This window comes from Flagellimonas abyssi (assembly GCF_019457905.1).
GTDB lineage: Bacteria > Bacteroidota > Bacteroidia > Flavobacteriales > Flavobacteriaceae > Flagellimonas > Flagellimonas abyssi.
The window spans coordinates 1-57,671 of sequence record NZ_JAHZSV010000001.1; the positions used below are offsets into that span (position 1 = coordinate 1).

At 42.8% G+C, this 57,671-nt stretch carries 51 protein-coding genes, 1 tRNA gene and 1 pseudogene; 29 read left to right on the top strand and 24 right to left on the bottom strand.

Annotated elements, in window-relative coordinates:
• Positions 1-137 precede the first annotated feature (137 nt).
• From K1F36_RS00005 to K1F36_RS00015, 3 genes and pseudogenes are all read left to right on the top strand, one after another.
• Positions 138-305: pseudogene (locus K1F36_RS00005) on the top strand (Crp/Fnr family transcriptional regulator); the annotation flags it as partial.
• 82 nt (positions 306-387) lie between these two features.
• Complete coding sequence (locus K1F36_RS00010; RefSeq protein ID WP_220111962.1) at positions 388-1,356, top strand: aldo/keto reductase; 969 nt, start codon at positions 388-390, stop codon at positions 1,354-1,356.
• A gap of 167 nt (positions 1,357-1,523) precedes the next feature.
• A complete protein-coding gene (locus tag K1F36_RS00015; protein ID WP_220112361.1) occupies positions 1,524-1,790 on the top strand; it encodes a winged helix-turn-helix transcriptional regulator in 267 nt (88 codons plus the stop codon).
• 30 nt (positions 1,791-1,820) lie between these two features.
• Here the strand turns inward: K1F36_RS00015 and K1F36_RS00020 are convergent, their stop codons facing one another.
• From K1F36_RS00020 to K1F36_RS00030, 3 genes are all read right to left on the bottom strand, one after another.
• On the bottom strand, positions 1,821-2,729 hold the full coding sequence (locus tag K1F36_RS00020; RefSeq protein WP_220111963.1) for a helix-turn-helix domain-containing protein: 909 nt from the start codon (positions 2,727-2,729) through the stop codon (positions 1,821-1,823).
• A 141-nt stretch (positions 2,730-2,870) separates the two neighbouring features.
• Positions 2,871-3,812, bottom strand: coding sequence for an SDR family oxidoreductase (locus K1F36_RS00025; protein ID WP_220111964.1), 942 nt, complete (start codon positions 3,810-3,812; stop codon positions 2,871-2,873).
• Between the two features lie 119 nt (positions 3,813-3,931).
• Positions 3,932-4,138: a hypothetical protein gene (locus tag K1F36_RS00030; RefSeq protein ID WP_220111965.1), complete on the bottom strand. Its 207-nt coding sequence runs from the start codon at positions 4,136-4,138 to the stop codon at positions 3,932-3,934.
• Between the two features lie 614 nt (positions 4,139-4,752).
• Here K1F36_RS00030 and K1F36_RS00035 point away from each other — a divergent pair.
• From K1F36_RS00035 to K1F36_RS00045, 3 genes are read left to right on the top strand one after another with little or no spacing between them, the layout of a single operon-like run.
• Positions 4,753-5,796: an NAD-dependent epimerase/dehydratase family protein gene (locus K1F36_RS00035; RefSeq protein ID WP_220111966.1), complete on the top strand. Its 1,044-nt coding sequence runs from the start codon at positions 4,753-4,755 to the stop codon at positions 5,794-5,796.
• A 4-nt stretch (positions 5,797-5,800) separates the two neighbouring features.
• On the top strand, positions 5,801-6,154 hold the full coding sequence (locus K1F36_RS00040; RefSeq protein ID WP_220111967.1) for a hypothetical protein: 354 nt from the start codon (positions 5,801-5,803) through the stop codon (positions 6,152-6,154).
• Between the two features lie 51 nt (positions 6,155-6,205).
• The gene (locus tag K1F36_RS00045) at positions 6,206-6,961 is read left to right on the top strand and encodes a helix-turn-helix domain-containing protein (RefSeq protein ID WP_220111968.1); all 756 of its coding nucleotides are present in this window, start codon (positions 6,206-6,208) and stop codon (positions 6,959-6,961) included.
• A 391-nt stretch (positions 6,962-7,352) separates the two neighbouring features.
• Here K1F36_RS00045 and K1F36_RS00050 read toward each other — a convergent pair whose 3' ends face one another.
• From K1F36_RS00050 to K1F36_RS00060, 3 genes are all read right to left on the bottom strand, one after another.
• Positions 7,353-8,582, bottom strand: a complete 1,230-nt coding sequence (locus K1F36_RS00050; RefSeq protein WP_220111969.1) for a site-specific integrase — start codon at positions 8,580-8,582, stop codon at positions 7,353-7,355.
• A gap of 252 nt (positions 8,583-8,834) precedes the next feature.
• Positions 8,835-8,919, bottom strand: a tRNA-Ser gene (locus K1F36_RS00055).
• Positions 8,920-9,047: 128 nt separating this feature from the next.
• The gene (locus tag K1F36_RS00060) at positions 9,048-9,548 is read right to left on the bottom strand and encodes an outer membrane beta-barrel protein (protein ID WP_220111970.1); all 501 of its coding nucleotides are present in this window, start codon (positions 9,546-9,548) and stop codon (positions 9,048-9,050) included.
• A 183-nt stretch (positions 9,549-9,731) separates the two neighbouring features.
• Here K1F36_RS00060 and K1F36_RS00065 point away from each other — a divergent pair, with 183 nt between their 5' ends.
• Positions 9,732-10,484, top strand: a complete 753-nt coding sequence (locus K1F36_RS00065; protein ID WP_220111971.1) for a sulfite exporter TauE/SafE family protein — start codon at positions 9,732-9,734, stop codon at positions 10,482-10,484.
• Positions 10,485-10,496: 12 nt separating this feature from the next.
• Complete coding sequence (locus K1F36_RS00070) at positions 10,497-11,690, top strand: DegT/DnrJ/EryC1/StrS family aminotransferase (protein WP_220111972.1); 1,194 nt, start codon at positions 10,497-10,499, stop codon at positions 11,688-11,690.
• A 28-nt stretch (positions 11,691-11,718) separates the two neighbouring features.
• Here the strand turns inward: K1F36_RS00070 and ribB are convergent, their stop codons facing one another.
• The 11 genes from ribB to K1F36_RS00125 all read right to left on the bottom strand — a co-directional run bounded on the left by ribB (position 11,719) and on the right by K1F36_RS00125 (position 22,614).
• The gene (gene ribB, locus K1F36_RS00075; protein WP_220111973.1) at positions 11,719-12,858 is read right to left on the bottom strand and encodes a 3,4-dihydroxy-2-butanone-4-phosphate synthase; all 1,140 of its coding nucleotides are present in this window, start codon (positions 12,856-12,858) and stop codon (positions 11,719-11,721) included.
• Entirely contained in the window at positions 12,855-14,348 is a 1,494-nt protein-coding gene (locus K1F36_RS00080) for an LptF/LptG family permease (RefSeq protein WP_220111974.1), read from the bottom strand. The genes ribB and K1F36_RS00080 overlap by 4 nt, the downstream gene beginning before the upstream one ends.
• A 3-nt stretch (positions 14,349-14,351) precedes the next feature.
• Positions 14,352-14,999 (bottom strand): outer membrane lipoprotein periplasmic chaperone LolA1, encoded by a 648-nt coding sequence (lolA1, locus tag K1F36_RS00085; protein WP_166250442.1) that lies wholly within the window; start codon positions 14,997-14,999, stop codon positions 14,352-14,354.
• 4 nt (positions 15,000-15,003) lie between these two features.
• Positions 15,004-17,394 carry a DNA translocase FtsK gene (locus tag K1F36_RS00090; protein WP_220111975.1) on the bottom strand — a complete coding sequence of 797 codons (2,391 nt, stop codon included), beginning with the start codon at positions 17,392-17,394 and terminating at the stop codon, positions 15,004-15,006.
• Positions 17,395-17,456: 62 nt separating this feature from the next.
• Positions 17,457-17,822, bottom strand: a complete 366-nt coding sequence (locus K1F36_RS00095; RefSeq protein WP_220111976.1) for a diacylglycerol kinase family protein — start codon at positions 17,820-17,822, stop codon at positions 17,457-17,459.
• Positions 17,815-18,321, bottom strand: a complete 507-nt coding sequence (gene tpx / locus K1F36_RS00100) for a thiol peroxidase (RefSeq protein WP_220111977.1) — start codon at positions 18,319-18,321, stop codon at positions 17,815-17,817. The genes K1F36_RS00095 and tpx overlap by 8 nt, the downstream gene beginning before the upstream one ends.
• A 95-nt stretch (positions 18,322-18,416) precedes the next feature.
• The gene (locus K1F36_RS00105; protein WP_220111978.1) at positions 18,417-18,674 is read right to left on the bottom strand and encodes a DUF6952 family protein; all 258 of its coding nucleotides are present in this window, start codon (positions 18,672-18,674) and stop codon (positions 18,417-18,419) included.
• A complete protein-coding gene (locus K1F36_RS00110) occupies positions 18,655-18,969 on the bottom strand; it encodes a thioredoxin family protein (RefSeq protein ID WP_220111979.1) in 315 nt (104 codons plus the stop codon). Before K1F36_RS00110 ends, K1F36_RS00105 begins: the two co-directional genes overlap by 20 nt.
• A gap of 7 nt (positions 18,970-18,976) precedes the next feature.
• Positions 18,977-19,621: a peroxiredoxin gene (locus K1F36_RS00115; RefSeq protein ID WP_108247238.1), complete on the bottom strand. Its 645-nt coding sequence runs from the start codon at positions 19,619-19,621 to the stop codon at positions 18,977-18,979.
• Positions 19,622-19,830: 209 nt separating this feature from the next.
• Entirely contained in the window at positions 19,831-21,321 is a 1,491-nt protein-coding gene (nhaC, locus tag K1F36_RS00120; RefSeq protein ID WP_220111980.1) for a Na+/H+ antiporter NhaC, read from the bottom strand.
• Between the two features lie 72 nt (positions 21,322-21,393).
• Entirely contained in the window at positions 21,394-22,614 is a 1,221-nt protein-coding gene (locus tag K1F36_RS00125; protein WP_220111981.1) for an aminotransferase class I/II-fold pyridoxal phosphate-dependent enzyme, read from the bottom strand.
• A gap of 150 nt (positions 22,615-22,764) precedes the next feature.
• Here K1F36_RS00125 and K1F36_RS00130 point away from each other — a divergent pair, with 150 nt between their 5' ends.
• The 3 genes from K1F36_RS00130 to lpdA all read left to right on the top strand — a co-directional run bounded on the left by K1F36_RS00130 (position 22,765) and on the right by lpdA (position 27,062).
• Positions 22,765-23,223 (top strand): Lrp/AsnC family transcriptional regulator, encoded by a 459-nt coding sequence (locus K1F36_RS00130; RefSeq protein WP_166248207.1) that lies wholly within the window; start codon positions 22,765-22,767, stop codon positions 23,221-23,223.
• 405 nt (positions 23,224-23,628) lie between these two features.
• Complete coding sequence (locus tag K1F36_RS00135) at positions 23,629-25,326, top strand: BspA family leucine-rich repeat surface protein (protein ID WP_220111982.1); 1,698 nt, start codon at positions 23,629-23,631, stop codon at positions 25,324-25,326.
• Positions 25,327-25,658: 332 nt separating this feature from the next.
• Positions 25,659-27,062, top strand: coding sequence for a dihydrolipoyl dehydrogenase (lpdA, locus tag K1F36_RS00140; RefSeq protein WP_220111983.1), 1,404 nt, complete (start codon positions 25,659-25,661; stop codon positions 27,060-27,062).
• 58 nt (positions 27,063-27,120) lie between these two features.
• Here the strand turns inward: lpdA and K1F36_RS00145 are convergent, their stop codons facing one another.
• Entirely contained in the window at positions 27,121-28,317 is a 1,197-nt protein-coding gene (locus K1F36_RS00145) for a heparan-alpha-glucosaminide N-acetyltransferase domain-containing protein (RefSeq protein ID WP_220111984.1), read from the bottom strand.
• A gap of 130 nt (positions 28,318-28,447) precedes the next feature.
• Here K1F36_RS00145 and K1F36_RS00150 point away from each other — a divergent pair, with 130 nt between their 5' ends.
• From K1F36_RS00150 to K1F36_RS00175, 6 genes are all read left to right on the top strand, one after another.
• Positions 28,448-28,984: an NADPH-dependent FMN reductase gene (locus tag K1F36_RS00150; protein ID WP_220111985.1), complete on the top strand. Its 537-nt coding sequence runs from the start codon at positions 28,448-28,450 to the stop codon at positions 28,982-28,984.
• A 3-nt stretch (positions 28,985-28,987) separates the two neighbouring features.
• Positions 28,988-30,277, top strand: a complete 1,290-nt coding sequence (locus tag K1F36_RS00155) for an anthranilate synthase component I family protein (protein ID WP_220111986.1) — start codon at positions 28,988-28,990, stop codon at positions 30,275-30,277.
• A gap of 333 nt (positions 30,278-30,610) precedes the next feature.
• The gene (gene tilS / locus K1F36_RS00160; protein ID WP_220111987.1) at positions 30,611-31,918 is read left to right on the top strand and encodes a tRNA lysidine(34) synthetase TilS; all 1,308 of its coding nucleotides are present in this window, start codon (positions 30,611-30,613) and stop codon (positions 31,916-31,918) included.
• On the top strand, positions 31,906-33,894 hold the full coding sequence (locus K1F36_RS00165; protein WP_220111988.1) for a protein-disulfide reductase DsbD family protein: 1,989 nt from the start codon (positions 31,906-31,908) through the stop codon (positions 33,892-33,894). Before tilS ends, K1F36_RS00165 begins: the two co-directional genes overlap by 13 nt.
• Before the next feature lie 80 nt (positions 33,895-33,974).
• A complete protein-coding gene (locus tag K1F36_RS00170; protein WP_220111989.1) occupies positions 33,975-36,362 on the top strand; it encodes a penicillin acylase family protein in 2,388 nt (795 codons plus the stop codon).
• Between the two features lie 105 nt (positions 36,363-36,467).
• Positions 36,468-38,003, top strand: a complete 1,536-nt coding sequence (locus K1F36_RS00175) for a YifB family Mg chelatase-like AAA ATPase (RefSeq protein ID WP_220111990.1) — start codon at positions 36,468-36,470, stop codon at positions 38,001-38,003.
• A gap of 142 nt (positions 38,004-38,145) precedes the next feature.
• Here K1F36_RS00175 and K1F36_RS00180 read toward each other — a convergent pair whose 3' ends face one another.
• Together K1F36_RS00180 and K1F36_RS00185 are read right to left on the bottom strand one after the other, a co-directional pair.
• A complete protein-coding gene (locus K1F36_RS00180; protein WP_220111991.1) occupies positions 38,146-38,685 on the bottom strand; it encodes a hypothetical protein in 540 nt (179 codons plus the stop codon).
• A 14-nt stretch (positions 38,686-38,699) separates the two neighbouring features.
• The gene (locus K1F36_RS00185; RefSeq protein WP_220111992.1) at positions 38,700-40,127 is read right to left on the bottom strand and encodes a M20 family peptidase; all 1,428 of its coding nucleotides are present in this window, start codon (positions 40,125-40,127) and stop codon (positions 38,700-38,702) included.
• 211 nt (positions 40,128-40,338) lie between these two features.
• Here K1F36_RS00185 and K1F36_RS00190 point away from each other — a divergent pair, with 211 nt between their 5' ends.
• Positions 40,339-40,749 carry a hypothetical protein gene (locus K1F36_RS00190; RefSeq protein ID WP_220111993.1) on the top strand — a complete coding sequence of 137 codons (411 nt, stop codon included), beginning with the start codon at positions 40,339-40,341 and terminating at the stop codon, positions 40,747-40,749.
• On the opposite strand, the gene K1F36_RS00195 is transcribed toward K1F36_RS00190, so the two are convergent.
• Positions 40,746-41,189: a hypothetical protein gene (locus K1F36_RS00195; RefSeq protein ID WP_220111994.1), complete on the bottom strand. Its 444-nt coding sequence runs from the start codon at positions 41,187-41,189 to the stop codon at positions 40,746-40,748. The two genes, K1F36_RS00190 and K1F36_RS00195, sit on opposite strands and share 4 nt — an antisense overlap.
• 178 nt (positions 41,190-41,367) lie before the next feature.
• Between K1F36_RS00195 and K1F36_RS00200 the strand changes: the two genes are divergently transcribed.
• The 11 genes from K1F36_RS00200 (at position 41,368) to K1F36_RS00250 (ending at position 54,330) form a co-directional block, all read left to right on the top strand.
• Positions 41,368-42,564, top strand: coding sequence for an Nramp family divalent metal transporter (locus tag K1F36_RS00200; protein ID WP_220111995.1), 1,197 nt, complete (start codon positions 41,368-41,370; stop codon positions 42,562-42,564).
• Complete coding sequence (pxpA, locus tag K1F36_RS00205; protein ID WP_220111996.1) at positions 42,565-43,308, top strand: 5-oxoprolinase subunit PxpA; 744 nt, start codon at positions 42,565-42,567, stop codon at positions 43,306-43,308. It begins immediately after the preceding gene.
• Entirely contained in the window at positions 43,305-44,039 is a 735-nt protein-coding gene (pxpB, locus tag K1F36_RS00210) for a 5-oxoprolinase subunit PxpB (protein ID WP_220111997.1), read from the top strand. The genes pxpA and pxpB overlap by 4 nt, the downstream gene beginning before the upstream one ends.
• A complete protein-coding gene (locus tag K1F36_RS00215; RefSeq protein WP_220111998.1) occupies positions 44,032-44,871 on the top strand; it encodes a 5-oxoprolinase subunit C family protein in 840 nt (279 codons plus the stop codon). The genes pxpB and K1F36_RS00215 overlap by 8 nt, the downstream gene beginning before the upstream one ends.
• A gap of 361 nt (positions 44,872-45,232) precedes the next feature.
• Positions 45,233-46,909 (top strand): dihydroxy-acid dehydratase, encoded by a 1,677-nt coding sequence (ilvD, locus tag K1F36_RS00220; protein WP_220111999.1) that lies wholly within the window; start codon positions 45,233-45,235, stop codon positions 46,907-46,909.
• Positions 46,910-46,945: 36 nt separating this feature from the next.
• On the top strand, positions 46,946-48,679 hold the full coding sequence (gene ilvB / locus K1F36_RS00225) for a biosynthetic-type acetolactate synthase large subunit (RefSeq protein ID WP_220112000.1): 1,734 nt from the start codon (positions 46,946-46,948) through the stop codon (positions 48,677-48,679).
• Positions 48,680-49,258: an O-methyltransferase gene (locus tag K1F36_RS00230; protein WP_220112001.1), complete on the top strand. Its 579-nt coding sequence runs from the start codon at positions 48,680-48,682 to the stop codon at positions 49,256-49,258.
• 7 nt (positions 49,259-49,265) lie between these two features.
• Complete coding sequence (gene ilvN, locus K1F36_RS00235; RefSeq protein ID WP_207035898.1) at positions 49,266-49,793, top strand: acetolactate synthase small subunit; 528 nt, start codon at positions 49,266-49,268, stop codon at positions 49,791-49,793.
• 24 nt (positions 49,794-49,817) lie between these two features.
• Positions 49,818-51,293, top strand: a complete 1,476-nt coding sequence (gene ilvC, locus K1F36_RS00240; RefSeq protein WP_220112002.1) for a ketol-acid reductoisomerase — start codon at positions 49,818-49,820, stop codon at positions 51,291-51,293.
• Positions 51,294-51,311: 18 nt separating this feature from the next.
• Entirely contained in the window at positions 51,312-52,577 is a 1,266-nt protein-coding gene (gene ilvA, locus K1F36_RS00245; RefSeq protein WP_220112003.1) for a threonine ammonia-lyase IlvA, read from the top strand.
• Between the two features lie 160 nt (positions 52,578-52,737).
• Positions 52,738-54,330 carry an NADP-dependent glyceraldehyde-3-phosphate dehydrogenase gene (locus K1F36_RS00250; RefSeq protein WP_220112004.1) on the top strand — a complete coding sequence of 531 codons (1,593 nt, stop codon included), beginning with the start codon at positions 52,738-52,740 and terminating at the stop codon, positions 54,328-54,330.
• Positions 54,331-54,406: 76 nt separating this feature from the next.
• On the opposite strand, the gene leuB is transcribed toward K1F36_RS00250, so the two are convergent.
• The 3 genes from leuB to leuD are packed head-to-tail and all read right to left on the bottom strand — an operon-like array spanning position 54,407 to position 57,653.
• Complete coding sequence (gene leuB / locus K1F36_RS00255; protein ID WP_220112005.1) at positions 54,407-55,465, bottom strand: 3-isopropylmalate dehydrogenase; 1,059 nt, start codon at positions 55,463-55,465, stop codon at positions 54,407-54,409.
• 43 nt (positions 55,466-55,508) lie between these two features.
• Entirely contained in the window at positions 55,509-57,026 is a 1,518-nt protein-coding gene (locus K1F36_RS00260) for an alpha-isopropylmalate synthase regulatory domain-containing protein (RefSeq protein WP_220112006.1), read from the bottom strand.
• Between the two features lie 30 nt (positions 57,027-57,056).
• Positions 57,057-57,653, bottom strand: coding sequence for a 3-isopropylmalate dehydratase small subunit (leuD, locus tag K1F36_RS00265; RefSeq protein ID WP_220112007.1), 597 nt, complete (start codon positions 57,651-57,653; stop codon positions 57,057-57,059).
• Positions 57,654-57,671 lie beyond the last annotated feature (18 nt).

A 57,671-nucleotide genomic window follows, 5' to 3' on the forward strand; every position in this document is an offset into this window, starting at 1 on the left:
CAAATAGAATCGATCTTTTTAGTGGCTCACTTTCATCCGCCCCACTATGCTCACTTTGGTCCGCCGCGGGTGGCTCAGTTTAATCCGCCGAAGGTGGTATACTATGCCCGTTTTTTGCAGCCAAGCAACAACGGGAAAAATTGGAGCGAAGAAGTCCTTTGATCGAACAGGATGCCAAAACACGGTATCTTGAATTTATGCAGAAATTCCCGAACCTGGTCAATCGAATTCCGTTGTCCTATATCGCATCCTATCTGGGAATCACCCAATCGACCTTGAGCAGGGTCCGGAAAAGTATTGGGTAATCCTGCTTTTTGCCTTATGTCAAACGAATCCATTTTACAAAGGGCAACCTTTGTATCAATGATAATCAAAAAATCTAGAAAAATGGAATCAAGAAAATTAGGCGATTGTGGATTGGAAGTCTCCACCCTGGGATATGGATGTATGGGATTGAGTTTCCCTGGCGCCCCTTCCAAAACGGAATCTATTAAATTGATCCGATCGGCCTTTGACGAGGGAATCACTTTTTTTGACACGGCACTTCGTTATGGGGACAATGAGCTTTTGGTAGGGGAAGCACTTGCTCCCATTAGAAGTGAAGTGGTCATCGCGACCAAGTTTGGGTTCAAACCGGATGCGCAATTTGAGGTGGAAAGCCGTCCAAAAAGTATAAGGTCGGCTGTCGAAACCTCATTGGAGCGATTGGGAACCGATCATATTGATCTGCTGTACCAGCACAGACTTGATCCGAACATACCCATTGAAGAGGTGGCAGGAACCGTGAACGACCTGATCCAGGAAGGCAAGGTCAAGTACTTTGGACTGTGTGAGGTGGATTCGGCAACCATACGAAAGGCGCATGGGGAAACACCCCTTTCGGCACTGCAAAGCGAATATTCCCTATTTTATCGGGAGCCCGAGTCAGAAGTGTTGCAAACCTTGGAGGAACTGGGGATCGGATTGGTACCCTTCAGTCCTTTGGGCAAAGGATTTTTAACGGGTACGATATCTGCGGAAACCAAATTTGACGATACGGACCCACGAAATCTTTTGCCCCGTTTTTCAGAGGAAAACAGAAAGGCCAATAAGGCACTGGTGGACCTAGTGGTTTCCGTGGCCAACGACAAAGGGGCCACCCCGGCCCAAATAGCCCTCGCATGGCTCCTTGCCCAGAAACCCTTCATTGTTCCCATTCCAGGAACTTCCAAGTTACACCGTTTACAGGAAAACATTGGTGGGGTAAAGGTGGCATTGTCACAGGACGAGCTGAAGAAAATTGAAGGTGCCTTGGAGGCCATTAAAATTGTAGGGGAGCGCTATCCGTCACAAATTCAAAAGAAGATCGGCAAATAATCTTTGATTGCAATGGTAGCTTCAGTGAAGCTTTGATACCAATCATCCCATCTCTACTACAGGCCAGCTCCAATGGAGCGGCCTGTAGTGAATGGAATGTCTAAAGTTGCCATGAAATCCATAGGGATTAAAAATTTTGTAATTCCCATTGCCCTCTCACAAGGGCCATTGGGAAGGTCGGGAATAAGTGGAAGCCCATTATCTTCAATGTAATCCGTGACCGGACCATTCGTTTTGGTCAATTGGATGCAATCATTCCCGATGTTACCCGAAAGGTATTGACCGAACAGTTAAGGGAATTGGAGGAAGATGGCATTATTTTGAGAACGGCCTATAAGGAAATACCACCACGGGTGGAATATCAGCTTACAGATCAAGGAAAGGCAATGCTGCCTATCCTGGACTCCTTAAAAGATTGGGTTCTGGAATTTTAAAGTAACGAAATGGGGGCCAAGGGATTTTGTCTAATTGTATAAAATCCGAAACTCGGAAGGGCTCATACTCGTTTTCTTTTTGAACAGTTTACTGAAACTCTGTGGATGCTCAAACCCAAGGTCATAGGCAATCTCGCTGACGGACTGTTCGGTAGTCGATAATTTTTCCTTTGCCCTATCGACCAACATGTCATGGATGTGCTGCTGTGTATTTTTACCGGTATACATTTTTAACAATCCGCGAAGATAGTTCTGGGAGATATGCAGCCCTTCCGAGATATACTGTACGGTCGGCAACCCTCTTGAAACCAAGTCCCCATCATCGAAGTAGGTGGACAAAAGCATGTCCAATTTTTCCAAAATTTGATGATTGGACTTTTCCCTTGTGATATATTGTCTATTGTAAAATCGCTCTACATAGCTCAGCAAATTTTCAACATGGCTTATTATAATTTGCTTGCTGAATTTATCAATGGTGGAATGATATTCATTCTTGATGGCAGCGACGATGCCATTGACAATGGTTTCTTCCTTGTCGGATAAAAAGAGTGCTTCATGTACGGCATATCCAAAGAATTCATATGTCTTGATCTTTTTGGCCAACGTTGTATTCCATATAAAATCGGGATGGATGAGCATGATCCATCCCTTAAGGTCATCCTCAGGGGATGGTCCACCACCCGATATCAATTGGTTTGGGGCCATGAAGCCCATGAGTCCCTCATCGAAATCATAGGTCTGTTGTCCATATTGTAGTTTATTCTTGAATCCCCTTTTCAAGGTGATGTAATAAAAATCCAATATGGCCCTCATTTCAGTGAAGCCCTCGGGCATTTGTACATCCGCATAGTTCATTACACTGATTAGGGGATGCTCTGGTGGGGCCAAACCTATCATCCGGTGCAGTTCGGTTATTGATTTAATTCGTAGCGTGTTCATCCATTTGAATTTTGGGTAAAAGGATATGTCGATGGATTATTAAGGCATGATCATAAAAGGGAAACCCGGCCAGGACAAATTTGGTGCTGCCCGGCCATAGTGCCAAACCAATCGATCAGACCATATATCACGTATTTAAAATTAATACTTTTTATGGTCATAGGTAACATTGGCCAACTCAAGGGATATGTCCCATAATTTTTTGGCAACCATTTTATCCTCGGCCTGTACCGGTATTTTTGCCGGAGTGGGAAATCCTCGGGTCTCACTCAATTTATTTGGGCCATAATAGGCTCCTGGTTCCGCCTCAGGGGAGGTAGCGGCAAACAATGTCGGCAAGGCCCCCATGGCGGGTGGTTGGAACATAAAAGGAAGAAATGTCCTCATTATCCCCGAAGAACTCCATCTACCCGCACCGGTGATCAAAAGATTGGTGCGGGAAACACCGGGGTGGGCTGATAAGCTCATGATGCCCCAATCATGCTTGTAACTTTGACGTTGAAGCTCAAAGGCAAACATGAGATTGGCCAGTTTGGATTGTGCATAGGCTTCCATGGGCTTATAGGAAGATGTTGACTGGAGATCGTCGAAATTGATCCTGCCATCGCGGTTTCCGATACTCGAAACGGTGACCACGCGGGGATTGTTTCCCATGGTTAAAAGTGGCACAAGATGGGCTGTCAATGCAAAGTGCCCAATATGGTTCGTGCCAAACTGTAGTTCCAGACCATCGGCGGTTTCAAGCCGTTTGGGTGGGGTCATGATACCGGCATTGTTGATAAGAAGATCAATGGATCTGCCTTTTTCCTTCATTCTCTCCCCAAAGGCCTTGACCGAGGAAAGGTTGGCAAGATCGATTTTCTCGAAACTCACCTTGGCCTTTTGATATGATTTGTGGACCTGTACAATGGACCCCATACCTTTTTTGGGGTCACGCCCTGTCATGATGACTTCCCACCCGGCCGATGCCAGTGCAAGGACATCTTGAAAGCCGATACCCTCGGTTCCACCCGTTACCACTGCCAACCCCCCGCTACTTTTGGGAATATCGGATGCAGTCCAATTTTTGATTTTGTTTTTCATTCTTCGATGCTTTTAATTCTAAACTGTTACTGTAGTTCGTTGTAATTTCAATGAAACCCCTAGGTCGACTTGAACTGTACTTTTTATTCAGGTGTGTTTTTGAAGTACTGGCAAATACGTTATGAGGTCAAGATGTAATTATTGAAGATATATCCCATGATCATGGCGATTGGAATCCCTACGGCAGCGTTGATCAGTGCCTTTTTGGCCTTGTTGGGAAAGGCATTTCTGTACCTGAAATACAAAAAGAACCCAATGGGTGGAATTGCGTTTGATAGTAGGGTCTGAACCACAGAAAGTTTGTCAATTTTGATGTTTTTTTCCATTTTATTCTTATTTAATTGTTACCAATAACTCTTCAACAAATAGACGGATGTGATTCACCCGAATGGTTGATTGAATGCTTCTTTCTTCTTTACTGTCCACTACTTTTAGGATGTATTTCTTATCTGTCCAAGCCCACTTACACATTGTGCTTTAGTAGATACCAGAGGCATTTCCAAATGCTATCATTTTGATGAGTAATGACACCCCAAAATTCAGTTTAATTGGATGGACCGACGTATCTAGAACGCCTTTTGTTGTAGTCATAAATCACAGTATTGCAGGATTATCACATAGGGGATATCACCACTTTGCTTATGGGTGTGGATTCATTCCTTGAAAAATGATCTGTATTGTGAAAGCTTGGATCTGTCACGAACAGGTTCTAAAATATTGATTTGAGCCATCTCCTTCTGAATGTCATAGGCAACAAAAAGTTTTTCAGTATGATCACTTCTTGATAAAGACCGTCAAGAGTTCTGAAGCTTTTTTAGTCTTATCATACCCAAAGGGACTTGTGAACTTATTTTTTGGACTTTTCAATAAAGTGTGTTTGGGCTTTTCAATAAACTAAAACTGTCAAAGTATATTGAGATTTGCAGGAGATGAAAACTAAATGATGAACCGCAAAGAAACAGTGTTGGTAACAGGTGGAACCGGATTTGTAGGGATGCACATCCTGTTCCAATTGTTACAGAAAGACTATTCCGTCAGAACAACTATAAGAGATAAAGCAAGTATTGATGGGATACTACAAACCTTAAAGGACAATGACATCACGAATCTTGAAGGATTGTCCTTTTATGAGGCGGATCTAACCAATGACAAGAACTGGGAAAAAGCAATTAAAGGCTGTACGTATATCATGAGCGTGGCCGCTCCGGTATTTTTCGACAGGCCAAAAAATGAAGAAGAAGCCATGGGCCTCGCAAGGGATGGGATATTACGTATTTTGGAATTGGCCAAAAAGGAGGGGGTCAAAAGGGTTATAATGACCTCAAATTTTGGAGCGGTTGGATTTACCCAGACCGATAGGACCAGACCCACCACCGAGGAAGATTGGACAAACACGGAGCATAGGGCGATTTCCGTGTACGAAAAATCAAAGACCATGGCAGAAAAGGCAGCGTGGGCGTTTATCAAAAAAGAAGGGGGAAACCTTGAATTTGCCACCATCAACCCAGTTGCCATCTTGGGACCTAGCTTGAATTCCCATGTTTCCGGAAGTTTTCACTTGCTTGAGGCTCTATTGGACGGTTCCTTAAAGGCAATTCCAAACATTCCATTGAATATCGTTGATGTCAGGGATGTTGCCAAATTGCATATTTGTGCCATGGAGACCGTCGAGGCCAATGGTAATCGTTTTATAGCCTCTGCTGATGGACAGATCTCATTGCCCCAAATCGCCGAATTGTTGAAAAAGGAAAGACCTGAAGTGTCCCTTAATGTTTCGTCCAGAACACTTCCCAGCCTTGTTCTTACCATAGCTTCACTGTTCAATGCCAAAGCCAGGGAAAGTGCCTTGCTGGCCAAAATCAACCGGAATGTAAGCAATCAAAAGGCAAAGAGCATATTAAAATGGACCCCTATGGCCACTCAGGAAGAGACCATTTTGGCTGCAGTGGATTCAATGAAAAAATATAACTTAATAAAAGGGTGAACATATGACCACTAGGATCATTAGCGGAATCGTATTGCTTATCACTGTCTATATCGGGATAAGCCATGGTTTAAGGGTGTTTCAAAAGCCCTCTGAACAATATTTGGACATGATGAATTCTTTGGGCATCACCGACACAATGAGAATTGTGTTCGGTGTTTTGTCCTTTGGTTCGGTGCTGCTGATACTATTGCCAAGGACATTCTTCATCGGAAACACAATAAGGGCCTTACTTTTGGTATTTTTAATGGCCTTGTCCCTTAAGGCAGGGAATTATAAATTTGCGTTGGTTGAAATCCCATTTGTCCTAATGCCCTTGCTACTGATTTACCTGGGACATCCTTTGAAGTTCAATTAGTATTTAAAAAAACAACAGCTGAGAGCGATTACAGAAGATACAAGAGTCCATATGTTGAAGGAACAGTTTGTTCCGGACACTGTGCTCATGTATGTGGCCAGGGGTGCCATCCAAACGTATGATGGGAATCAAAGAACGATTTTTAGGGCCGGTGAATATGGAATAGCTCAAAAAAACAGATTGGTAAAGTATGAACTCGTGGGAAGTGAAACGTCTTTTGAGCCTGTCATATTCTGTTTTGGTGAATCATTTTTACAGGCCTTTAAAAACAAACACCAGATTGAGGCACAACAGAATGCATTCCGTGATGCATTTATAAGGATATCCAGTTCACCATTGATAAACAGTTTTATGGATTCCATTAAACCGTATTACAAAGGAGCCATGGAATTGGAAGCGGAATTTGAGGATATAAAATATGAAGAACTTTTGATCATTCTATTGAAAGAAAAGCCTGAACTGGCCGATGTCTTGTTTGATTTCCGAAAACCTGGAAAAATAGACTTGGAAAAGTTTATGGTCAAAAACTTTACGTTCAATGTGAACATAGACCAGTTTGCAACGTTGACAGGGAGGAGCCTATCAGCCTTCAAGAGGGATTTTAAGGAAATATTTGGGGAATCCCCAAGTCGATGGCTGGTGAAAAAACGTTTGGCGGAAGCCTATTTTTTGATTGATAAAAAGCGTAGAAAGCCAAACGATATTTACCTAGATCTAGGATTTGAAAGTTTATCCCATTTTTCAGTGGCATTTAAAAAACAATTTGGCCAAACCCCCACGCAACTTGCAACAGATAATAACAGCTGAACTCATTTGGATGAACCCGGATTCTAATTAAAGGTGTGTCATAACAATGATTTATTGGATTGCGAGGGTATATTGAGAAAATGGTCCCAACTCTAATTTTTTGAGTGAAAAATTGAACAATAAATTTTTCACATAACCAAAGCAAAATTTATGCTAGCCCTTGCAATGGTCATGTAGGACCATGGGTGACTAATCGGTTCTCTTACGAAACTTTCCACTACATTATCTAATTAAAGCCCGTGGACGGGACTCGAACCCGCGACCCCTTACTTGACAAACAGGTTTTTAAAGCTTTTATGAAAAAAATATATAAAATAAATATCCTGAACGCTATAATATAAAAACAGAAAACGCGTGCAAAAGTTAGGGGTAAGATTATGGGACAAAAAGCTTAGGTATTTTTGGATAAGACCTTTTGCTGAAAGTTAAGTTTCTTTTTTAATAGTTGCATGTCCTCACTCACTTTTCTGTTCAAAATCTTGGCGTAATGTTGTGTTGTTCGGAGTGATTTGTGCCCCAGCATCTTGCTTACAGACTCAATTGAGACGCCATTGGAGAGGGTTACAGTAGTCGCAAAAGTATGTCTGGCCAAATGAGTGGTCAGGTGTTTGTTGATTCCGCTAAGGTCCGCTATTTCCTTTAAATAGGCATTCATTTTTTGATTGGTCAATACGGGCAATACTTTTTTATCCACGAGTAGGGGACTGTGCTCATACTTTTCGAGGATCATCAAGGCAGTAGGTAAAACAGGAATGTTACTTTTTGTTTTAGTTTTAGTCCGTTTTGTGTTGATCCAAAGGTCTCCGTCAATCCCTACAACAAAATCGTCATGCGTCAATTTTTTTACATCCGCATAGGCCAATCCGGTAAAGCAACAGAAAACAAAACAATCCCTTACATGCTCCAAGCGCTCATTTGTAAAAGGATAATCCATCAATTGTTGTAGTTCTTCATTGGTCAGAAATTCCCGTTCAACATTTTTCAATCTTGCTTTCCAATTGGCAAAAGGGTCTTTGGTAATCCATCCATTGGCATAGGCAATCCGAATTATTTTTTTAAAGTTCACCACATATTTAATGGCCGTATTGTGACTACATTTTCTTTTAGTCTTTAAGTAATATTCAAACCCTGAAATGAAGGCATGGTCTACATGCTGTACTGGAATATCCTTTTTTCTGAGTTCCCTACGGAGATATTCGCACAGATGGCTTTTTGCGGTTTTGTACCGTTCTGCTGTACCGGCAACGAAATCTTTTCCTATTAATTCATTGACCCTGTCATTGTGTTCCTGAAATATCTCCAAAAGCATTTTGCTGGGCCTGTCCAATCCCAAATAGGACTCTTTAAGTGACACCGCGGTGAGCACTTGATCTCGACCCCTCAACTTGTCTGCATGGAGGTAAAGGTCAGTGCGTATCTTGCTCAAATAGGAATTTAACTGCCTTACTTCTTGGGAGAACCCCAATACCTTACCATATGCCGCATCCCATGCACTGGGGTGCACCTTGCGTCTTGTACTGAACTCAGCACGCTTTCCGTCGATTGTAATTCTGACATAAATGGTTGACCTGCCAATGCGGTCTTGTTTGTATTTTCTGAGATAGAAGAGAAGAGATACCATAAAAGTGACACCGATTTTAACATTATTTGCCTTGAAATTAGAAAAAAAATATTAAACAATAATCATTATAAATATCTGATATACAATATTTTAAATGTTATTAGGTGCCCCTTTTTGATGAGATTGGAGGGGGCACCGAAAGGGGTGCTTTTTAATATAGTTTCAAATGATATTATTTGATACTATAAAAAATGAAAAACCCTGTAAATTATTGATTTACAGGGTTTAATGTTTTGAGATGATATCTCTCAGCGGAGGAAGAGGGATTCGAACCCCCGGAGGTGTGACCCTCAACAGTTTTCAAGACTGCCGCATTCGACCACTCTGCCATTCCTCCTAAGCGGGTGCAAATATATAAAGCTTTTTCTTATCCCAAAAGACCTTTTTGGTTTATTGTTGTATAAAAATAAAAATCCGATGTACCTGTTGGAGCACATCGGATAGTGTTTTAAGGATAGGTGGGTTTTAATCAATGCCAAACTCCAATCCTAAGGAGATAATGTCCCAACTACCTCCATCTAGGGCTACCCCCCTGTAAGCTAGCACAATGTCCATCATTTCGGTTATGGAGTATGCGGCTCTTGGTGCATAATAAAATCCACCATCGTTGCCATCACTTATTCCTAGGGCATAGCCAAGGTCCGCGCCTAGCGAGAATTCATCGGAAACACTGAAACGACCTGCCGCGGCAATGGGTAGGAACTGCACGTCATCAACATCGATAGTTCCAAAACCAGTATCTATTTCGTCACCGAAAGAATGTGAATAGCCCAAAGTCGGGCCAGCTTGGAACTCATCGGACACATCGAACAAGTAGCCTAATTCCACGGCAATTGCAAATGTCGATAAGTCTCCAGCATCCCCGATGGGAAGACCTGCATGGATTCCTGCTTTGAAATCACCTTGTGCTTGTACACAGGTTAATCCAAAAAATGCGGCTAGTGTAAATAATGCGATTTTTTTCATGAGATTGTATTTAAGGTTAAATCAAATGTAATAATTTTTAAAAAAATGACATTTTTAACACTATTAAAATATGTTTTTGGCAAATTAGTAGTATTCTTTCTTGCTTATTTTGATGATTCTTGATTTTACTAAAGTTCATCAATTCTATATGCCGTTCAAAACAATGGTCATACCTTTGTTTTTATGCTTGAGTGGTACCATTATTTGCTATTGATTGCTGTTGGTTTTGCAGTGGGGTTTATTAACACCGTAGCAGGGGGTGGGTCGTTACTGTCATTGCCAACCTTAATCTTTTTGGGGCTACCGCCGGCCGTTGCCAACGGCACCAATCGGGTGGCCATTGTTATCCAAACGGTGATGGGTACTGCAGGGTTCAAGAGTAAAGGGATTTCTACGTATCCTTTTAATATTTATTTGGGGATATCGGCTTTTTTGGGAGCTATAATAGGTGCATACATTGCAGTGGATATTGATGGGGAAACCTTCAATAGGATTTTGGCCATAGTAATGATTGCCGTAGTACTTATCATCATTTTTAAGCCCAAAATGAGGATAGACGAGATGCAAGAACGACTCACGGGCAAATATCTTTGGATTGCTCTTGTGGTTTTCTTCTTTTTTGGTATCTATGGGGGCTTTATCAATGCGGGTCTTGGATTTTTAATGATGCTGTTTTTGCATTATTTTAATCAAATGAATCTAGTAAGGTCCAATGCGACCAAAGTGGCCGTGGTTTTTGTTTATATGTTGGCCGCATTGGCGGTTTTTGTATTGAACGATAAAGTGGATTGGAAAATGGGCCTTGTTCTTGCTATCGGAAATGGGTCGGGAGCATGGTTCGCCAGTAGGTTTTCTGTAAAAAAAGGAGACGGATTTATAAAAACGTTTTTGATCATAGCAGTGGTTTTGATGGCCATCAAACTATGGTTCTTTTAAATAATATTTACTATGCCGGGATTTGAACTCTTTGGGGATAAGGAGAGAAAAGAAGTACAAGATGTAATGGACTCCGGAGTGCTCATGCGCTACGGGTTTGATGATTTGCGAAACGGACATTGGAAAACCAAGGAGCTGGAGTCCGGACTGTCCCAACGAATGCAATCCAAATATACACATGTTGTGAGCAGTGGAACTGCTGCATTGACAGTGGCTTTGGCCAGTGCAGGAGTTGGAGCGGGGGATGAAGTGATTATACCTACTTTTACCTTTGTAGCCAGTTTTGAGTCCATTCTCGCTTTGGGAGCAGTACCTATTTTGGTCGACATTGATGATACCCTTACCTTGAAACCTGAGGCGGTCGAAAAGGCCATTACCCCACAGACCAAAGTGGTGATGCCCGTGCACATGTGTGGTTCTATGGCCAATTTATATGCTTTGAAAGCCATTTGTAACAAACATGGTCTGTTATTACTGGAAGATGCCTGTCAGGCCATAGGAGGCACCTATAATGGAAAACCACTGGGGAGTATTGGAGATTTGGGCTGTTTTTCTTTTGATTATGTAAAAACTATTACTTGTGGAGAAGGCGGTGCAATGATTACCAACAATCACGATTATTATGAAAATGCCCATAAATATTCCGATCACGGTCATGATCATATGGGAAACAACAGAGGGGCGGAAGAACACCCATTTTTAGGATATAATTTTAGAATCTCTGAAATGAATGCCGCAGTAGGTGTTGCCCAATTGGCCCGTTTGGATGAGTTTTTGGCCATTCAAAAGCGGAATTATACCATTTTGAGGGAAGCGTTGTCCAATATTCCCGAGGTTGTTTTTAGAACTGTTCCAGATGGGGGAGAGGAGAACTATTCATTTCTAAACTTTTTCATGCCTACAGAAGAATTGGCCCAAGTGGCCCATCAAGAATTGATTGAGGCAGGGGTGGATGGTTGTTTTTATTGGTACGACAATAACTGGCACTACTATAAAAAATGGGAACATCTCACTAATTTGAAATCTTTGGGTAAGCTGCCAAAAGATGTACAAGAGGCTTTGCCCGATTACAGCAAAGCTGATTTTTCCGAATCTGATAAATGGATGTCCAGAAACATATCCTGTTTGATTAAATTGGGATGGTCGGAAGAAGAAACCGTTGCCCGGGCCAACACAATGGCAGAGGCCATAAAGGCATCAATCTGATGGTGATCAGTGGAACTGGAATCGTCTGTTAGTAATTCACATACTCCACAATTTCAAGACCGTAGCCTACCATGCCCACACGTTTGGTTTGACCAGAGTTTGTCAATAATCTAATCTTGGAGATGTTGATATCATGCAGTATTTGAGCTCCAATGCCAAAATCTTTATTGTCCATTTCAACTTTAGGGGCTTTACTTATGCCTTCGTCCTGTAATTTTTTGAATTCGGACAGTCTGTTCAACAAGTTCATGGATTGGTTCCCTTGGTTAATAAAAATCATGGCACTCTTCTCCTCTTTGTTCAAGGCATCGAACATGTGCTGAAGCGCCTCATCCGGATTATTGGTCAGGGTGCCCAGAATATCGTTGTTCACCAAGGTAGAGTTGATTCGTGTCAGCACAGGCTCCCCGGTTTTCCAATTTCCTTTCAAAAGGGCGATATGGATTTGGTCGTTCGTGGTTTGCTTGTAAGCTCTCAAACGGAACTCGCCAAACCTTGTTTGTATGTTAAAAGCTTCCTTGAGCTCTATCAAGCTATCGTGTTCCATTCGATAGGCGATCAAATCCTCAATCGAAACAATTTTAAGATCAAACTTTTCGGCCACTTTCAATAGTTGTGGCAAACGGGCCATTGTTCCGTCTTCATTCAATATTTCAACCAAAATACCGGCTGGTTCCAATCCCGCCAATCGTGCAAAATCAATAGCAGCTTCTGTATGTCCGGAACGGCGTAGAACACCTCCATTTTTGGCCCTCAAAGGGAAGATATGACCAGGTTTCCCTAACTCGTGAGGTTTTATGTCTTTATTTACAAGCGCAGCTATGGTCTTGGCCCGATCATGGACCGAGATACCTGTAGTACAACCATATCCCAATAAATCCACGGATACGGTAAACTGAGTTTGATGAAGTACAGTGTTGTTCTGCACCATCATGTTCAATTCCAGTTCTTCGCATCTATCTTCCGTAAGTGGCGCGCAGATAAGCCCACGACCGTGCATGGCCATAAAATTGATCATTTCGGGGGTGACCTTCTCGGCAGCGGCAATAAAATCACCTTCGTTTTCTCGGTTTTCATCATCAACTACAATAATTACCTTACCGTCTCTAATGTCGGCAATGGCTTCTTCAATGGCGTTCAATTGTATTTTTTTATCCTTGGCGATCATTGGTCTTCAGCTTCTTTCTCTTTCTTTTTAAATAATGATTTGATACGGTCTATAAAATGACCAAACCCTACTAATCCCTTGTCAGCAGTAGCCCTTCTGGTCAGCGAAATGCCCAACGGCAGCATGATCATAGTGGGCAGCCAGGCTCCGATAGCGGGATGAATGTTTCCTTCCTTGGCATAATTACCGGCAAATACGCCGATAAAGTAATAGGTCAAAAATAGGATAATGGCCACAACCATGGGCAATCCCAACCCTCCTTTACGGATGATGGCTCCCAAAGGTGCCCCCACAAAAAATAGGATAATGCAGGAAAGTGCAAGCGCGTATTTTTGATGCAGCGACAATATATGGCTGTTGTAAAATTTATATCGGCTCTGGAGTTCGTCTTTTTTGGAATCTACCGTATTTATGATACTGGAAACCTCGTTCAGAGCTTTTTTCATGACTTGAATCTGTTCCCATTGTTCTAAACCGGACACAAATTGGTCAATACTTTTAATGGAATCCCTTTGAATGGTGTCCTTTGCCTTTAAAAGTTCTAATTTCTGTGTTGTAGTGTCTATGGGTGCCTTAACAGGAAAGGCTCCCATACGGTTCACCACGTTTTTGGAAAACGCCGTTACTTTTTCCAGATTGTTTTCCCGTAGGGAATCGATGTCCTTGATCAGGCGGCCAACATTTTTCATTTTGTTGGTGGTGATATTTTGGTCCTCTTCCAAATCTTGGTCGTTGAGTTCCGAAATGTCAATATTGATGGTGTAGGTATCAAAATTGGATTTTGCAAAGGGTTGTTTGCGTTTTTCTTGGGCGTCTTTTTTTACGATTTCTTCGTAGTAATTCCCATCTTTCAGTACCAATTGGATAATATCGGATTCCTCGCTACTGATCAATTCACCCGCTTTGGCCTTGATGACCGTATTATTGATGTTTTGGTCCGTTTTCTTGTGGATGATTACATTGTCCAAAAAACGGTCCTGTTCGCCATATTTTTTATCCACCTTGATGTTCATTCCTTGACCGGTTCCCTCAAAGTCGCTAAAAACACCTTCGGTAATTGCCGCGGCTGGTTTCACCTTGGCGATGTTCCGTCTAAGATTGAACATTTTTTGTTCGGATTTTGGGATAACATCATTGGCAAAAAAGAAGGTCACCAATCCCAAGAACAATACAAATACGATAAGGCTGCGCATCCCTCTTTGTAGGGATATCCCGGAAGCTTTCATGGCGGCGAACTCATAGTTTTCCGCAAACGTACCAAAGGTAAGGATGGAGGAGAGGAGTACTGTGAGGGGCAGTACTTTGTCCACCAATGTGGGAATAAAGTAAAAAATAAACTTGCCAATAATGACCATGCCCAGTCCCTTTCCAGCTAAATCATCGATGAAAAGCCATATTCCCTGAAAAATGAATATGACGATCAGGATGAAAAAGGAACTGAAGAAGTTGTAAAGAAATCTTCTTAGTATATACTGGTCAAGTATTTTCAATGCCTAGTTTCTTATGATGTAGTACCCTTTGTCCTCGTACTTTTTCTCGTCAAAGGTAAACAGAGTACTCGATATGGGCTGATTGGTTTTGAAAGAATTAACGGTAATAGTGGTTTTGGTACCATTGCTTCCCGTTTGGATCAGCTTGTAGATGTGTTTTGTTTGCGTATCGATTCCCAAAAGCACTGATTTGATCTCGGTATTGGAATCAATCGGAATCAATTTTACGTATTGAATTTTCCTGCCCCCCACATTTTGAAGGATGTCCCATTCGTAATTATGCCCCGTTTTGTAAAAGGTCAACATTTTGGAAGGGCTTACGTTGTCGTTGTCCTCATTAACGTCCTCAATGGTAACCTCTTCGTTTTCGGGCACTACGGTGTAGACTTTTTTGCCATCGTACATTTGCTTGGCCCCAAAATAGTTCAGTAGGTACTTTTCACCATCCAAGGTCACGTTTCCGTTGGTTTCTTGTTTTAGGTTGGCCTCTGTGTTCTCCAAAGTGGATTGGAAATCAATATAAATATTATCGTAGCTCTGTACTTTGTTGTACACCTCGTCCAACAAAGCTTTTGCTTTACCTGAGTTTTGCCCGTAAGAAAAAAGTCCAACTGCAAACAATGTTATAAAAAGAATACTTTTCTTGATCATGATTTTATTTTGCTTCATTTTCTAATAATTGATCTAAGGCATACATATCGGGGACCAAAACCTGTCGGGCCTTACTGCCTTCAAATGGCCCAACAATTCCGGCAGCTTCTAATTGATCTATGATTCTACCGGCACGATTGTATCCCAATTTTAATTTTCGTTGGATCAAAGAGGCCGAACCTTGCTGCGCTGTAACGATTACTTCGGCAGCTTCCCGGAACATGGCATCCCTGTCCTCGATATCATTATCAAGACTTGTGCCAGATTCTTCACCTACATACTCTGGCAGCAAGTGGGCTTCCGGATAGGCACGCTGTGATCCAATGTAATCGGTGATTTTGGCTACTTCGGGTGTATCAACGAAGGCACATTGCAATCGGGTAACATCGTTCCCTTGAGTGTAGAGCATATCCCCTCGACCAATGAGCTGGTCGGCCCCCTGGGCGTCCAAAATGGTTCTTGAGTCGATTTTTGAAGTTACCCTGAACGCAATCCGCGCCGGGAAGTTTGCTTTGATAATACCCGTAATCACGTTTACCGAAGGTCTTTGTGTTGCAATGATCAAGTGAATACCGATGGCACGTGCCAACTGTGCCAATCTGGCAATGGGTGTTTCCACTTCTTTGCCAGCTGTCATGATCAAATCGGCGAACTCATCTATCACCAAAACAATGTAGGGAAGAAATTTGTGCCCGTCGTTCGGGTTGAGCTTTCTCGCCTTGAACTTCACATTATACTCTTTAATATTACGTACCATTGCCGTTTTTAGCAGCTCGTAGCGGTTGTCCATTTCAATGCAGAGAGAGTTCAAAGTGTTGATTACTTTGGTATTGTCCGTTATGATGGCCTCATCGGAATCTGGTAATTTGGCCAAGAAATGACGCTCAATTTTGTTATAGAGGGTCAATTCCACTTTTTTGGGGTCAACAAATATAAATTTGACCTCCGCTGGATGCTTTTTGTAGAGGAGGGAAGTAATGACGGCATTTAGACCCACGGATTTACCTTGACCGGTGGCACCTGCCATGAGCAAGTGGGGCATTTTGGCCAAATCCACCACAAATGTTTCGTTGCTGATGGTTTTTCCGAAGGCAATCGGCAGTTCCATCTCTGCCTTTTGGAATTTATTCGATGCAATCACCGAGCGCATGGAAACGATGGTGGCGTTTTTGTTCGGTACCTCGATACCCACGGTTCCTTTTCCGGGAATAGGGGCGATGATTCGGATACCCAATGCAGCCAATGACAAAGCGATGTCGTCTTCCAAGTTTTTGATCTTGGAGATTCGGATTCCGGCCTCTGGAACAATCTCGTATAGGGTTACGGTCGGACCTATGGTCGCTTTGATCTGCGCAATCCCAATTTTATAGTTTTTGAGGGTGCTAACGATTCGGTTTTTGTTTTCCTCAAGCTCCTCTTGATTGATGGTGATTCCACCGGAAGCCCCATGTGCTTCGAGCAGGTCCATGGTAGGGAATTTGTAGTTGCCCAATTCCAATTTGGGGTCGAACTCTCCAAAATCCTCTACCAGTTTGGCTGCTTTGGCATCGGTTTCTTCTTCCTCAACCGGAGTTTCCTCGACTTTTAATGCTATGTCTGATTCTTCCTCTTCGGGAATGTTTACGTCGAGCCCAGCTTCATCCAAAGGAGGAATATCTTTTTTATGCGTGTAGGTGTCCACTTTTTCGGGAACCGTCTCTTCTGTGGTCAATATCAGACCGTCTTCGTCATCTTCTTGAACTGGGGTATCCTTGGTGTGGACAGTTGGTTCTTCCTTAAAATCTGATTTTATCTTTTGTTTTTGTCGTCTGAAGAAGTTGGCGAACCCTTCGGGGGTGAAATTGAACAATCGCACCAAGATTACCATCAAAACAAATATCAGAATCAAGAACACACCAATTTTACCAGTGTAATCTTGAAGAAAATCGTTCATCTCATAACCTATCAGTCCGCCTAAAAGAGGATAATCGGCCGCAAAAAAGCCCAAGGCAATAGACCCCCAGATAACTCCGACCAATCCCCAAATCCATTTGTATATCAGTCGCTTGCCATCTAAAGCAAGAAATAAATAGAGTCCGGTAATGGCCAATAAAAAAGGGAATACAAAGGAGGCAAGCCCAAATCCCCGGTACATAAAAAAGTGGCTTACGTTGGCACCAAATTTGTTGAGCAGATTGCTGGCTTCGACATTGCGGTCTGCAAATTGTGATAGCATACTCTGATCTTCCTGCCATGTAAAATAGAAAGACATGAAGGAGAAGAAAAGCGCTATGCTGAGAACGATCAAAAGACTACCGAAAATAATCTTGTTCTGCTTGGAAGGTTTAAAGGACAGCTTCCTTTTGGCAGTTGTGGTAGTTTTTTTTGATTTTGATTTTGTTCTTTTTTTGGCCATTAATCGTTTTTAAGCAGGGCTAAGTTACAAATTTACGTTGCTACTCGGGGTCTTGGATTTTACTAAAAAATCTTGGGGACATAGATGATCAAACCTATAATACTTGCCAAGACTGATACTATCATAACGGCCCCTGCGGAAATATCTTTTATAAAACCAATCTTAGGATCCAAATTGGGCTGGATATAGTCGCAGATTTTTTCAATGGCCGTGTTAACACCTTCTACGCCCATCACCATCCCTATCGCCAAAACCTGAACTATCCATTCGGTGGAGGAGATTTCAAAGTAAAAGCCACAAGCAGTGACAATCAATGTGATAAAGAACTGGATTTTGATGCTGGGTTCTGTCCGTAACAACAGAAACATGCCCTTAAGGGCAAAGCCAATGCTTTTGATCCTGTTCTTAAAAAAAGATTCTTTAGGCATCCATCAAAGCTTCAAGAGCGGCTTTGTAATTTGGCTCATCTACAGTTTCCGATACCTGTTCAGAGTAAACTACCTCTCCATTTTCATTGACCACTACAACGGAGCGAGATAACAATCCTTGTAACGGACCATCAGTAAACTCAACATGGTAGGATTTACCAAAGTTCCCATCCCTAAAATCGGAAAGGGTCTCTACTTTGTCAATACCTTCTGCGCCACAAAAACGTGCCTGGGCGAAAGGCAAATCTTTGGAGATGCACAATATTGCGGTATTATCCAATTCAGCAGCTTCTTGGTTGAACTGTCGCACAGATTGCGCACAAGTTCCCGTATCGATGCTGGGAAAAATATTAAGAACAACCTTTTTACCCTTGTAATCGGATAGGCTAGTGGAGGAAAGGTCGGTTTTTACTAAAGTAAAGCTTGGGGCTTGGGAACCATTTTCTGGTAGGTTGCCAAGTGTATGAATTTCATTTCCTTTAAGTGTTACAGTTGCCATAGTAGTAGTTTTGATTCGGAACCAAAAATACTAAAAAAACCTTCCCGAAGTCTGTTCCGGGAAGGTTCTTATTATAGTGTTTGTGACAATGTCCGTTACTTGTCTATAGAGCCAAGCACCCTCGACATAAAACCATTGAGTGCTTCCTTTTTGGGAGTACCGTTCTTGATTTCATGCGTCACTTCGATGGCTCCGTAAATATTGGAGATCAATTCCCCGATCATATCCAGTTCCTCATCTTTTAAACTGGAAACTTCGCAAACACTTTCGAGGGTATCCGCAGTTTCCTGCAAGTAGTCCTCATCGTGCTCCTCGGCAAAATTGACCAATTGTTTAATTATGGGCAACTTCATGGATCAAGTCTTTTAAAACATCATACTTATTGGTCTGCACCTGATTCTTCAAAGATCCTTTTGAAAAAGCGGCGAAAGTGGGTAGGTTGTCCACATTGGCCAGTTTTCTGGATTCCGGGAATTTTTCGGCATCGACCATAACAAAGGTTACGTTCTCGTTCAAAGACGCTTCCTTTTTGAACTTTGGCTTCATGATCCTACAGTTGCCGCACCAAGATGCGCTGTACTGCACCACTACGTTGTCATTGTTGGCAATGACCTCGCTTAAATTGTCTTTGTCCAATTCTACAACCATAGCGCTCTTAGTTTACGTGATTGGCCAAGTAATCGGAAACACCGGCTCTGTCCGCATTCATGGCTTGTTTTCCTTCTTCCCAGTTGGCTGGGCAAACCTCACCTTTTTCCTGCACGTGGGTGTAGGCATCTACCAAACGCAAAAATTCCTTTACGTTTCTTCCCAACGGCATGTGGTTGATACTTTCGTGGAATACGGTTCCTTCTTCATCAATCAAGTACGTAGCTCTGTATGTTACGTTGTCGCCTTCCACTACAACAGAGTTGGTCTCTTCGTTATAGTCTTCTTTCATAATGTCCAAGATGCCCAATGCGGATGCCAAGTTTCTATTGCTGTCAGAAACGATAGGGTAGGTAACTCCTTCGATGCCTCCATTGTCCTTTTCGGTGTTCAACCAAGCAAAATGTACTTCGGCAGTATCACAAGAAGCTCCGATAACAATGGTATTTCTCTTTTCAAACTCACTTAGGTTTTGTTGAAAGGCAAAAAGCTCGGTCGGACAAACAAAAGTGAAATCTTTTGGGTACCAGAACAACAAAACCTTCTTGTTTTCTGCTTTGGCTTTCTCTAAAATGTTGATTTTGAACGTGTCGCCCAATTCGTCGATGGCGTTTACTTCAATGTTTGGAAATTTTCTTCCTACTAAAGTCATTTATTGGATGTTTTTTAAATTCTCGAGTAGCAAAAATAGGGTGGTTTTACGGCTTTTACCAACTTAAAAATTAGTATTTCTTATGGTTGGATAAGCCGTGACTATGCCATAAAAAAGCACTATCAATATTGAGGTTGTGGCAAAATTGCACATCGAATTTTAACGACTTCTCAAAGATACCGGGCTATTGAAAAAGCTGAAAATAAAATTTATTCAGAGGCCGTGGTAGTAAGTTGCTTGATCTTGATTCGGAAAGCAGCGAAAAGCAACGTCATTATAGGGCTTAACCAATTAAAAATAGCATATAGGAAGTACTCACCGACACCAACGCCCAAAACGCTACTATGATAAGCACCGCAGGTGTTCCAAGGCACCAGAACGGAGGTCACCGTTCCTGAATCCTCCAATGATCGGCTCAGGTTTTCGGGGGCAAGACCACGTTCCTTATAGGCTTTCGAGAACATTTTTCCGGGCACTACAATCGCCAGATACTGGTCGGAAGCGGTTACGTTCAATGCCAAACAGCTTCCCACGGTGCTTGCAAACAGTCCAAAAGTGGTCTTGGCCAATTTTAAAAGGGATTCCGTGATACGCTCCAAAGCCCCGATACCGTCCATAATTCCGCCAAATACCATGGCGCAGACTATCAGCCAAATGGTGCCGAGCATACCCGACATTCCACCCGAAGAGAATAAATCGTTCAGGGCAGGATCATTTGTGGCAATTTCAGTATCAACTGTGATGGCATTCATAATTCCTTTGTACCCTGTTTCAAAATTCAATGCGGTGCCTCCACCGATATTGGCTACGATGTCAGGCTGAAAAATTAGCGCAAAAACACCGCCCAACAAAGTTCCTACCAAAAGAGCCATCAATGGCGGCGCCTTTTTAAGAATCAATCCAATTACGACCAAGGGTACAATAAACAGCCAACCATTAATATTGAAGGTAGACCCAATATTGGTAAGGAGCGAACTTGTGTCTGCCACTCCGGATGTATCAATTGTAAAACCAAGAATAATAAAAACAATCAAGGTCACCACAATGGTCGGAACCGTAGTGAGGGTCATATATCGAATATGGGAAAACAAATCCCCTCCCGCCATGGCGGGGGCCAAGTTGGTGGTATCGCTCAATGGTGACATTTTATCCCCGAAGTAAGCACCGGAAAGCACGGCGCCTGCCGTCATCCCCAACGAAATGCCCAAGGCCTCGCCGATACCTATCAATGCAATACCAACAGTTGCGGCAGTGGTCCAGCTACTTCCCGTAGCAATGGAAATAATGGCGCAGATTACCACACAGGCCGCCAAAAATATGGTTGGATTCAAAATTTGAAGTCCGTAATAGATCATTGCCGGAATAATTCCGCTTACCAGCCATGTTCCGGATAATGCGCCCACCATTAAAAGGATAAGCAAAGCACCTGTGGTGGATCGAACATTTTCGGCCACCTCATCGATCATTTGATCATAGGATACCTTGTTGAAAAAACCAACGATTGCCGCGACCGCTCCGCCCATTAAGAGTATAAACTGGTTGGAACCGCTTAGGGCGTCATCACCAAAAACAAAAACATTGTAGGCCAGCATGGCAACAAGGGCGAATACGGGTATCAACGCTTCCGTGATGCTCAGTTGTTTGTTCTCTACAATATGTTCGTCTTCCCTAAATTTTGGTTTTTCCTCTTTGTTCGGCATTTGGTCTGAGTTTGTTAAGAGGTAATATTACGATTTTGCACCTTGTTGTGCAAACCCCATTAGTCGACTTAACTAGGCCAAACTTGCATCTGGCGATAGAATATCCAACTTTTCCATACAGCTTCGCATGGTGGTGTATGTCTTTCGGATATCATTGTCCAGACCAATGGAAAAACGGATAAGTCCTTGGGATAGACCCAGTTCCTTTTGCTCTTCTTCTGGAATTTCTGAAGATGTGGAGGTTCCCGAAGCGCTGAACAATGTTTTGTAAAAGCCAAGACTTACTGCCAAATAGCCCAATTTTTCTTTTTGCATCAGTTCCATCAAGGTATTGGCACGTTCCACGGAACCTACATCAAGGGTAAGCATTCCGCCAAAACCGTATTCTGGGTTCATTTGGGATTTCATCAAACGATGCCCGGAATGACTTTCCAGACCGGGATACACTACTTTTAAACCATCTTTTTCAAACTGTTCGGCGAGGTAGTGGGCATTTTCACTATGTTTTTTTATTCGGATGTGCAACGTTCGCATATTCTTCAAAATGGAAGCGGCACGAAGGCTGTCCAACGTACTGCCCAAGAGCATTCCCGCTCCGTTGTTCACATCTTTCAAACTCAAACAGAAATCTGTGGATGCACAAACAGCGCCAGCAACACAATCACTGGTGCCGTTGATGAATTTGGTAAGACTGTGCACTACAATATCGGCACCCAGCTTTGCTGCGTTAATGGTCAGCGGCGAAAACGTATTGTCCACCACCAAGGGCATATCATTGTTCTTTGCGATTTTCGACAACGAAGGAATGTCCGCAATTTCCAACAATGGATTGCTTACTGCCTCGCAATAGACCATCTTGGTCTTTGGTGTGATGGAGTTCTTCACCGTTTCCAAGTCGGTAATGTCCACAAAGGAGACTGCGATATTGAACTTTTTCACAAAATTCTTCAGGAACGCATAGGTTCCTCCGTAAATGGTTCGGCTGCAAACGATATGATCGCCTGTATCACACAATTGAAGAATCATCGCAGTAATGGCGCCCATTCCGCTTGCGTACACATTGGCCGATTCCGTGCCTTCCAGTTGTGCCATGGCCTCGCCCAAATACAGGTTGGAAGGGGAGGAGTGGCGGCTGTACAGGTAGCACCCTTCGGTATTGCCCTCGAAGGTATCGAACATGGTTTTTGCCGATAGAAATGTGTAGGTCGATGAATCTGATATGGAAGGGTTTACACCTCCGAATTCACCAAAATATTGAAGGTCCTGTATGTGTTCCGATGCTTTGTATTCCATAATGTGCTGTTTTTAGTAAAATTAGGAATTGATAGACCTAAAATCAATAGATGTATTAAAATGAAGATGATTGGTCGGAATAGCTATAAAAATTAGGAAATTATTCCGTAAAATTGGAATTTAGCGGTTCACCATAGAAAAATAGTCGGTATGAAATTGGATAACGTGGACATTGAATTGATCAGGCTGCTGCAAAAGGACAGTAAAAAGACCACCAAACAATATGCGGATGCTTTGCATTTGTCCAAGACCGCCGTTTACGAGCGTATTCGCCGACTGGAACGCAACGGGGTGATCACCCAGTACACCGCCTTGGTGGACAAGGTGAAGGTGGGCCGTGATTTTATGGTACTTTGCCAAATACGGTTGGTACAGCACACCAAGGAAAATGTGATAAAGTTCGAGCGCGAGGTACTGCAGCTTAAGGAAGTATCCGAGTGCTTTCATGTGGGTGGGGACTACGACTATATCCTTAAAATCTTCGTAAAGGACATGAAGAGCTACCGCGAATTTATGCTCACCAAACTTACCGCCATTGCCAATATCGGCAACACGCAAAGCTCTTTTGTGATCAACGAGGTGAAGAACAGCCCTTCGGTTCATATTTAGTTTTTTAAGAGTCAGGAGTCAGGAGTCAGGAGTCAGGAGTCAGGAGTCAGTGGGCAGTTGGCAGTTTACAATGAACAATTACCAATAACCGAATCACCAAATAATCAAGAGCCAAGACATAAGACATAGGACGACAATTAACGATCAGAAGTCAGAAGTCAGTGGGCAGAAGTCAGTGGGCAGTTGATAATGAACAATTACCAATAACCAAATAACAGAACAGCCCTAAACCATCCAACTTCCAAAAACCAACTATCCCTTCACCTTTTACCCTTTCAACCAAACCCCATCAACCCAAACCCCTCATCCGTCAACCCAAAAGGGGCATCGGTCAATTGGTGGGCAAAAACCTCACGAGAACTCCCGAATTTATCTTGATTTTTTAATAACTAAAATTTTAAGATTATGAAAAAGATACTTTTTTCGGTGTTGTTGGCCATGGCCATCCTTTGGTCTTGTGGCAAGGACGATGGCCCAGCTACTCCGCCAGTACAGAGCAAACCTACCATAACTGATTTCGACCCCAAAACGGGCACAGTGGGCACAGTGGTTACCATTACAGGAACCAATTTCTCCACCATCGCTGCCGACAATGCAGTTAAGTTTGGTTCGGTAGCGGCCAGTGTTGTTACTGCTACGGCCACCAAGATAGTTGTGAACGTACCTACAGGAGCAACAACGGCCAAGATTTCCGTTAGTGTGAGTGGAAATACCGCGACCAGTACTGGTACGTTTATCGTTACAAAAGCTGATACGGAGAATAAATCCCCTGTAATGGAAAATCAGGAATTCAGCGTTGAACAGACCATTACGGATACGGACGAAATAGGACAGATCCAGGCCACGGATCCCGAAGGGGGCGAACTTACCTTTAACATTGTTGCCAACGACAACAACCTGTTCTATATAACAGAAAAGGGAATATTGACCCTTGCCGAGGGCAAAAGCCTTGATTTTGAATCTGCAACGGAGCACGAAATTACCATAGGGGCATCCGATGGGAGCACTATTACAGAGGCCAAGGTCCCTATAAATGTTCTGGAAGGTGACCCTGACAACCAATCCCCTTTGATGGAGGATCAGGAATTTGTGGTTTCAGAAAGTATTACGAATGCAGATGAAATAGGGCAGGTAGTGGCCACTGACCCCGATAACGACACCTTGACCTTTAGTATTGCCGACAGCGAACTGTTTGATATCTCGGATGCTGGTGTGTTGACACTTGCCGAAGGCAAAGCATTGGATTATGAAACAGAGACTTCTCACAGCCTTACGGTTAGCGCTACAGATGGTGAGGAGACCGTGGAGGCCACCATTACCATAACTGTCCAGAACGTTATTGATAGTATGGTAGAAGACCCGACCTCTTTTATCACTACTTGGCAAACAGAGGCTAATGGAGAGGAAATAGGGTTTTACATTTCTGTTGACTACGAATACAATTTTACTGTTGACTGGGGCGATGGTATCGTGGAAACTATTGATATTAATGAGGTTCCTGATAGTTTTAGTATACAGCATGAGTACGAGACGGCAGGCACCTATACCGTGGCTATTCAGGGTCAAATTCCTTATTTTAGTATAGTTAATGCAGATCAGGGTTTTGAGTCTCGTTTGTTGAGTATAGAGCAATGGGGAAAAATAGAATGGGAAAATTTTGAAGCTACTTTTGCCCAATGTAGTAATATGGTATACAATGCCATGGATCTCCCCGACCTAACTAAAGTGCAAAACGTTATTGCTATGTTTCTGGATGCTACCTCGTTTAATGGGGATATTAGTGGATGGAACACTGCCAACATAAAGAGCATGACGTTCATGTTCGATGGAGCTGTATCGTTTGATCAGGATTTGGGTAGTTGGGATATCAGCAGTGTAATAATGATGGAAAATATGTTCGATGATAGTAATATGTCGCCTCTCAACTTTTCCAACACTTTGATCGGTTGGGCAGCTCCAGGGGTAAAGTCAAATATCATTTTAGGAGCGGAGGGTTTGTATCTCTGTTTAGACGATGATGATGGAATCAATGCTTTTATAACTCTTACTAATGCGCCCAATAACTGGGCTATTATTTCAGATGGTGTGAAACCCTGCGATTAAAAAATAAGAATCAGCAATTACAAACCGGAGGGGCCACGTGCTTTTCCGGTTTTTTTATAATTAGATATGAAATGTTAGTATTTAGATTTTAGAAGTTGGAAGTCAGTAAGCAGTTAACAATGAGCAATCAACCAACAACCGAATTATCTAAATGTTCACACCCATTCAATCCTTTACCTTTTACCCATCACCCTTGACCCATTCAATCAAACCTCCATCAACCCAACAATCCCACATAATTCCTTGGTACTGTCCCGAAAAACATTCGTATTTTTACACTTGTTTTTACAAAAACACAGTTTTTTAGCAATTATCCTTACAAACAATACCATATGAATCAATATGATGTAGCCATCATCGGCTCTGGACCAGGAGGCTATGTGGCGGCCATTCGATGTGCCCAATTGGGAATGAAAACCGCAATTATAGAAAAGTATGCCACCCTTGGCGGAACCTGTCTTAACGTAGGCTGTATCCCGTCCAAGGCACTGTTGGACTCATCGCACCACTACGAGGATGCCGTAAAGCATTTCGAGGAACACGGTATCGATATACCGGGTGAGATCAAAGTAAACTTGGAGCAAATGATTGCCCGTAAACAAGGCGTTGTGGACCAGACCACCAAGGGCATCGAGTTTTTGATGGACAAAAATAAAATTGATGTGTACCACGGTGTAGGTAGCTTTAAAGATGCCACGCACATCAACATTGCAAAAGAGGGCGGAGAGGAGACCATTGAAGCTAAAAATATAATTATAGCAACTGGCTCCAAACCATCGTCCTTGCCATTTATTGAAATTGACAAGGAGCGCGTGATCACTTCTACCGAAGCTTTAAAGCTGAGAGAAATCCCAAAACACCTGATTGTTATTGGAGGCGGTGTCATTGGATTGGAACTGGGCCAAGTATACAAGCGCTTGGGTGCCGATGTAACCGTAGTGGAGTATATGGACCGCATAATCCCAGGAATGGACGGTGCATTGTCCAAAGAGCTGACCAAGGTGATGAAGAAACAAAAAGTAAAGTTCAACCTGTCCCACAAAGTAAAATCCGTGGAGCGTAAAGGTGATGAGGTCATCGTAAAAGCCGACGACAAAAAAGGAGGGGAAGTCACCATTAAAGGTGATTACTGTTTGGTAAGTGTGGGTCGTAAGCCCTACACCGATGGATTGGACGCTGAAGCAGCGGGAGTAAAATTGGACGATAGGGGTAGAGTAGAGGTAAACGAACATCTACAGACCAATGTGTCCAACATTTACGCCATTGGCGATGTGGTAAAAGGAGCCATGTTGGCCCACAAAGCCGAAGAAGAGGGTACCATGGTCGCTGAAATTTTAGCGGGACAGAAACCACATATCGATTACAATTTGATTCCGGGAGTGGTCTACACCTGGCCGGAAGTTGCCGCTGTGGGCAAAACAGAGGAGCAATTGAAGGAAGAAGGCGTGGAATATAAATCAGGTCAGTTTCCAATGAGGGCACTAGGAAGGTCCCGTGCCAGTATGGATTTGGATGGTTTTGTAAAAATCCTTGCTGATAAAAAGACAGATGAGGTTCTAGGTATCCATATGATTGGTGCACGTTGTGCCGATTTGATTGCCGAAGGTGTTACTGCTATGGAGTTCCGGGCATCTGCCGAAGACATTTCACGTATGAGCCATGCACACCCAACCTTTGCCGAAGCCGTTAAGGAAGCTGCGTTGGCCGCTACGGATGATAGGGCATTGCATGTGTAGATAGAAAATCAGAACGATTTATACTAAAAGCATTCAGTCTTAGGATTGGATGCTTTTTTTAGCTCCTGACAGTTCGGAAAACGCGTCTTAGAAAAATACGAACACGGATAAAAACTTCTCGAAGTACCGGAATGGATATTTCTTTTAGTTCGATTGCCTGGGTTTTGATGAACGCAAGACCTGTAGAAATCTGTGTTTTGATGCCCAATTCGTACTTGTTGTATTGAAGGGCCAACCATGTGCACGTAATCATAAATGCAAGTGCACCGGGAACCACGATCTCGGGAGAAAGTGAATGGTGAAAGAACCGATAGAGCCCCAAGCCTGTAAGACTGCCATAAAGGATAACAAAGTGAATCACATAGATGGACAAAGTACTTGCTCCGATTTTCAAAACAGTCTTGTTGGTCATTAATCTGCGGAGTACCATAAACACGGCAAAAACTACAAAAACATCGCCCAACCGAATAAATAGGTAGTTGTTGGTGAGCAGTTGTTTGAGAAAATTGAACCCAGTTCTTTCGTAAACGATTTCAAAGAAATTGGACGATTGATAAATCAACAGATAACCTACTGCCAATGCTATGGAAATAGCGACAGGGTATAAATATCTATAATTTTTGAATCTGGTAAAGAGCACGGATACAAATGCCCCAATAGTGGTGTAGCCGAACCAGGGTATGATGGTAAATACAGAACCGTTGGACTTTGTAAAGTAATTTGCCAAAAAGTCGGGCAAAAATGCAAAGGACCAATCCTTGTAAACCCTTTCGAACAGGAAAAGCACCAATGTGATGATCACAAGAACAGTCGGAAAAACATAGCTTTTCTTTTTTGCAGTCAGTACATAAACACCTATAAGTCCCAAAATAGATAGACCAATACAGTGGAGAACATCTACCAGATAGAAAGAATCATAAATTTCTCCTTTAAATAATCCTCCAAGATTCATTCGAAGCAAATAGCCAATGAGCAGTAATTGTATCCCACGTCTGATTCCCTTGGCCACCCTTGGGTTTTCCATACCACTTTGTGGAACCCGAATCAATAGGTAGGTAAAAATAAAACCGGAAACCGTAAAAAACACGGGAGCAGTTATCCCCCTAAAATATAACCAGATGTTATAGGTCGTGTTGCCGGCATCCCTAAAAACAGGGTCTAGTAGGCCATCTATAAAATGTCCTTGCAGCATCATCAAAATTGCCCATGCACGCATGGCATCCACAAAAAATAGTCTGTCAGTCTTTGCAGTCATTTGTATTTGATTCACCCTATATACTTGTTTAGCAAGTAGTTTAGATGTTGGCCGCATCAAAAATATGCAAAATAGTCGCATCTAACTTCCAATTGGGGTATTTTAGCGAAACAATCAACAATTCCATGATATGGCTGCAATTTTGGCATTAGGGGGGAGTAATTCTTCCACTTCTATCAATTTTAGATTGGTGAAATTTACCGTTTCCTTGGTTCAACAGCATGATATTCAACTCCTAAACATGTCAGAACATGCATTTCCCATGTTTAGTGAAGATTTGGAGAAATCAGATGGATATGCTGATTCCTTACAGGATTTGAAAGCAAAAATCAACAGTTCGGATGCACTTATTTTGTCCGTAAACGAGCATAATGGCAATCCGTCTGCATATTTTAAGAATGTATTGGATTGGTTGTCCCGCATGGACCGTAATTTTTTGGAAGGCACCAAGGTGTTTTTGATGTCCACATCGGGCGGCAGACGTGGCGCAAAAGGTTCTTTTACAGTGATTGAAGGTATGCTGCCAAGATTTGGAGCGGAAATAACAGCGAGCTTTTCATTGCCCTCTTTTTATGAGAATTTTGGTGATGATGGTATTTTGGACAAGACCCTGCAGATTGAACACCAACAGGCGCTGGATACATTTTTGGATTCCCTAAACTCATAACTATTGCGGACGCATCGCTCCTTTAAGATAAAATCCCTTTTACAAAGTAAAGAGGCGCTTTTTTGGTGGTCCAAACAATTTGAAACGGCCGTTTGGCTGGACAGCAATTCCCATCAGGACCGATATTCCAGTTTTGAAGCCTGTTTAGCGGTTGGCGCATCTCAAAAATTTGAAATCACTAAAACGCTCCACGATTTTTTAGAAAACGAAAAAGATTGGCTATTTGGTTACTTTTCATACGATGTAAAGAACGAGTTGGAGGACTTGACCTCAAATAATTTTGACGGTCTCGGGTTTCCGGCGGTGCAGTTTTTTCAGCCGTTAAAGGTTATCCGGGTAGAAAATGATGAGCTTCATTTCATTTATTTGAATGAGGTTGCTCAGGAAATTGAAGCGGATTTTGAAGAAATCAGAGATTTTGTCCCTTTACAATTGCCGCCCGAGCCACAAGATGCTATCAAAATAAAAATGAGGATTCACAAGGATGCTTATTTTGAAAAGGCCCATCGTTTTTTGGAACATATTCACAGAGGAGATATTTATGAAGCCAACTTTTGTCAAGAGTTTTATGCCGAAGATGCTACCATCAATCCATGGGAGACCTATCAAAAGTTGAATGGCATATCGGAACCGCCGTTTGCCGCTTTTGCACGCCTCAACGATAACTATTTGATGTGCGCTTCGCCTGAACGATATTTAAAAAAGCAAGGACAAAAAGTAATTTCACAACCCATAAAGGGAACTGCAAGGAGAGGTGATGATGAGCGGGAAGATGAAAAATTCAAAAGAGATTTAGCTCAAGATGAAAAAGAACGCTCCGAAAATATTATGATCACCGATTTGGTTCGGAATGATTTGTCCAAGAGTGCAATAAAGGGTTCGGTGCGAGTAGAGGAACTTTGTAACCCCTATACTTTTAAGCAAGTACATCAACTTATTTCCACAATAGTTTCAAACGTGCCTAAGGATAAATATCCGCTGGAATTAATCAAAGAAACTTTTCCAATGGGAAGTATGACCGGAGCTCCAAAAATTTCCGCAATGAAAATCATCGAGGAATTGGAGGAAACCAAACGAGGTCTGTACAGCGGAGCGGTAGGTTATTTTTCACCAAATGGTGATTTTGATTTCAATGTCGTGATTCGCAGTATTCTGTACAATGCAAGCAATAAATATGTGTCCTTTTCCGTAGGCAGTGCCATTACAGCTAAATCCGACCCAGAAAGGGAGTATAAGGAATGTTTGCTGAAAGCTAAAGCAATGCGAACGGTTTTGGAGGAAAGAGAAACATAGGTAAGGAAACAAGACCGCTGCGCTTTTGGATAAAAGAACACAGACCTATAAACAGATAACTCAGTAATCAGTATGCAGGTGTAAAAGTTCAAACGTCAAAATCGATAAAAAACATTCGGGAGGATTTGTGGAATTGGTGTCAAAAAGAGAAAAGAATGAAGTGCAAGAGAAAAAGTACCAAGACCACTCCGCCGTTGGACATAAGGACGGATTTAAAGATGCTATCAAGTATCAATTCAACCTCATACACGGATAGAAAAACACAATAACTCAGAAACATACTAACAATATAACCTAGCCGTAAGGCTTAGGGTTTATTTGTAAATTCGCATCATGGTCCAAAAATTCAATGAGCACATTGTAAAAAGCTTGCCATTTCTCAAAGAGAAAAAACTTTTAGTGGCCTGCAGTGGAGGACTTGACAGCGTTGTTTTAACTCATTTATGCGCTGCTTCAAAATTTGATTTTGCCATAGCACATTGCAATTTTTCGCTTCGAGGCGCAGAAAGTGAAGGGGACGAGACCTTTGTAGCTGATTTGGCATCACAATTAGGGGTAGAATGTTTTGTGAAGCAGTTCAATACGGAACAAGAAGCCAAAACAAAGCGTTTATCCGTGCAAATGGCCGCCAGGGAATTGCGCTACCAGTGGTTTGATGAACTGTTGACATCCAAGGGATACGATTATGTGCTGACGGCCCACCATGCGGATGATAGTTTGGAAACTTTTCTCATCAATTTATCCCGAGGAACAGGTATTCAAGGGCTTTCGGGCATTCCTAAGATGAACGGGAACATTGTGCGACCGTTATTGTCCTTTTCACGGGAAGAAATTTTGGAATTTGCCACCTTGGAAGGTAAGGAGTGGCGGGAAGACAGTAGCAATGCGAGTATCAAATACCTTCGTAACAAGATTCGTCATCAAATAGTTCCTATCGTAAAGGAACTCAATCCAACATTTCTTCAAAACTTTCAGCATACCCAACATTTTTTAAGGCAGACGAGCGATTTGGCACACAATTATTTGGAAGAATTAAAATCAAAATTGTTTCGTCAACGAGATGGGGCTGTTGCAATTCCAATTGCCGAGCTTCAGCAGTTAAATCCCTTGGACGCTTATATTTATGGATTGTTACATAGTTATGGATTTACCGAGTGGAACGATGTGAAGGATTTATTGACGGCCGAGAGTGGCAAACAAGTCTTTTCCAAGACCCATCGACTTCTTAAGAACAGGGATTTCTTGATTCTTGCTGAAATCATTCCTGAAATAAAAGGAACGTATAACCTTCATTTGGATAAAACTTCGGATGGATTGCCCATTAAAATACAGTTAGAAGAGGTAGAATCCTTTGAAAAACAGACACAAAATGTCGTATTTTTGGATATGGAAAAGTTAATCTTTCCGTTGGTGTTAAGAAACTGGGAAAAAGGCGACTATTTTTATCCTTTTGGGATGCAAGGAAAAAAAAAGTTGTCCAAATTTTTCAAGGATGAAAAAATGGACCTCATTTCAAAAGAAAAGCAATGGTTGCTTTGTTCAGGCGATAAAATTGTCTGGATTGTAGGCAAGCGCGCTGACGAAAGGTTCAAGGTTGAGGAATCAACCCGAAAAATAGTAAAGATTTCATGGCTAAAATAAAATTATCGCTTCTCTTTTTAGGATTATTGCTCATCAATTTGAGCACATTTGCCCAAACTGATAAGAACCCCGCAGTTTGGAGCCATGAGGTGCATAAATTGTCCGATACCGAATACGAATTGGTGTTCAAGGCAAAAATTATGGATGGGTGGCACATCTATTCACAGTATACGGATGAAGGTGGTTCTTTGCCCAGCGAATTTACTTTTAAAAAATCCGGTGAGGATTACGAGCTGGTAGGTAAAACGCAGGAAAGTGAAACAATCATAGAATACAGCGAAATTTTTGAGGTAGATGAAACTTTTTTCAAAGAAGAGGCCATATTCACCCAAAAAATTAAACTTCTCGACCCGGATGTCAACCAGATTTCTGTGAATTTGTTCTACCAAATCTGCAAGGAGGTTTGCATTCCTGTTGACGAACTGTTCCAGATTTCGTTGGACGGAACAGGGTTTGTTGCAGAAGAGGCAGCTCTGGACGAACGGAGCGTTGCCCTGGGTGAATCACTTAAGGTTAATTTTAAGAACAAGAATCTTTTGAATCAAAACGGAGTTACGGATTCTGAAGGAAGGTCCAATCTGTGGATGATTTTTGGATTGGGTTTTATCGGGGGATTAATAGCCTTGTTGACGCCCTGCGTGTTCCCTATGATTCCTTTGACGGTGTCTTTTTTCACCAAGCAGACCCAGAATAAATCCAAAGGAATAGTAAACGCCTTGCTCTACGGTTTCTTTATCGTTTTGATTTATTTCTTGTTGAGCTTACCGTTCCATTTGTTCAATTCGGTGGACTCGCAAATTTTGAACACCATCGCCACCAATATCTGGTTGAACGTGTTCTTCTTTGTCATTTTTGTATTCTTTGCCTTTTCATTCTTTGGCTACTATGAATTGACGTTGCCCAGTTCTTGGGCGAACAAAATGGATTCGGCCTCGTCCAAAGTAGGAGGGGGATTGGGTATCTTTTTTATGGCCTTGACGCTGGCCATAGTATCATTTTCTTGTACAGGACCCATTTTGGGAGGTCTTTTAGGAAGTACAACCTTGGCTGAAGGGAACGTGGCCACCAACTTAACCTCGGGAATGGTTGGTTTTGGTTTGGCATTGGCGCTTCCGTTTGCTTTGTTTGCCATGTTTCCAGCTTGGTTAAATTCGTTGCCAAAATCTGGTGGTTGGATGACGACCGTAAAAGTGGTGCTTGGGTTCTTGGAATTGGCACTCGCCTTCAAATTCTTATCCAACGCAGATTTGGTGGGGAACTGGGGCATTTTTAAACGAGAAATTTTTATTGGTATCTGGGTAGTGCTATTTGTTTTGATGACACTTTACCTATTCGGAATTTTTAGGTTTCCGCATGATGGACCCAAAAAGAATCTCTCAACGGCCCGAAAAGGATTTGGTTTATTGAGTTTTGCCTTCACGGTGTATTTGGTACTCGGATTGTTCAATATTACACCATTAAAATTGTTGAGCGGGTTCCCGCCACCAAGTTTTTACAGTGTGGTAGAAACAGAGAGCGATTGTCCGTTAGGGTTGGATTGCTATAAAGATTTTGAAAAAGGCGTGGCTTACGCGCAAGAAGTAAACAAGCCTATTTTACTCGATTTTACGGGCTGGGCCTGTGTAAATTGTAGAAAAATGGAGGAAAATGTGTGGAGCGATTCCAATATTTACCCCATTTTAAAGGAAGATTATGTGTTGATTTCACTTTATGTTGATGATAGAAAAGAACTGCCTGAATCCGAGCAGTTCGATTTTAAATATGACTCTGGACGGGTGAAATCCATCCAGACGATTGGCCAAAAATGGGGGACGTTCCAGACCATTAATTTTAATGCCGCATCCCAACCCTATTATGTATTGCTTTCTCCAAATCTTGAAATTCTTAACGAAGCGGTACAATATGTTGACGTTGAAACCTATGAGAAATGGTTAAAGTCAGGCTTGGAAAAACACCATCTTTCCATGATCAAATAGTTGATATTTGTCAATATTTTATTAAAGTCATCTAAGAAATTAATTATACCTTAGAGTACTAATTGACTTAACCCATCTTCGTGAAAACGTACAAAAAGATTCTTCTTGTTCTTGCAGGATTCCTTCTACTTGTAATTATAGGTATTGCTATATTCTTAAATTCCCTAAAACCAGACTATAGCGGTGAAAAAAAACTGCCAGGTATTTCCAATGAGGTAACCACTTATTTTGACTCCTATGGAATTCCTCATATTTATGCCGAGAACGAGGCTGATGCATTGAAGGCATTGGGTTATGTTCATGCTCAGGACAGATTATGGCAAATGGAGTTGTTGCGAAGGGTGGCCAAAGGAAGACTTTCTGAGGTTTTTGGGAAGGATATGATTGGAACTGACAAGTTTTTTCTCTCTCTGGGCATTGCCGATCACACAAAAGAAACTGTTGCTAGTCTTGCTACCGATAGTGAAACCATTGTGCTCGCCGAAGCCTATCTGGATGGAGTCAATGAATTTCTAAAACAGGGACCGACTCCCATAGAGTTTTATTTGACCGGCATCGATAAGGAGCCCTTTACCATTGAAGATGTGTACAATGCGGTGGGATATATGGCATTCAGTTTTGCCATGGCCCACAAAACAGACCCTTTGTTGACAAGTATGCGCAACAAATTGGGGGACGAGTACATGAAGGACTTGGCCATAAGTTCGGATACCTCTACTGTATGGATTAAAAATTTTAAAGGAGAAGTTACCGATACTCTCGGTACAAATATTACCGCAAGTGTGAATACAGCCTTAAGCAAGCTACCCATTCCGCAATTCGAAGGAAGCAACAGTTGGGTGATTGCTCCGCAAAAAACTAAAAATGGAAAGGTGATTTTGGCCAACGACCCTCACATTGGGTTTGCACAACCTTCGGTTTGGTATGAGGCCCACATAAGTACCCCAACCTATGAAAAGTACGGGTATCATTTGGCAGGAGTTCCATTTCCTTTATTGGGACACAACAGAAATCTGGCGTACGGACTCACCATGTTCGAGAACGACGACATCGATTTTTATTATGAAGAAACCCACCCATCCGATAGTACCAAATACAAAACAGCAGAAGGATGGAAGGACTATGAATTTGTAAATAAAACCATCAAAGTAAAAGATGGTGAGGATGTATCGTTTACTTACAAGAAAACACATCACGGGCCTGTCTTAAACAATATAGCTGACCAAATTTCGGAGGAAAAACCAGTTGCCATGTCTTGGATATATACCAAACCCAAGAATATGGTGATGCATGCCTTATACGGATTGAGCCATGCAAGCAATATGAAAGAGTTTAAAAACGCTTTGCCCAATATTCATGCACCGGGACTCAATGTAATGTATGGTGATGCCCAAGGAAATGTGGCATGGTGGGCCACCGCCAAGCTTTACGAGATGCCGGACATTCTGTCCACCAAGTTTATTTTGGATGGCACATCAGGCAAAGAAGAGCCATTGCGCTATTTGGACTTTTCAGAGAATCCCATGGCCGAGAATCCACCATGGAACTATGTGTATTCTGCCAATAACCAGCCCGACTCCATTGCAGGGATGCTCTATCCTGGTTATTATTTGCCTGAAAACCGTGCCAAGCGGATTGTGCAGTTATTGGACGCTAAAGATGATTGGGACAGGGAATCCATTTCTGAGATGATATTGGATGTTACCTCTCCAGTGAACACGGATGTGGTCACCGAGTTGATTAAATTGTTCGATGTTTCAAATTTGAACAATGAACAATTGGTGCTTTTGGACTCCATGAAAAATTGGAATGGGGAATATAGGCTCAAATCCATTAGCCCGGTGATATATCACAGGACACTATATTTTATGGTAAAGAATACCATGGAAGACGAATTGGGCCCAGAAATGTTCAAACAATTCTTGTCCACACATCTATTTAAGAGACAGATAGCTTGGGGCTCCAGTATGAAATCCGGAAAATGGTGGGACAACGTCAACACTCCAGATGTAGTGGAAACAAGGCAGGATATCGTGTTGATGTCGTTCGCTCAGACATGGGAATCATTGATTAAAGACTTTGGAGAGGATACTAGCCAGTGGACTTGGGACAAGGTACATACTTTGGAACATGGGCACCCCTTTGGCCAAGTGGCATCCTTGAGAAAATACTTCAATGTGGGGCCATTCCCTGTAGAAGGTACACGTGAGGTAATAAACAATCTTGCTTTTCCTTACGACAGCACCGGTTTCTATAAGGTGAATTCAGGACCTTCGACCCGTAGAATCATAGATTTCTCCGATATCGAGAACAGCATCAGTATTTTGCCGACCGGGCAATCCGGTAACCCCCTGAGCAAACATTACGATGATCAAGCACAGATGTATGTCAACGGAGAGTTCCGTAAAATGATGATGAACAAGAAGGAAATTGAAGAAACTGCTGCATCTGTTTTGATCTTTCGTTAATTCAAAAGGGGCATTCGTCAATTCAAATAAGGGTATCGTCAAACCATTGATTTTTTTGATTGGAGATTGGCTATTTTCTTAGCCTTTTTCAATTAGAAAGGTTATATGCTTATAAAAGTTTACGGAAGTGCCGTTTTTGGAATCGAAGCAACAACAATTGTTGTAGAGGTCAATATAGATAAGGGTATTGGTTATCATTTGGTTGGATTGCCGGATAACGCCATTAAAGAAAGCAATTTTAGGATAGCTGCGGCTCTTCAGAATAACGGGTATCGCATTCCCGGAAAAAAAATCACCATCAATATGGCACCTGCCGACCTAAGAAAGGAAGGTTCTGCCTATGATTTGACACTGGCCATCGGTATTTTAACCGCATCCAATCAGATTCGTTCCGAAAATATCGACAAGTATTTAATTATGGGGGAGCTGTCTTTGGATGGGAGCCTGCAACCGATAAAAGGCGCTTTGCCCATTGCCATCAAAGCAAAAGAGGAAGGTTTTGAGGGGTTTATACTGCCCAAAGAAAACGCGAATGAAGCAGCGGTGGTAAATGGACTGAAAGTATATGGGGTCGAGAACATAAAAGAGGTAATCGACTTTTTTGATACCGATGCACCTTTGGAACAAACGGTGGTGGATACCCGACAGGAATTTTATGAACACCTGAGCTTTCCCGAGTTTGATTTTTCAGATGTAAAAGGGCAGGAGAGTATTAAAAGATGTATGGAAATTGCTGCTGCCGGAGGCCACAACGTCATCTTGATAGGTCCACCGGGTGCGGGAAAGACCATGCTGGCCAAAAGGTTGCCTTCCATTCTGCCTCCAATGACACTTCACGAAGCACTGGAAACTACCAAAATCCACAGTGTTGTCGGAAAGGTAAAGAATAGGGGGTTGATGAGCCAAAGACCGTTTAGAAGCCCTCACCATACCATTAGCAGCGCTGCCTTGGTAGGAGGAGGCAGTTATCCGCAGCCAGGCGAGATTTCGTTGGCACATAACGGTGTTCTGTTCTTGGACGAACTGCCCGAGTTTGAACGCCGTGTGCTCGAAGTTATGCGACAACCGATAGAGGATAGAGAGGTTACTATAGCCAGGGCCCAGTTTACGGTAACATACCCTAGCAGTTTTATGCTGGTGGCCAGTATGAACCCGAGCCCAGGGGGCTATTTTAACGACCCAGATGCGCCGGTCACTTCCTCACCGGCTGAAATGCAACGTTATTTGGGCAAGATATCCGGACCATTATTGGATAGGATCGATATCCACATTGAAGTGACCCCGGTCCCTTTTGATAAATTGTCCGAGGAACGAAAAGGGGAGAGCAGTGCCATTATCAGGGAACAAGTAGAGGCGGCACGCCAGTTACAGACCCGAAGATTCAAAAAGATTGAAGGAATTCATTACAATGCCCAAATGGGTACTAAGCATATTAGGGAGTTCTGTAAACTCAACGAATCCTCTAAATATCTCTTGAAAGAAGCGATGCAACGACTGAATTTGTCGGCCAGAGCTTACGACAGAATTTTGAAAGTGGCACGTACCATTGCAGATTTAGAGGGTATTGAAGGGGTAGTGGAAAACCATATATCGGAAGCCATTCAGTACCGGAGTCTGGACAGAGAAGGCTGGTTGGGGTGATAAAGGATACTTTACCTTATTAACCACTTCGAATAGTTTTTCCGCTTCACAAACTTACATGTGCCATGGTATGGTATTCCGAAGTTTGTTGTACAATCTTATATCTTAAAACGTATGTTGTTTTTTAGTAAGGATTGCAAGATTATTCCAATAAGTTCCACTCTTCTTCAGTTGCTTTGGATTTTTGATATTCCATTACCAACAACCAAGCTTTATTGCGTTTTATCAGTAGGGCATCAAAATGTACGAATTGTTTTTGATTGGCGTTACCAGTCCCATTGTTGGATTGGTAAGCAAAAATTCCTGTTTCATGTGCGGTAGTTTCGTCACCTATTCGCTGTGAAAAACGGAATTCCACACTATTCTGTGTTTTTCCTGTCTTGGTGTCTGTGAAACCTTGCTTCCAATTTAGTAGCGCCTTTGCAATAGGTACGGATCCTTTGTTTTCACCAGTTGTAAATACAACAACCGCATCTTCATGGTAGGTAGCTTTATAGCCTTCAAAGTCCCCCTCATTTACAGTTCTCGAAACCTCGGCCCAAAAATTATTTAGTTCTGCTAGTCTTAACGAATCATTTGGAGTTTCAATTTTACCGTTTGTATCGTTTTTAGGGTTACCCGCATTAGCAATTGCAACACTTAGTGTAAGCATCAAAGTAATAACGATTCCAATGTTTTTCATATGTAAATTTGATTTTAATCGAACCTTTTGATCAAGTTGTAGGTAAAAACAATCATTTCCTTATAGTTATCTTTCGCAATTTTTTCATCGATCCCATGGAATCTTGTCATACTGTCCGGACCTATTCGAATAGGGTAGAACCTGTACACATCATCGGATACATCATAAAAGTATCTGGCATCCGTACCGCCACCTATCAGGCCCGGCACCACAACGGCTTCGGGAAACACGGAGCGTATGGTTTTTTCAAGGTTTTTGAAGGCATCGGAATCTATTCCGGAAACAGGGGAAGGGTTTGTGGCAAAGCCATTCAGTTCAACCTCGATTCCATCCCCAACGGTTTTTTTGATATGTTCCTTAACCGATTCAATGGTCTCACCGGGCAATATCCTAAAATTAATAGTGGCTTTGCCCACCGTGGGAATCACATTGTCCTTGACCCCGCCTTCTATTATGGTGGGCGACGTAGTGGTATGTGCGTTCAAAGCCTTTAGGACAGGGCCTTTGAAAAGCCATGGGTTGGCAAATGCCATTTTTTTGAAAAAGGGCATTTCGGCACCCATATATTCGAATTGATAATCGATGGGCTTTACCAGTTTATAGGGACGCTGATTGTTCTCTAAATCCACAATGGCCTGGGCCAGCATGCCAAGGGTGTTGTTTTCCGGCGGTGCCGAACTATGGCCCCCGCTGGTTTTTACAATAAGTTGAAATGAAGCATAGCCTTTTTCCGCCAAATTGACCATAGCGACGGTCTTGTCAAAATCGGGAACCATATTTTCTGCTAAAAACCCACCTTCGTCCAAGGTCATGGCGGTATGGACGCCTTTATTTTTCAGGTATGCTGCAATAGCCTTTGCGCCGTTTCCACCTCCAAGTTCCTCATCATGTCCAAACGCCAGATAAATGGTTTGCTTTGGCACAAAGGATTCTTTCAACAACATTTCTACGGATTCCATAAGGGCCATCAAGGAGCTTTTGTCATCCAGAGTGCCCCTACCGATAATGTGGGTGTCCGTGATAGCCCCTTCGAATGGTCCCGCCTCCCATTCGGATAGGGTGGGTTGGTCCACAGGAACCACATCTTGATGGGAAAGCAATACAATAGGTTTTTGTGACGGGTCGGAACCTTCCCATTTGTAGAGCAGGCTATAATCGTTTATTTTCTCCAAAACGAGGTTCTGGTGCAGGAGAGGATAGGTTTCTTTTAAGAACTGATGAAAGCCGTTGAACGCAGTAGAATCGGGGATGGCATCCTCACTCAAGGAGATGGTTCTGAACTGTATGGCTTTTGATAGATTTTGAAATGCACCTTCAGGGAAATCCATTGCTTCCAAAGGTTCCGAAGCAACTTGTTTTGATGTAAGGGAAAAGGTGTTGATTGTCAGTACGGCGATAAGAATCACAATGATAGCCAGAATGGCAAGGAGAATTTTTTTCATGGTCGGTTATGGTTGATGCCTCCAAATTAGATAAAAATCGCTAAGCAATCGATAAGAAAAAAATAATTTAATCTACTGTGATTGATCAAATTGTCAATTAAATCGGTTTAATTGGACGAATGTTCATGGATTACGTTAAACATTACTTAATCTACTGTTTTTAAGTATTTTAAAATCTATATTTGCGCCGTTTTTAAAAGAAAGTACAGGAATGCAATGTGTGGAGTTGAACCCAATGGGCAATTTTGACCCTTGGGAGCAGGAGAAGATTGATGAGTTGCTACATCAAAAAATCAAAGAGTCGTTAACGGACCAATTGGTATTCGAGAACGAGAGCGTTAAACTTTGGGACCTCAGACTTTTACCCGGCGAAAGGCTTGATTTTAGAAGGCACAATACCAATTATGGATGGGTGTGCACCACCGGAGGCCTTGTAATCACGCGTTATGGAAATGGTAAAATTGACATGATCAAACTGAATCAGGGAGATGCCGATTACTTCGAAAATAGAGGAAAAAATTACATCAATGATCTAGAGAACATCGGCGAGTACGCCATTGTCATCAATATCCTTGAATACAAGACTGTGGAAAAAAAGAGCAACATGCACTTTTCAAATTAAATCGCCTTGATATTTGCCTTAAGTCCGGATATGATGCCTAAAATATTCTCTACCGTCTCTTCCAAATAATATTTAACCGCAAGATGAGGAATTCTAACGGTGGTAAAACCGTTTTTAAAGGAGTGCATTGCATCCTCTAGGTCGTTTATGGCCTGCTCATGCGTGATCATATTGTAATTCCTGTCGATTTCAATATTTAATTTGACCCTGGAAATGGCAATATCCACTGATTTTTTACCATCCCACCATTCCAACATGGGGTGAACACCGGCATCTTTTAGGGCGTAAAATAAATGGACCGCATCAATTGGGGTATCATTGTCTAGAATCACCTTTTTGATAAGTCGTGTATGTCGTTCGCAAAGCGCTACACCTAAAGCTTCTTTTGAGGCCTTAAACTGTTGGGGGCTAATATCTTTGCCGCAATCCTTACATTTCATTAGTTTTAGTCAAGTTTATGTCAAAGTATGATTTGGGATTATTATAACTTTGAGATTTTTGAAATAGTATAAAAATTCGACGTACGGCACCCCACTTTTATACGAATTGCCTTTTTTTGGATGAAATGCATTTTTTGTTAAGATATCTTTTAAATTCATCGTTTTAAATATAGTGCCCATGTTCAATAAAATAGGTCCGGGAGTGTTGGTAGCTGCAGCATTCGTGGGTCCTGGAACCATTACGATGTGTACCTTGGCGGGAACAAACTTTGGATACGCCCTGCTGTGGGCCTTGCTCGTATCTGTATTGGCGACCATCGTATTGCAGGGCATGGCGGGCAGAATCGGCTTAGTGACCCAAAGCGGTCTTGTGGATGTCGTTAGGACAGAACTTAAGACCCGGTGGGTCAAAAATTTTGTGATTGCCATTGTTTTGGGTGCTATTTTGGTGGGCAACGCAGCCTACGAAGCCGGTAATATTGGAGGTGCAACTTTGGGACTTGAACAATTGTTGCCCCAACCGGAACTGAGACCCTTTTTGCCGACCATTATCGGGAGCATCATATTTCTATTGCTATGGTTCAGTAGCTACAAGATTTTGGAAAAGATATTCGTTGGACTTGTTGGTGTTATGGGGGTCAGTTTTGTGATTTGTGCCGTTATGGTTCAACCATCGATTTCTGAAATATTCAAAGGAATGTTCATTCCAAGGTTGCCTGAAAATGGATTGCTTACGGTCGTTGCCCTAGTGGGAACTACGGTGGTGCCTTATAACCTTTTCTTGCATGCTTCATTGGTCAAGGAAAAATGGAATTCCAAAACCGATCTAAAAGCAGTGCAATGGGACACCATTGTTTCCATTGGATTGGGAGGGTTGGTATCCATGGCCATACTGATCACAGCTTCGGCAGCGCCAATATCAGAAATCAACAATGCATTGGATATGGCCAAGGCCTTGGAGCCTCTTTTTGGAAAAATGGCGTTTTTGTTCATGGCCATCGGGCTTTTGGCGGCAGGAATCACATCGGCCATTACCGCTCCTTTGGCCGCAGCCTATGTGGCCAGTAGTTGCTTTGGATGGGAAGGTGGCATGCAGAATAAAAAGTTTAAAATGGTATGGGCCATTGTGCTTTTGTGCGGCGTCCTATTTCTTTCCTTTGATATTAAACCCATCGAGGTCATCCAGTTTGCCCAAGTCGCCAATGGCATTTTGCTCCCCGTAATGGCCTTGTTGCTTTTATGGGTGGTAAATAAGAAATCCGTAATGGGCGAAAACAAAAATTCCCTGGTCCAGAATGCATTTGGTGCGGCCATTGTGCTGTTCACGATATTTTTGGGCGCAAAAAGTATTTTTAAAGTAATCGGACTGTTTTAGATGCATAAATTCACTATTGATATTAATTGTGATGTAGGTGAGGGTGTGGACAATGAGGCTAATATTTTCCCGTTTATAAGTTCTTGCAATATTGCTTGTGGAGGCCACGCTGGTGACAAGGAAACCATGTTGGGAGTAGCTTCACTGGCCAAAAAGCATCAACTTAAAGTGGGCGCGCACCCATCATACCCCGATAAAGCCAATTTTGGCAGGGAAGTGATGGATATTTCCAACCAAGATCTAATACATAGTATTAGGCAGCAATTGTCGGTTTTTGATGAAGTATTGAAAAAGACGGAAGTCAGCCTGCATCACATCAAAGCCCACGGAGCATTGTATAATCAGACTGCAATGAACGATAATTTGGCCAAAGTATATTTGGACGCCATTGCCGATTATAAAGAAAAGACCATTCTTTATGTTCCTTTTGATTCCATAATAGCAAGAATGGCAGAAGAGCGTGGATTTAAAATTTGGTTTGAAGCCTTTGCGGACCGAAATTACAATTCCGACCTTTCACTGGTCTCCAGAAAAGATAAAAATGCGCTAATTGAAGACCCGGAAGCGGTATTGGAACATATTTTGCCCATCATCAAAAAGGGAGAAGTGTTATCGGTGCAAGGCCAATCCTTAAATATTCAGGCGGACACCCTTTGCATACACGGCGATACAGTTTCTGCCTTAAAAATATTAATGTATCTTTCTAAACAATTACCCCAAAACCAGGTGCGGATACAAAAATGAAAAGTTACCCCATTAGCATTAAGCCTTTCGGAGAACGAGCCGTTTTAGTAGAATGGCCCGAAAAGGTGAGTGAATCCATTTTAGCGGACATCCTCGATTTTATGGATGCTTTCAAAGAACTGGAAATTCCAGATTGGGAAATGTCCGTGGCCTATAATTCCTTGACCATGGTCTATAACCAAGACCATATTGATTTTGAGGAGACCAAAAACATGATTCTGGAGTGCCACGAAAAGCAGGCCAAATCCAAAACAGAGCGCATACAACATTTATGGACATTACCCGTGTGCTATGACCTCGAATTCGGAATGGACATTGAAGAGGCCTCCAAAACATTAGGTTTATCGGTCAAAGAACTTATTGAGCAGCACACATCGCACCAATATGTGGTGTACGGCATCGGGTTTTTGCCCGGATTTATGTACTTGGGCGGACTTCCATCAACTTTGGAAATTCCACGCAGGGCAGAACCACGATTAAAAGTGCAGAAAGGTTCCGTAGGCTTGGCCAGTAAGCAAACCGGCATTTATCCGCAGGATTCTCCCGGGGGATGGAACATTATCGGGAATTGCCCCGTTGATTTATTCAACCCGATGAAGGACGACCCTTGTTTTGTAAAAGTAGGGGATAAGATACAGTTTGAGCGCATCTCCAAAGCAGAGTATAAACTCCATAAGATTGAAGGCGAAGTAGGTATTTACGAACCCGAAAAAGTTGTACTGAATGCTTAAAGTTTTAAAACCCGGACTTTATACGACCGTTCAGGATTTAGGAAGGTACGGTCACAGAGATATTGGAGTGCCGATTGCAGGAGCCATGGATGTGGAATCGGTAAAGAAAGCCAATCTGCTATTGGAAAATGATGAAAATGATGCGGTTCTTGAAATAACCATGACCGGGCCAACCCTCCAATTTGATACGGACACATATATAAGTTTGTCCGGAGCCCATATTGTGGCCACTTTGAACAATGAGCCGATAGATAATTACTCAGTCATCAAAATTGGAAAGGGAGATATTTTGTCCTACGGCCGATTGGAATTAGGTTTTAGAGGATATATCGCTATAAAGGGCGGTTTTCAGACCAAAAAGGTGCTCGATAGTCGCTCACAGTTTTATCCTGTTACAAAATCGGCACGACTTAAAGATGGTGATGAGGTGCCATACAGCGAAACCAAGAACTATGAACCAAAAATCTCAGAGGTGAAAATTGAAGAACATTTCGAAAATAATATTTTAAAGGTCTATAAAGGGCCTGAGTTTTCTCTTTTATCCGATGGCCAGCTTACAGAGATTTTTGCCAAACCGTATACCGTTTCCAAAGAAAACAACCGAATGGCCTATCAGCTCTCCGAATTGATTACCGGACATTCCCATTCCATGCTGACCTCTGGAACCTTGCCGGGAACTATACAATTGACACCAGCAGGCCGAATGATCATTTTAATGAAGGATGGCCAGACCACAGGAGGGTATCCCCGTATACTTCAATTGAGCGAGGAATCCATATCTATATTGGCCCAGAAAAAGTATGGGGATGAGTTGAAGTTTAAACTGGTTTGAGAAACATATTCTAATTCTTGATTCTAAATTCATAATATTTTTCGTACCATTACAATATGAAAAGAAATAAACAAGTCATTGTCGAGGTCGTGATTATTCCAGAAATGGAGTGATACGGACTTGCAATTGACTTAAAAAGGCCTGTATCCCACACGATACAGGCCTTTTTTATTACAATAAAATTAATTGAATATTGGAATTTTAATCAATCTAAAAAACTGAAATACAGTAAATTATGTTTATTATGTTTCCAGTGGATTTAAACAGCGAACAACTGTTAAAAATCTAGGGTATTTTAAACATATATCTTTGAATTACGGTATAAATTCAGAAGAATACTGTATTTGAATGAAATTTGATAATGGAATTGAACAAGTTTAGCAAAAAAGTAACACAGGACCCCACGCTGCCTGCCGCCCAGGCCATGTTGCACGCGATTGGGCTCACAGACGAAGATTTACAAAAACCCCTAATCGGAATAGCGAGTACGGGCTACGAGGGAAACCCCTGCAACATGCACTTAAATGATTTGGCCCTCGAAGTGAAAAAAGGAGTGGAGTCTTCCAATTTGGTCGGCCTTATTTTCAACACCATTGGGGTCAGCGATGGAATCTCCAACGGAACACCAGGAATGCGATATTCCTTGCCTTCAAGGGATATTATTGCAGATTCCATTGAAACCGTGATCCAAGCGATGAGCTACGATGGGTTGGTCACTGTGGTAGGATGCGATAAAAATATGCCCGGTGCCCTAATGGCGCAACTGCGATTGAACCGTCCGTCCATTTTGGTATATGGCGGAACCATTGCGCCAGGTTGCCATAACAATAAAAAACTCGATATCATCTCCGCTTTTGAGGCTTACGGACAAAAAGTTGCTGGAGCGATAGATGAAAAAGAATATAAGGAAGTCATTCACAAAGCGTGTCCGGGAGCCGGCGCCTGCGGGGGTATGTACACTGCAAACACTATGGCATCTGCCATTGAGGCCATGGGAATGTCCATGCCGTTCAACTCGTCCATTCCGGCGGTTAACGATAAAAAACAAGCAGATTGTGAAGCATCGGGAGCGGCACTGTATCATTTATTGAAAGAAGATATTAAACCAAGAGACATTGTTACCAAAAAAGCATTGGAAAATGCCTTTAGGTTGGTGACCGTGCTTGGTGGCTCTACCAATGCGGTGCTTCACTTTATGGCCATTGCGCACGCTGCTGAAGTGGACTTTACCTTGGAGGACATCACAAGAATCAGTGAGTCGACGCCATTGTTGGCCGATTTAAAACCAAGTGGAAAATATTTGATGGAAGACCTACACAAGGTGGGAGGGGTTCCTGCGGTATTGAAATATATGTTGAAGGAAGGTATGCTTCACGGTGATTGTATGACGGTCACTGGAAAAACCTTGGCGGAAAACCTATTGGATGCACCGGATTTACAAGAAGGGCAGGATATCATAAGAAAAAAGGAGCAACCTATTAAGGAGACGGGACATATTCGTATATTATATGGAAACCTAGCTTCCGAAGGTGCCGTGGCCAAAATCACAGGGAAAGAAGGACTGGAATTCACAGGAACTGCCCGTGTTTTTGACAGCGAAACAGCGGTGAACGAAGGCATCCACACAGGCAAGGTCCAAAAAGGGGATGTGGTGGTCATCCGTTACGAGGGGCCAAAAGGAGCTCCGGGAATGCCCGAAATGTTGAAGCCTACCTCCGCCATTATGGGCGCAGGCCTTGGAAAGGATGTGGCCCTGATTACCGATGGAAGGTTCTCCGGTGGTTCCCACGGATTTGTTGTGGGTCACGTTTCCCCCGAAGCACAAGTAGGTGGGGGCATCGCCTTGGTAAAAAATGGCGATGAAATCACCATTGATGCGGTAAACAATACCATCAATATTAATATTTCGGACGAAGAGTTCGAACAACGAAGAAAAGAATGGAAGCAACCTGAACTTAAAATAAAGTCGGGAAGCTTGTACAAATACGCCAAAACGGTATCATCTGCAGCAAAAGGCTGTGTTACCGATTTGTTTTAACAATTATGATAGGGGTATCTCCCTAAATACAGGCTTATGGAGACATTAAAAGCACAAAAAAAAGATAGTAAAAGTCAAAAATCAATCAGGATTTCTGGTGCAGAAGCCATTATCCATTGTTTGCTCGCGGAAGGGGTCGATTTGATATACGGTTACCCAGGCGGTGCCATTATGCCCGTCTACGATGAACTTTACAAGTTTCAAGATAAATTGACGCATATTTTGACGCGTCACGAGCAAGGTGCCACGCACGCCGCCCAAGGCTATGCAAGGGTTACCGGCAGAGTAGGGGTCGCTATGGCAACTTCAGGCCCTGGTGCGACCAATTTGGTCACTGGAATTGCCGATGCGCAGATAGATAGCACCCCCATGGTTTGTATCACGGGCCAGGTGACCAGAAGCCTTTTGGGTTCCGATGCGTTCCAAGAAACGGATATCGTGGGCATTTCCACGCCAGTAACCAAGTGGAACTATCAGATTACCAGGGTGGAAGAGATTCCAGAGATTATGGCGAAGGCATTTTACATTGCCCGCTCAGGAAGACCGGGGCCTGTATTGGTGGACATTACCAAAAATGCCCAGTTTGATGAGCTTGATTTTGTATATGAAAAATGTACAGCGGTAAGAAGCTATAAACCAGCTCCCAAACCGGAGCCTAGTAGTCTTGAAAAAGCGGCCGAATTGATCAATAGTGCCAAAAAGCCATTTATTGTATTTGGTCAAGGGGTGATTTTGGGCGAAGCAGAAGCCGAACTCAAAGCCCTTGTTGAAAAAACCGGAATCCCCGCAGCTTGGACCATTCTAGGTCTTTCTGCCATGGATACCGACCATCCGTTGAATGTGGGTATGGTGGGCATGCACGGAAATTACGGTCCCAATATGTTGACCAACGAGTGTGATTTGCTCATCGCCATCGGAATGCGTTTCGATGATCGTGTGACCGGAGATTTGAATACCTACGCGAAGCAGGCGAAGATCATTCATTTTGAGATAGATCCAGCAGAGGTCAACAAAAACGTGAAAGTGGATGTGGCTGTTTTGGGCAATTCCAAGGAAACTTTAAGCCAGATATTGCCTTTGGTCAATAAAAATGAGCATAAAGAATGGAAAGCCGAATTTGATAAAATGTATCAAATTGAATATGACACCTTGATCAACAACGATATTCATCCGACCAAGGAAGGGTTGACGATGGGCGAAGTAATCGAGCAAATCAATATGGCTTCTGGCCATGAAGCCGTGATTGTTTCCGATGTGGGACAACACCAAATGATTGCTTGTCGCTATGCCAAATTCAAGCAATCCAAGAGCAATATAACCTCTGGAGGCCTAGGAACCATGGGATTTGGACTTCCAGCGGCCATTGGTGCCAAAATGGGTGCAATGGATCGCGAAGTGGTCGCTATTATCGGTGACGGCGGTTATCAAATGACCATTCAGGAACTCGGTGTTATTTTCCAGCACAATGTGCCCGTCAAAATCGTGGTGTTGAACAACGATCACTTGGGAATGGTGCGACAATGGCAAGAATTGTTCTTCGACAAACGCTATGCTTCTACGGTAATGACCAACCCGGATTTTGTAAAAATCGCTGAGGGGTATCATATCAAATCAAGAAGAGTGTCCGAACGTGGCGACCTTCAAGAGGCGGTAAAAGAAATGATGGCCTCCAAGGACCCATACTTTTTGGAAGTTAAGGTGGAAAAAGAGGATAATGTATTCCCAATGATTCCATCAGGGGCATCCGTTTCAGATATCAGGTTGAAGTAAATGGATCAATCCACTATCACAGAAAAACCCAAGCAATATCAAGATTTGCTTGAGAAGAGCAAGGAGATGGGATTTACCATGCCTTCCGATATTTATATTGGCACTTTATTGAAAACATTGGTGGCATCAAAACCATCAGGTAAGTTTTTGGAATTGGGTACAGGAATCGGACTATCATTGTCTTGGTTGATTCAGGGAATGGACGAGGATTCAAAAATCATAAGTGTAGACAATGATGCTTCGCTCATCGAAGTGGCAAAATTGTTTTTTGAAGACGAAGACAGATTGGAGCTTGTGTGTGATGATGGAGGGAAATGGTTGGAGGAATACAATGGCGATACTTTCGATTTGATTTTTGCAGATGCGTGGCCGGGAAAGTACAGTCATTTGGACAGAACCTTGGGATTGTTGAAAAAGGGCGGTTACTATGTAATCGACGATATGAAAAAACAGCCCAATTGGCCGGAAGGACATGAACAAAAGGCAAACCAATTGATCAAATCAATTGAAAAAAGAAAAGACATTACAATAACAAAGATGGACTGGTCCACAGGACTTATAGTCGCAGTAAAAAAATAAGAACAGCATGGGAAAACAATGGTATACCATCTCGGTGTATTCCGAAAATCATGTAGGATTGCTCAATAGGATATCAGGAATATTCTTAAAGAGACACATTAATATTGAAAGTTTAAATGTTTCAAAATCAGAGATTGAGGGTGTTTCAAAATTTACGATTGTGGTTTTCACGACAGAGGATTGGACACGCAAGATCGTGGGTCAGATTGAAAAGCAGATAGAGGTCATTAAGGCCTATTACCATACCGATGATGAAACCATTTATCAAGAATCGGCATTGTTCAAGATCGCTTCGCATTTGTTGTTCGATGAAAGGCAGATTCAGAATATCATCAAAGAAAGCAATGCACAGATCGTAACCGTGAACCGTGAGTTTTTTGCCTTGGCCAAAACAGGTCGCAGGCACGAAATAGACGAAATGCACGATGCGCTTTTGCCCTACGGCATTATGCAGTTTGTGCGTTCGGGTCGCATTGCGGTGACGAAGGCGGCAATGCCGATCAGCGAAATATTACAGGAATTTCAAGAAAACTAAATAGCGTAAAATCAAATATTAAAAATGGCAAATTACTTTAACACACTATCACTTCGCGAACAACTGACACAGTTGGGGAAATGTAGATTTATGGATTCCAGCGAGTTTGCTGATGGTGTTACCGCACTAAAAGGAAAAAAAATTGTAATTGTTGGGTGTGGTGCCCAAGGGTTGAACCAAGGACTGAACATGCGTGACTCCGGTTTGGACATCTCCTATGCTCTGCGTCCAGCTGCAATCAAGGAACAACGTCAATCCTACAAAAACGCAAAGGAAAACAACTTTACGGTGGGAACTTACGAGGAATTGATTCCAACCGCTGATTTGGTCATCAACCTTACCCCGGACAAGCAGCACACCAATGTGGTAAGCACAGTAATGCCTTTGATGAAAAAAGGAGCTACGTTGTCCTACTCGCACGGTTTCAATATTGTGGAAGAAGGAATGCAGGTACGTGAGGACCTTACTGTGATTATGGTGGCCCCAAAAAGTCCTGGTTCGGAAGTGCGTGAAGAGTACAAAAGAGGGTTCGGTGTACCTACTTTGATTGCCGTTCATCCAGAAAACGACCCGGAAGGAAAAGGTTTGGAACAGGCCAAAGCGTATGCGGCTGGAACCGGTGGGGACAAGGCAGGGGTTCTTGAGTCATCATTTGTGGCGGAAGTAAAGTCAGATTTGATGGGAGAGCAGACTATTCTTTGTGGTTTGTTGCAAACAGGATCTATTCTTTCCTTCAACAAAATGGTCGAAAAAGGAGTGGATGAAGCCTACGCCTCCAAATTGATTCAATACGGGTGGGAAACCATTACCGAAGGTTTGAAGCAGGGAGGTATTACCAATATGATGGACCGCTTGTCCAATCCAGCCAAGATCAAAGCCTTTGATTTGGCCGAAGAATTGAAAGTGATCATGCGTCCATTGTTCCAAAAGCATATGGATGACATTATGAGCGGACATTTCTCCAAAACCATGATGGAAGACTGGGACAATGGGGATAAAAACCTATTGGACTGGAGAGCTGCCACGGGAGAAACCGCATTTGAAAAAACACCGGCAGGGGATATGGAAATCTCCGAGCAGGAATACTACGACAATGGCGTGTTGATGGTCGCCTTTGTGAAGTCCGGTGTGGAATTGGCCTACGAGACCATGACCGAGTCAGGGATCATCGGCGAGTCCGCGTACTACGAATCGTTGCATGAGACACCATTGATTGCCAACACCATTGCAAGAAAGAAATTGTTCGAAATGAACCGTGTGATTTCCGATACGGCTGAATACGGTTGTTATTTGTTCGATCATGCTTGTAAGCCATTGTTGACCGATTTTATGAAGCAGGTGGATACGGAAATCATTGGAAAACACTTTGGCGAAGGCAAAGATACCGGCGTGGACAACGTAAGGTTGATTGCTGTGAACAAAGCGATCCGCGAGCATGATGTAGAAGTTGTCGGTGCAAGATTGCGTGCATCCATGACCGCAATGAAGCCAATAGGATAACGCAAAACCATTGGCCCCATGACTGAAACTGTGGAAACCTATTTTCCGCAAATAGCGGATATTTATCAAGCAGCAAAGACCATTGCCCAAGTGGCAGAGGAAACACCCTTGCAGCAAAGTATCCGCTATTCCAAATCGCATGGGGCCAATATTCTTCTCAAAAGAGAAGATCTTCACAGGGTACGCAGCTACAAAATCCGCGGTGCGTACAACAAAATAAGTTCGTTAAGCCAAAAACAATTGGACAGCGGTGTGGTTTGCGCCAGTGCTGGAAACCACGCGCAGGGGGTTGCCTTTGCCTGTAGTCGTTTGCGGGTAAAAGGGACCATTTATATGCCCGTGGTGACTCCAAAGCAGAAAATAGACCAGACCAAGATGTTCGGTGGTGAATGGGTTGATGTGGTCTTGGAGGGAGACACCTTTGACGATTCCAAAAAATCCGCCCAAATATTTTGTGAGCAAGAGGGTAAAACCTTTGTACATCCGTTTGATGATGAAAAAACCATCGAGGGCCAAGCAACCGTTGGTTTGGAGATACTGCAACAATCCAATGAACCCATCGACTACGTTTTTGTGGCCGTTGGCGGTGGTGGATTGGCATCGGGATTGTGTGGCACGTTCCGAGCATTGTCCCCCAAGACAAAGATTATTGGGGTGGAGCCGGAAGGAGCACCATCCATGCTTAAATCCATAGAAGAGGGTGAACTGGTGGAGTTGGAAAACATCGATAAGTTTATCGACGGAGCAGCCGTTCAAAAGGTTGGGTCGTTGACCTATCCCATTTGCAAAGCGCATTTACATAAAATGATCACCGTTCCCGAAGGGAAAGTGTGCCAGACCATCTTGGATCTCTATAACAGGGATGCCATTGTGGTGGAACCCGCAGGCGCCCTGACGATTACGGCTTTGGACTATTTTAAGGAAGAAATCAAAGGCAAAAACGTCGTTTGTGTGGTAAGCGGAAGTAATAACGATATTACCCGTACGGCCGAAATCAAGGAAAGGGCCTTGTTGTATGCCCAATTGAAGCATTATTTTATAGTGAGGTTTCCGCAGCGTCCAGGAGCTTTGAAAGAGTTTGTAGTGGATATCTTGGGGCCCAATGACGACATTACACATTTTGAATATTCCAAAAAATCGAGTAGGGAAAATGCGCCTGCCATTGTTGGGGTGGAACTAAAATCGCCCGACGATCTGGAGCCTTTGATCCAACGGATGAAAGAGAACAATTTCTATGGGGATTATCTCAATAACAAACCTGATTTGTTCCAGTATTTGGTGTGATGCCACCAACATTTTCAAGCATCATTATTATAAAGGTTGGTTTTCGATCTACACGAAAGCGTTTGCGTAAAAAACAACGTGATTTTCAATGGTTTTTCTGTTAGCTTTGTGTAGAATGGGCGACCATTTATCAACACTAATCGCTTAAAAACAATAACTAATGGCAACAACTACAAAGGCAATACCAGAAGCTTTTCAGATAACCGAAGAGATTCATCAAAAAACATATTTGGTCAACGGGGAATTACGTAAATGGGAGGGTGAAACCACCCCAGTAGTATCTACCATTTCATCAACTGAAGAATACGCGCCTACCGCTTTGGGGAGTGTGCCCGATATGGGAGAAGCCGAGGCCTTGGATGCTTTGGAGGCCGCTTTGGCAGCCTACGACAAAGGACAGGGGCTTTGGCCAACCATGAAAGTGAAGGACCGTATTGAGTGTATGGAAGCCTTCGTAAAAAAAATGGAGCAAAAGCGTGAACAAGTAGTGAAGCTTTTGATGTGGGAGATAGGAAAATCCAAGCCAGATTCTTACAAGGAGTTCGATCGTACCGTTGAGTATATTTACGACACCATTGAGGAATATAAGCAATTAGACCGCAATAATGCGAAATTTGAAAAGCATGATGGTGTTTATGCCCACATTCGCAGGGGGCCTCTTGGAGTGGTGTTGTGCCTTGGGCCATACAACTATCCGTTGAATGAGACTTTTGCTTTGTTGATTCCCGCTATCATCATGGGGAACACGACCATTTTTAAGCCGGCAAAACACGGAGTTTTGTTGATTACGCCACTTCTGGAAGCTTTTCAGAGTTGTTTTCCAAAAGGAGTGGTGAATATACTTTTCGGCAGAGGAAGAACCGTAGCGGCCCCCATAATGCAAACAGGAAAGGTGGATGTGCTGGCCTTGATAGGAAACAGTAAATCAGCGAATGCCTTACAAGAACAACACCCCAAGAGCAACAGATTGCGTTTGGTTTTGGGCTTGGAAGCCAAAAACCCCGCCATTGTACTTCCCGATGCTGAATTGGATTTAACCGTCAACGAGTGTATTTCGGGTACCTTGTCCTTTAATGGGCAGCGTTGTACCGCATTAAAAGTGGTCTACGTTCACGATGAAATCAAGGATAAATTCCTAAAGAATTTCGCAGAGAAAGTCGATGGATTAAAATTCGGTAATCCATGGGACGACGGCGTTAACCTGACACCACTTCCCGAACCCGATAAGCCTGCATATATTCAGGAGTTGTTGGATGATGCTTTGGCTAAAGGCGCTAAAATCATCAACAAAAAAGGAGGGAAGCATTTTGACAATTACATATGGCCAGCAGTGCTTTATCCTGTAACCAAGGATATGCGAGTATATCAAGAAGAGCAATTTGGACCAATAATTCCTGTACTTTCTTTTCAAGATATTGAAGAGCCATTGGATGATATGGCAGAATCCAACTATGGCCAGCAAGTAAGCTTGTTCGGGAAAGACGTGTATACTTTGTCACCGCTTATCGACAGCTTGGCCAACTTGGTGTGCAGGGTGAACCTGAACAGTTCTTGCCAGCGTGGACCGGATGTGTACCCATTTACGGGAAGAAAGGACTCTGCGCAATCCACATTGAGCGTGCATGATGCATTGCGTTCGTTCTCTATCCGAACATTTGTCGCATTTAAGGACAACAATTTGAACGTTCAAACCGTGGAGCAACTAATGGAAGCCAAAGTGAGCAATTTTTTGAGTACCGATTATATTTTGTAGAGGAGAAACACATTTTTCATATAAAAAAAGCCCCGAAATTCGGGGCTTTCTTATTGGTTTTTATGTGGGGGGTCGATTAAATATTTTCAGCCAACCAGTTGCCAACTTCGCTGGTCTTGTAAGCTTTTCCGCCATCGGCAAGGTCTTCGGTGACCACACCTTCGGCCAGTGATTTGTTTACCACTTCGCGAATGGCCTCGGCCTCGTCTTTAAGTCCAAATGCCGTTTCGAACATCATTGCAGCGGACAAAACCGTCGCCAATGGGTTGGCGATATCTTTTCCGGCCGCTTGTGGGTAAGAACCGTGGATGGGCTCGAACAACGATGTCTTTTCACCCAAAGAAGCGGAAGGCATCAAGCCCATAGATCCTGAAATCACAGAAGCTTCATCCGTTAGAATATCGCCAAATAGGTTTTCTGTGATCAACACATCATAAGCGCTTGGCCATTGTACCAAACGCATGGCCACGGCATCCACAAATTCATAGGACACTTCCACTTCAGGATAGTCTTTTTCCAGTTTCTGAACGGTTTCTCTCCACAAACGGGACGTTTCCAAAACGTTTGCTTTGTCCACACAGCATAGCTTTTTTGAACGCTGCATCGCCATTTCAAAACCTTTTTTGGCCAAACGCTCCACTTCTGCACGGGTATAGGTACAAGTATCGTAAGCCGTGTTGTCGTTATCCTCACGACCTCTTTTTCCGAAATAGATGCCTCCAGTGAGTTCACGCAGAAAAACAAGGTCGGTGCCTTCAATGCGCTCTTTTTTCAAAGGGGATTTTTCTATCAAAGATGGAAAGGTGAAGGTTGGGCGTACATTGGCAAACAATCCCAACTTCTGACGCATTTTCAACAAACCCTGCTCGGGACGTACCTTGGCAGATGGGTCGTTGTCAAAACGTGGATGACCAATGGCACCAAAAAGAACGGCATCAGCGGCCACACAGACTTCGTGGGTTTGATCTGGATATGGTTCGCCAACAGCATCAATCGCTGCAGCACCCGTAAGTGCAGGTGTCCAACTAATTTCGTGTCCGAACTTCGCAGCTACGGCATCGGATACTTTTACGGCTTGATCTATTACTTCTGGGCCAATTCCATCTCCGGCCAAGAGCGCTATGTTTAATTTCATTTCTTCAATTATCAGTTTTCAATAAACAATTATCAATGTATGGTTAAACCAAGTTTAGCATTTTCTCAGTGGCTTTTATGGCAGATACCGTTTGGTCTGAATCCAGCCCGCGTGTGGTAAAATCCTTATCCTTGGTCTGCCAAGTGATCAGGGTTTCACAAAGTGCGTCCGAGTTACTGCCTGGCGGGATACGAACGGCATAATCCACCAATTTTGGGAGTTCTCTCCCTTCCTTTTTGTATACTTTTTTCAATGCGTTGATAAAAGCATCGAATTGACCATCCCCTTGGGCGTGTTCCTCATAGGTCTTTCCTTCAATTTCGATGGAAAGGGTAGTGGAGGGCTTCAAACCTTTGGAATGGGTCAGCACGTACGATTTTACAAATACCTTTTGCTGATGCAGCTTGTTGTCCAGCACATCGGAAATGATGTAGGGCAAATCATCTTTGGTTACGCGTTCTTTTTTGTCTCCAAGATCAATGATGCGTTCGGTAACCTTTTTCAGTTCATCATCGTTCAAGGTCAATCCAAGCTCGTGAAGGTTCTTTTGGATGTTGGCCTTTCCTGATGTTTTGCCCAGTGCATATTTACGTTTTCTACCAAATCTTTCAGGGAGCAAGTCGTTAAAGTAAAGATTCTTCTTGCTGTCTCCATCTGCGTGTATTCCAGCAGTTTGGGTAAAAACATTGTCTCCAACGATAGGTTTGTTGTCAGGTATGCTGAAGCCTGTAAAGGCAGATACCAATTTACTTACTTTGTAAAGAGATGATTCCTTTACGCCTATCTTGATTTCCGGTAAAAAATCGTTGATTACTGCAACTGCACTTGCCAAAGGTGCGTTTCCCGCGCGTTCGCCCATCCCGTTTACGGTAAGGTGCAATCCGTGGACCCCGGCCTTTAAGGCTTCCATTACATTGGCAACACTCAAATCGTAATCGTTATGGCCGTGGAAATCGAAATGGGTATTGGGATACCTTTCAATGATTTCTTTTAGAAAAGCGCTTGTCTCGGTGTGTGTAAGAATTCCTAGGGTGTCCGGAAGCAGAATTCGTTTAACGGGTTGCTCGGTTAAAAAATCCAAAAACTGAAAAACATAGTCCTTGGAACTGCGCATTCCATTGCTCCAATCCTCAAGATAAACGTTGGTGTCTATCCCTAGTTTATTCCCTTCCGAAACAACCTTTTCTATTTCCGTAAAGTGTTGTTTTGGAGTTTTTTTAAGCTGATGGGTTAAATGATTCAATGAACCCTTGGTGAGCAAGTTTTGAACCTTGGCGCCAGCTTCTTGCATCCATTTGAGCGATACCCCATTGTCCACAAAGGTCAATACCTCCACTTTGGACAAATAATCCTCCGTAGCGGCCCAATCGGTAATGCTTTTTACAGCTTGCAACTCTCCTTCGGAAACACGGGCCGAAGCCACCTCGATGCGATCTACCTTGAGTTCTTCCAACAAGAGTTTGGCCAGGGTAAGTTTTTCTGAAGCCGAAAAAGAAACCCCAGAGGTTTGTTCACCATCCCGTAGGGTGGTGTCCATAATTTCTATGGTGCGTGTTTTCATTGTAATGGACGTAGCGTTCCGACGAATGAGTTATAGGGGTGTGTTTTCTGCGTATTTTTCAATATCTCCTTGGATGTTCAACAAATAGTCGATGTCATCAAATCCGTTGAGCATATTGCCTTTTTTATAATCGTTGATGTCGAAGCTTTCACTTTCACCGGTTGCCAGAATGGTAATCTTCTGTTCTGGCAGGTTGATTTCCAACTCCGTTTTTGGGTCGGCTTCAATTGCCTTGAAGATTTTGTCCAAAAACTCTGGACTCACTTGAACAGGAAGTACACCGATGTTCAGACAGTTGCCCCTAAAAATATCCGCAAAAAAGCTGGATACTACGCAGCGGAATCCGTAGTCGTAAACCGCCCAAGCTGCGTGTTCTCTTGAAGAACCGGAACCAAAGTTTTTTCCGCCCACCAAAATCTTTCCGGAATAGATGGGGTTGTTCAGCACGAATTGCTCCTTTGGTGTTCCGTCTGAATTGTATCGCCAGTCACGGAACAAATTGTCGCCAAACCCTTTACGCTCGGTAGCTTTTAGGAATCGAGCAGGAATTATCTGATCAGTATCCACATTTTCGATGGGTAATGGTACCGCTGAACTGGTTAGTATGTTGAATTTATCGTAAGCCATTTCTAATTTAATTATCAG

Coding starts and splice junctions, on each gene's coding strand:
- K1F36_RS00010 (WP_220111962.1), top strand. CDS start 388: ATGGAATCAAGAAAATTAGGCGATTGTGGATTGGAAGTCTCCACCCTG.
- K1F36_RS00020 (WP_220111963.1), bottom strand. CDS start 2,729: ATGAACACGCTACGAATTAAATCAATAACCGAACTGCACCGGATGATA.
- K1F36_RS00025 (WP_220111964.1), bottom strand. CDS start 3,812: ATGAAAAACAAAATCAAAAATTGGACTGCATCCGATATTCCCAAAAGT.
- K1F36_RS00030 (WP_220111965.1), bottom strand. CDS start 4,138: ATGGAAAAAAACATCAAAATTGACAAACTTTCTGTGGTTCAGACCCTA.
- K1F36_RS00035 (WP_220111966.1), top strand. CDS start 4,753: ATGATGAACCGCAAAGAAACAGTGTTGGTAACAGGTGGAACCGGATTT.
- K1F36_RS00040 (WP_220111967.1), top strand. CDS start 5,801: ATGACCACTAGGATCATTAGCGGAATCGTATTGCTTATCACTGTCTAT.
- K1F36_RS00045 (WP_220111968.1), top strand. CDS start 6,206: ATGTTGAAGGAACAGTTTGTTCCGGACACTGTGCTCATGTATGTGGCC.
- K1F36_RS00050 (WP_220111969.1), bottom strand. CDS start 8,582: ATGGTATCTCTTCTCTTCTATCTCAGAAAATACAAACAAGACCGCATT.
- K1F36_RS00060 (WP_220111970.1), bottom strand. CDS start 9,548: ATGAAAAAAATCGCATTATTTACACTAGCCGCATTTTTTGGATTAACC.
- K1F36_RS00065 (WP_220111971.1), top strand. CDS start 9,732: ATGCTTGAGTGGTACCATTATTTGCTATTGATTGCTGTTGGTTTTGCA.
- K1F36_RS00070 (WP_220111972.1), top strand. CDS start 10,497: ATGCCGGGATTTGAACTCTTTGGGGATAAGGAGAGAAAAGAAGTACAA.
- ribB (WP_220111973.1), bottom strand. CDS start 12,858: ATGATCGCCAAGGATAAAAAAATACAATTGAACGCCATTGAAGAAGCC.
- lolA1 (WP_166250442.1), bottom strand. CDS start 14,999: ATGATCAAGAAAAGTATTCTTTTTATAACATTGTTTGCAGTTGGACTT.
- K1F36_RS00090 (WP_220111975.1), bottom strand. CDS start 17,394: ATGGCCAAAAAAAGAACAAAATCAAAATCAAAAAAAACTACCACAACT.
- K1F36_RS00095 (WP_220111976.1), bottom strand. CDS start 17,822: ATGCCTAAAGAATCTTTTTTTAAGAACAGGATCAAAAGCATTGGCTTT.
- tpx (WP_220111977.1), bottom strand. CDS start 18,321: ATGGCAACTGTAACACTTAAAGGAAATGAAATTCATACACTTGGCAAC.
- K1F36_RS00105 (WP_220111978.1), bottom strand. CDS start 18,674: ATGAAGTTGCCCATAATTAAACAATTGGTCAATTTTGCCGAGGAGCAC.
- K1F36_RS00110 (WP_220111979.1), bottom strand. CDS start 18,969: ATGGTTGTAGAATTGGACAAAGACAATTTAAGCGAGGTCATTGCCAAC.
- K1F36_RS00115 (WP_108247238.1), bottom strand. CDS start 19,621: ATGACTTTAGTAGGAAGAAAATTTCCAAACATTGAAGTAAACGCCATC.
- nhaC (WP_220111980.1), bottom strand. CDS start 21,321: ATGCCGAACAAAGAGGAAAAACCAAAATTTAGGGAAGACGAACATATT.
- K1F36_RS00125 (WP_220111981.1), bottom strand. CDS start 22,614: ATGGAATACAAAGCATCGGAACACATACAGGACCTTCAATATTTTGGT.
- K1F36_RS00130 (WP_166248207.1), top strand. CDS start 22,765: ATGAAATTGGATAACGTGGACATTGAATTGATCAGGCTGCTGCAAAAG.
- K1F36_RS00135 (WP_220111982.1), top strand. CDS start 23,629: ATGAAAAAGATACTTTTTTCGGTGTTGTTGGCCATGGCCATCCTTTGG.
- lpdA (WP_220111983.1), top strand. CDS start 25,659: ATGAATCAATATGATGTAGCCATCATCGGCTCTGGACCAGGAGGCTAT.
- K1F36_RS00145 (WP_220111984.1), bottom strand. CDS start 28,317: ATGACTGCAAAGACTGACAGACTATTTTTTGTGGATGCCATGCGTGCA.
- K1F36_RS00150 (WP_220111985.1), top strand. CDS start 28,448: ATGGCTGCAATTTTGGCATTAGGGGGGAGTAATTCTTCCACTTCTATC.
- tilS (WP_220111987.1), top strand. CDS start 30,611: ATGGTCCAAAAATTCAATGAGCACATTGTAAAAAGCTTGCCATTTCTC.
- K1F36_RS00165 (WP_220111988.1), top strand. CDS start 31,906: ATGGCTAAAATAAAATTATCGCTTCTCTTTTTAGGATTATTGCTCATC.
- K1F36_RS00175 (WP_220111990.1), top strand. CDS start 36,468: ATGCTTATAAAAGTTTACGGAAGTGCCGTTTTTGGAATCGAAGCAACA.
- K1F36_RS00180 (WP_220111991.1), bottom strand. CDS start 38,685: ATGAAAAACATTGGAATCGTTATTACTTTGATGCTTACACTAAGTGTT.
- K1F36_RS00185 (WP_220111992.1), bottom strand. CDS start 40,127: ATGAAAAAAATTCTCCTTGCCATTCTGGCTATCATTGTGATTCTTATC.
- K1F36_RS00190 (WP_220111993.1), top strand. CDS start 40,339: ATGCAATGTGTGGAGTTGAACCCAATGGGCAATTTTGACCCTTGGGAG.
- K1F36_RS00195 (WP_220111994.1), bottom strand. CDS start 41,189: ATGAAATGTAAGGATTGCGGCAAAGATATTAGCCCCCAACAGTTTAAG.
- K1F36_RS00200 (WP_220111995.1), top strand. CDS start 41,368: ATGTTCAATAAAATAGGTCCGGGAGTGTTGGTAGCTGCAGCATTCGTG.
- pxpA (WP_220111996.1), top strand. CDS start 42,565: ATGCATAAATTCACTATTGATATTAATTGTGATGTAGGTGAGGGTGTG.
- pxpB (WP_220111997.1), top strand. CDS start 43,305: ATGAAAAGTTACCCCATTAGCATTAAGCCTTTCGGAGAACGAGCCGTT.
- K1F36_RS00215 (WP_220111998.1), top strand. CDS start 44,032: ATGCTTAAAGTTTTAAAACCCGGACTTTATACGACCGTTCAGGATTTA.
- ilvD (WP_220111999.1), top strand. CDS start 45,233: ATGGAATTGAACAAGTTTAGCAAAAAAGTAACACAGGACCCCACGCTG.
- ilvB (WP_220112000.1), top strand. CDS start 46,946: ATGGAGACATTAAAAGCACAAAAAAAAGATAGTAAAAGTCAAAAATCA.
- K1F36_RS00230 (WP_220112001.1), top strand. CDS start 48,680: ATGGATCAATCCACTATCACAGAAAAACCCAAGCAATATCAAGATTTG.
- ilvN (WP_207035898.1), top strand. CDS start 49,266: ATGGGAAAACAATGGTATACCATCTCGGTGTATTCCGAAAATCATGTA.
- ilvC (WP_220112002.1), top strand. CDS start 49,818: ATGGCAAATTACTTTAACACACTATCACTTCGCGAACAACTGACACAG.
- ilvA (WP_220112003.1), top strand. CDS start 51,312: ATGACTGAAACTGTGGAAACCTATTTTCCGCAAATAGCGGATATTTAT.
- K1F36_RS00250 (WP_220112004.1), top strand. CDS start 52,738: ATGGCAACAACTACAAAGGCAATACCAGAAGCTTTTCAGATAACCGAA.
- leuB (WP_220112005.1), bottom strand. CDS start 55,465: ATGAAATTAAACATAGCGCTCTTGGCCGGAGATGGAATTGGCCCAGAA.
- K1F36_RS00260 (WP_220112006.1), bottom strand. CDS start 57,026: ATGAAAACACGCACCATAGAAATTATGGACACCACCCTACGGGATGGT.
- leuD (WP_220112007.1), bottom strand. CDS start 57,653: ATGGCTTACGATAAATTCAACATACTAACCAGTTCAGCGGTACCATTA.